A 57671-nucleotide genomic window follows, 5' to 3' on the forward strand; every position below is an offset into this window, starting at 1 on the left:
CTCAGCTGGCAACAGCCGATCGGTGCCGCCCAGCAGCTGCAGCTGGCCTATACCTTCGTCGATGCCACCGTGCGCGACGGCTACCTCACCTGTGCCAGCAGCGGCTGCGCCACGCCCACCGCACTGGTGGCCAGTGGTTCGCGCCTGCCGGGCGTGCCGCGCCAGCAACTGTTTGCGCGCTGGCAATGGCAGCCGGCGCAATGGCAGTTGGCTGCCGAATCGGTGGCCTCCGGCGCCACCGTGGTCAACGACCTGGCCACCGAACGTGCACCCGGCTACGCCTTGGTGAACCTGGAAGCCTCCCGGCGCTGGACCACCGCGCAGGGCGCATTGCGCGCCTTCGCACGCATCGACAATGTGCTGGACCGGCAGTACGTGGGCTCGGTCATCGTCAACGATGGCAACGGCCGCTACTACGAGCCCGGCCCGGACCGCACCTACACGGTGGGATTGCAGTGGGATTTTGGCGGCTGAGAAACATTCCACGCACCGCACGCCACTATGCACCGTGGCCTTGTAGGAGCGCCCCCGGGCGCGACGAGGCTGTCCGATCAGACCAATCCCTACGCCATACCGCACCAGCATGATCGTCATCGACCACGCCCCTGCCGACTGGTTTCTTCTCTCCGAGGGTGATCGCTCTTGGCTGGATATCAACTGCGCGATCTCGGCCGCCGGCTTTTCGATCCTGCTGCTGTTGGACGCCACCGAGCGTGCCGCCGTGCTGGCAGGCCAGCATGCCGCATGCGCAACGTTGGCGGCCCAAGTTCAAGCCAGGCCACACGACTACGCTGCACGCGACAGCAGCGCGACCGACGGCAAGCGCGTGCTTGCGGCAGTGCGGCAATGGCGTGCGAGAGGAAGTACCGCGGCCGGCTAGTGCGCTATTGCGCGGTGCCGATGGGACTAGCCGATGGCGAGACTGAAGGTTGCGCTGCTGCCTGTACGTGCTCGCAGCGCGTTGCGCTCTGGTAGACAGCCTCCTGCGCGAGTCCGAGCAAGTCGGCGCCGAGCCAGGCACCGTCAGATCGGCATGCTAGCCTCTGCCGCGCATTCACGGCATGGAGCGCAACGATGATGGTCTGCAAGCGAACGGTCATGGTGGCGGCGATGGCGGCCGGCCTGCTGGTCTGCCACGCCGCGTGGGCAGACCACGTGGATATGCGCATCGTGCGCGACTATCCGGCCGGCACTCCGGCCATTGCACAAATCCACGCGTGGTTGCAGCAGCAATCCAGGCTGGGGACGCAGCCCAGGCAAACGCCGCCGCCGGCCGATGCCGCAGCGCTGGGCGCGGTGCGCATCAGCACCGCCATCTTCGATCGTCCGTTGAATACGCGCGCCGATGACATCAGCAACGCCGCGCCGCTGCCCGCACGCGGCCAGCCGCGCGACGAAATCACGATCGACGCCTGTACTGCCGGCCAACGCCATCGTTGGGTCTATTCCTGGGAGCAGTCCGGTCGGAGTGCCGCATGGCAGCTGCGCTCTTACCGGCTACAAACGGCAACCGACTGCCAAGTGCCACCGGAGCAATCCATGGCCATCGGCACGGCAGCAGAGCACGGTGTGACGGTAACTGGCAAACCTTAGCGCGGTTGGCAGCGTCAGCTCGGTGAATGCACAAGCCTGGCAGTCGTGTCACCGCCCGCGTTGCGTTGATTGACTCGACGTGCTTGCCGCGTGCGCTACACGCCTTGCTCTCCTCGCCGATGTTCAGTGTGTCAGTGCCTCACTGGCGAACCTGCGTTGCGACAGATGCCGCAAGCCGGCGGCCAGACGAAACGGCGCGGCATACGCCATTCTGCTGCAGTGCCATCGACGTCAGGCCGATGACGCGCTGCAGCGTATTTTTCGCGGGAATGGCAGGGTCAATCCCGGTTCCACGATGACGCAGCGCAACAGCATCGCACATGACATTGCGCTAGCACTTGCGCGGGTATACACGTTCGCATCGGACCACTTGCCAGGAGATCACGATGAACGCGCAACCTGCCACCAAGCCGCTCAACACCGATCCGCAGTCGATCTTCAAACCGCGCTACGACAACTTCATCGGCGGCAAGTGGGTCGCGCCGAAGGATGGTCAGTATTTCGACAACACCACGCCGATCAACGGCAAGGTCTTTACCTCGATCGCGCGCTCCACCGCTCCGGATATCGAAGCGGCGCTGGATGCTGCGCACGCGGCCAAGGAGGCGTGGGGCAAGACCTCCACCACCGAGCGCTCTAACGTACTGCTCAAGATCGCCGACCGCATCGAACAGAATCTCGAACTGCTCGCGTACGCCGAGACCTGGGACAACGGCAAGCCGGTGCGCGAAACGCTCAATGCCGACGTGCCATTGTGCGTGGACCACTTCCGCTATTTCGCCGGTGCCATCCGCGCGCAGGAAGGCGGTATTTCCGAGATCGACAGCGACACCATCGCGTATCACTTCCACGAACCGTTGGGCGTGGTGGGGCAGATCATTCCGTGGAATTTCCCGCTGCTGATGGCGTGCTGGAAACTCGCGCCGGCGCTTGCCGCCGGCAACTGCGTGGTGATGAAGCCGGCAGAGCAGACGCCGGCTTCGATTTTGGTGTTGATGGAACTCATCGGCGACCTGCTGCCGCCTGGCGTGTTGAACGTGGTCAACGGCTTCGGCCTGGAGGCCGGCAAGCCGCTGGCCAGCAACCCGCGCATCGCCAAGATTGCGTTCACCGGCGAAACCACCACCGGCCGGCTGATCATGCAGTACGCCAGCCAGAACCTGATTCCGGTGACGCTGGAGCTGGGTGGCAAATCGCCCAACATCTTCTTCGCCGATGTGATGGCCGAAGACGACGATTTTCTCGACAAGGCGGTGGAAGGCTTCGTGCTGTTCGCCTTCAATCAAGGCGAAGTGTGTACCTGCCCGTCGCGCGCGCTGATCCAGGAATCCATCTACGACAGGTTCATGGAAAAGGCGCTTGCGCGCGTGGCGGCGATCAAGCAGGGCAATCCGCTCGATCCCAACACCATGGTCGGTGCGCAGGCGTCCAGTGAGCAGCTGGAAAAAATTCTCTCCTACATCGATATCGGCAAGCAGGAAGGTGCGCAAGTGCTGATCGGCGGCGAGCGCAACACGCTCGAGGGCGACCTGGCCGGGGGCTTTTACGTCAAGCCCACGGTGTTCAAGGGGCACAACAAGATGCGCGTGTTCCAGGAGGAGATCTTCGGCCCGGTGGTCTCGGTCACCACCTTCAAGGACGAAGCCGACGCGCTGGCGATCGCCAACGACACGCTATACGGCCTGGGTGCCGGCCTCTGGAGTCGCGACGCTTCGCGCCTGTATCGGATGGGCCGCGCGATCCAGGCTGGCCGCGTGTGGACCAACTGCTATCACGCCTACCCGGCGCATGCTGCATTTGGCGGGTACAAGCAGTCGGGCATCGGCCGCGAAAACCACAAGATGATGCTCGACCACTATCAACAGACCAAGAACCTGTTGGTGAGCTATTCGCCGAAGGCGCTGGGGCTTTTCTAACGGCAGCTGCGTGGCTGACCGCCTCGATGTTTGCGCACACGAAAGCCAGCCGGGCTTGTTCTGCTGCACCATCGATGCAAAGGCATGCACACGGTGTCCGCGTGCATGCACGCCCGCACATAGCGGCAGGGTATGGTGCTCGACAAGGCGGCCGGAGCGGCCGCAGGAGTTAGCCGATGCAAGACAGCACCACGCGCACTGAGCTGCCGGCCCAGGTAACGGCCACGCTGGCGGCACTGCAGCTGATCGACAAGCTGCGTGCCCAGCATGGCGATGTGTTGTTCCACCAATCCGGCGGCTGCTGCGATGGGTCTTCGCCGATGTGTTTTGCGGTCGGCGAATTCATCGTCGGCGACCGCGACGTCTTGCTGGGCGAGATCGGCGGCGCGCCGTTCTACATCAGCGCGCCGCAATTCGAATACTGGAAGCACACCCAGCTCATCATCGATGTGGTGCCGGGGCGCGGTGGCATGTTTTCGCTGGAAAATGGGGAAGGTGTGCGCTTCCTGGTGCGGTCGCGGCTGTTTGATGATGATGAATTCACACGGTTGCAGCAGGCCGGCCGGGCGTGAGCCACGCGGTGAGATTTGCCCCGTGATCACGGATCGGCCTGGTGCAGGTTGGTTTGTGTTTCAACCCACGCTTTCAGCCAGAGACCCGCCAGGAACACCTCTTCAGTCATCGGTCCCCGTCGATGGCGCGCTTCCCGGCTTCTTGGCCGGCGTCTGGTCATCGGCAGGAATCAGGCGCCCGGGCGCATCGCCGGCGCCGCGGTCTTCATAGTGTTCGGCGTCGCGCTTGCCGTGTTGTTCGCCCGGCTGGGTGGGTTGGTCGCGTAACGGGTCGCGGGACATGGTGGACTCCTGACAGCAAGATGGGCGAGCAGTTCACCGCGCCTGCGGTGAAGGGCACGCAAATCGCGCAATGCAAGCGAATTTCTCACGCATGGCTCACGGCAGCGGCGTTACTGATGTCAGCCCCCATGCCGCACCGTGGAGCCGCCCATGCGCCCCCAGGATCGCCGTCCCGACCGTCGCCTGTTCAGTGCCCATGTCGAGCCCGCTCCGCCCAGGCGCGCGCCGCGCAAGTCACGCATGCCGGATACGGCTGGCGTGGCGCAGGATTTCCATTGCTACAGCCTGGCCGACTACCAGCGCCGCCGCCGGCGTGGCGGGCCCACCTGGCGCGATTTATCGCCGGCCTATGCGTTTGCGCGGATCACCCACGCTGCCGATTGGCCGCGCGGGGCCGATATCGATTGCGAGCAGGCCCTGGCTGCGCAGTGGGACAGCATGCGTGGAGCCTCGCGACTGGACTGGCCGCATGTGCGCGACATTGTCGAAGATGCCTGGCTGGCCCTGGACCACATTCCCGAAGCCGCAATTCATGGAGCAGCGCACTGATGGCACGACCGATCTGGACCGGCACCCTTTCCTTCGGCTTGCTCAACGTGCCGGTGTCGTTGATGTCGGGCGAGCGCAAGGTGGATCTGCATTTCCGGATGCTGGATTCGCGCGACAAAAAACCGATCCGCTTCGAACGCGTCAATGCCGACACCGGCGATGAGGTGCCGTGGAAGGAGATCGTCAAGGCATTCGAATACGACAAGGGCAGCTACGTCATCGTCGAAGAACAGGATATCCGCTCTGCGGCGCCGGAAAGCCATGAAACGGTCGAGGTGGAAACCTTTGTCGATGCAGCCGACATCGACCCACGCTATTTCGAAAAGCCCTACATCCTGGTGCCGGGCAAGAAGGCCGAAAAGGGGTACGTGCTGTTGCGCGAAACCTTGCGCGACACCGGCAAGGTAGGCATTGCCAAGGTGGTGATCCGCACCCGCGAGTATCTGGCGGCGGTGATGCCGCAGGGCGATGCATTGATCCTGTTGTTGCTGCGTTATCAGCAGGAGGTGGTGGACCCGCAGGACTTCAAGCTGCCGGCCGGTGCGGTGGGCGAGTACCGCATCACGCCCAAGGAACAGGAGATGGCAAAGCAGCTGATCGAGTCGATGTCCGGCACCTGGCAGCCGGAGGATTACCACGACGAATTCCGCGGCAAGCTGGAAAAGATCTTGCGCAAGCGCATCCAGGAAAAGGGCGGCACGACCACCGTGGACGTGGAACCCCCTCAACACGAAGACGCCACCACCAACGTGGTGGACTTCATGTCGTTGCTGCAGAAGAGCCTGCAGGCCAATACGCGCACGCCAGCCAAGAAATCCAGCACGGCCGAAACGGCAAGCGCACCTGCAAAGAAAGCGGCGACCAAGAAAGCGGCGAAGAAAGCCGTCAGGAAGACCGCAGGCAAGGCGGCCAAGAAGACTGCCGCCAAGACGGCCGCGCCCAGGCGCAAGGCGGGATAGGCGGGGGCGCAGCACGGACGGTACGGGCGGCATGCCCGCCTGTCGGCGCGCGCTTGGCCGCGAATGGTGAGGCACTTTCTGTCAGCTGCCTGGCGAACCGCTCACAGCGCTCGATCACGCGCTACGGTCTTGCGGCGTCAAGGCGAGATCGTCTCTGCCCGCTCGCGCGTCACCCGGCTCAGCGCGTCGGCGCTGATCTCGGCGATGGAATGCGTGCCGGTCAGCGTCATCGCCACGCGCATTTCCTTTTCGATCAGGGTCAGCAGGTTTTCCACGCCGGCCTGCCCGGCGGCCGCCAGCGCGTAGACGAACGCGCGGCCCAGCAATACCGCATCGGCACCGAGCGCGAGCATGCGCACCACATCCAGCCCGCTGCGGATGCCCGAATCGGCCAGAATCTTCAGTTCGCCCTTTACCGCATCGGCAATGGCCGGCAGCGCGCGTGCGCTGGACAGCACGCCGTCGAGCTGACGGCCGCCGTGGTTGGAGACCACGATGCCGTCGGCGCCGAAGCGCACCGCATCGCGTGCGTCCTCCGGGTCCAGGATGCCCTTGATCACCATCGGCCCGGTCCAGAATTCGCGGATCCATTCCAGGTCTTTCCAGGCAATGGACGGGTCGAAGTTGGCGCCCAGCCAGCCGATGTAATCCTGCAGGCCGGTGGGGCTGCCGCGGTAGGCGGAGATGTTGCCCAGATCGTGCGGCCTGCCGAGCAAGCCCACGTCCCACGCCCAGCGGGGGTGCGTCACTGCCTGCAGCATGCGCCGCAGCGAGGCATTGGGCCCGCTCATGCCCGAGTGCGCATCGCGGTAGCGCGCGCCCGGCGTGGGCATGTCCACGGTGAACACCAGCGTGGTCACGCCCGCGGCCTTGGCCCGTTCCAGCGCATTGCGCATGAAGCCACGGTCCTTGAGCACATAGAGCTGGAACCACATCGGCCGTTCGATGGCCGGCGCCACTTCTTCGATCGGGCACACCGACACCGTGGACAGGGTGAAGGGAATACCGCGCGCGGCCGCCGCACGCGCAGCCTGCACTTCGCCGCGGCGTGCATACATGCCGGTGAGGCCGACCGGCGCCAATGCCACCGGCATCGCCAGGGTTTCGCCGAACAGCTCGGTGCTCAGGCGCAGATCCGACATATTGCGCAGCACCCGCTGGCGCAGCGCTACATCGGCCAGGTCCGAGACATTGCGCCGCAAGGTGTGCTCGGCATACGCGCCGCCATCGATGTAATGGAACAGGAAGGGCGGCAGGCGTGCTTGCGCAGCGGCGCGGTAGTCGGAAGCGGCGGAAATGATCATCGAAGAGGGGACGGCAGCGGCGGGGAGCGGCCGAGTGTAAGACGATCCATCCAAGACGGCACGGCACCGGGGCAGCGAGTCGGCACTCTAGGTCTGGATGTGGCTCGACGCAGTGCCATGCCCGTTGCTGTGCGCCCGCCTAGGCGGGCGCAAAATGCCCGTGAAACCCTAGCGGTAGCGCGTACGGAAGCCATGCCTGGGCCACCGGCCCGGCATCGATATGTCGTGCGTCCAGCACCATCAGCCCGGTGCGGCCGCGGCGGGTGTCCAGCACGGTGCCGACCAACCAGCCATCGTCTGGGCGGTCGCTGCCGGGCCTGGGGACGAACACATGTTCCTCGGCCAGCACGTCCGGCCCGTAGCGATGCACCTGGCGGCGGTCGCGTTCCAGGTCATAGCCGGCCACGGCATTGAGGAACGGCGAGTTGTCGGGCCCATCGATGCATGGCGCATACAGGCGTGCGCCGGTGGTGGTCGGGGTGCGGAGGTCGTACAACGGCAATTCCAGATTATCCACCGGATGCGGCTGCCAGTGCGCGCGGCCGTTGCTCAGGTCCAGATGCAGGCTGCGCAGTTGCACCTGTGATGGTGCGGCCGCCGGGTCGCCGTGCATGGCCGCACGCATTGGCGAGCGCGCCTGCTCCGGATCGTCGTACACGATGGCGCGCACCACGATGCGGTCGCGATGCGCATAGGCGTCGGCAAAGTGGTATGCCACCGCAAAGTCGGCTTCAAACCAGCGTGGTTGGTCCAACGCATCCTTGGGCACCACCGCAATCCGCGATGGCGCTTCGGGCGTAAAGCGCAGTCTTTCGAAGAACGCGCCCTCGCCGTCCAGCCGGCGGTACGGCGCCATGACCAGAATCAAATGCCGATCTGTCATGGCAAAGCTGTGCATATAGCCGGGGGCGTCGGTGTGCAGCAGCTGCACGTGACGCAACGTGGCATCTGCGCCCAGGTGCCAGAGCACCACGCCGCTGGCGCCTGCCGCATTGATTGAGCCGAAGTTCCATGCGCTGCCGTCGCGGTCGATCAATGGGTGTGCGGAAAACGGCATCGCAGCCAGATCGTCGCGCCAGGTCACCGGGCCGAGCGTGCGCAACGCATCCGGATCCAGCTCGATCGCCGATCCCGCTTCCCATAATGCGAACAACCGGCCATTGAGCATCGCCACCGAGGTATTGGCGGTGTTGACGTCGTCGTTATTGCGGACCGGCTGCATGTCGGGCACGGGGTGCCAGCGGCGCGATACAGAAAACGCCCGGCCTGCTGTTCCTGGGTGAATTTATGCGTCGCCACCATGCGCCCGACGTGCTGCACCTGGGTGCCGCCCAGCTGCCAGCGATGCACCATGCCATCGCCATCGAACCAGTGTTCGTAGCGGAACCCGGCGCGCTCGGTCCAGGCCGGGCCATTGCGATACAGGCTGCCTGCCAGTCCTTCGGGAAGCTTGCCCTGCACTGCCGTGGTGGTCGGCCCGAAGGTGGGGCTGGTCACGCTGCGCCAGCCCAGCAGCCACGGTGTGCGCTGCACCTGTGTATGAAACGCTGCCGCTTCTGCGGCGTGTGCAGGCAGACTGCGTAACATCCAGCTGCCGAGCGCAGCGCTGCCGCCGGCGGCCAACAGGGATTGCAGAAAGCGACGACGGTGCATGGCAGCGCTCCTATCGCGTGCCGGTGTCAGCGCATTTGCACGCTGATGCGCTTCCCGCTGGCCGGCAGGTCGAAGACGATCTCGTCCAAGCCAGGCTTGCGCATGCCGGTGGGGTTGTTGCTGAAGCCGTATCCTTCCACCGGCATGCCGATCAGGTTGGTGTCCAGCTTGCCGTTGGCGTTTTCGTCGTGATTGATCATCACGGCATAACGGCCGGGCGGAAGATTCTTGAACTGGATGTGCGGTGTGCTGCTGGTGATTGGCAGCGTCTGCGCTTGCACCGGCGGCTGTGCACTGTCCAGTTGTGCGGCCGAGGCGATCACCGCGATGCGCAGCTTGCCTTGTTGCGAACGCAAGCCGCTGACGTCCACGTTCAGGTCGGCGGCGTGCACGCCGGCGCTGCCGAGCAGCCATGCGAGCGCAACAACGGGATAGGGACGGGCGAGCATGCAACTCTCCTGGCAACGATAGGGATGCGACGCGGTGAGACCGATCGTACGCAGCGTATCCACCTTGCTGCGCTGGCGGCCGTCGCAGATCGGACCGTGAGGGGTCGCCCATACTTGCAGCAGCACGCCAGGTTGCATGTCGTGTGGGCCGAACCTGGGTGCAAGCAGACGAAGCACTGCCTGGCATCCATGCGCGACGCCGCTGCTGTCTGCGCCGTCACCACACCAGCGGCAGCAGGCGCCGGCTCTGCTTCGCATACGCCGGGTAAGCCACCGGGAAGGCGCGCTGCAACGCGGCCTCTTCGATGCGAATGCGGTACAGGAAGACCCAGGTCACCGGCACCACGATCGCCATCACCGACAACGCATTGCCCATGCCCAGCGCCAGCCCGTAAAACGCCAGCAGCGCGCCGGTGTACGACGGGTGCCGCAGCCAGCGATACGGACCGCGACGCACCAACTGGTGATCGGGCTGGATGGTCACGTCCACCGTGAACCAGCGCGCCAGCACCTGGATGGCCCACACGCGCAACGCCAGCCCGCTGCCGATCAAGGCGCAGCCGGCCCACTGCAGCGGCCCCGCCCAACCCAGCGGCCAGTGCGCCAGGCCGCTGTAGGCCAGCATCACTGCAACGGCCACCGCCGCAGACAACACGCGCCACAGGTATTTCAGGGTGCCTTGATCGTGCGCGCCACCATCGCCGGCGCGGCGACGGCGGCTGAGCAGCAGCTCATAGCCACCCCAGACCAGATTGAGCGCGATGAACAGACTGGAAGCGGACATGGTGTGACTCCTTGGCAACGCGGTGAGTGGATGAGGCCAGTCTGCGCGCGCACTGCACCCATACCAGGGGCCGCAGGTCATCGATCCCACCTGCCAGAAGTCACCTTCTGCCTGCGCACCATTGCCGAGCGCCTGCATGGCGGTCAGCATCGCCGCATGAACTCTTCCTTCCGCCACCTGTTGCACCCCCTGCGCCTGGCCGCTGCGTTCACCATTGCCGCGGTCGCGCTGTCGTTCATGCCCGATGCGTCTGCCTACGGTGCCTGGCGCTGGGGCGCGCTGGCCGGCTTTACCGCATTGTTCGTGGTGCACACCGTGTTGCCGCAAACGCATGCATTGCGCACGGTGGCCACCCTGCTGCAAGCGGCGTTGGCCTTGCTGCTGGTCTGGATGGAGCCGCATGCCGGCACCGCGCCGGTCCTGCTGGTGATGCTGGTGGCGCAGGCGGGCATGACCTGGCCGCCGTTGCGCGTGCTGCTGCTGGCGCTGGTGTTGAACGCGGGCATGTACGCGGTGCTAGTGCACGCCGGCTTCGATCGGGCCTTGTTGATCGTGAGCATCTATGCCGGCTTCCAGGCCTTTGCCGCACTCACCGCGCATTACGCCCGCAGTGCCGAGCGGGCGCGCGACACCTTGGCCTACGTCAACGCCGATCTGCTGGCCACCCGCGCGCTGCTGGCCGACAGTGCGCGCGATGCCGAGCGTTTGCGGCTGGCGCGCGAGTTGCACGATGTGGCCGGGCACAAGCTCACCGCCATGCGCATCAACCTGCGCCTGCTCAGCGCCGACCCGGCCCTGGCGCAGCGCAACGAGGTGGCGGTGGTGGAGCAGTTATCGGCCGAACTGCTGTCGGACATCCGCAACGTGGTGCAATCGCTGCGCGACGACCAGGGCCTGGACCTGCAGACCGCCTTGCGCGCGCTGGCCGCCCCGTTCCCGCGCCCGACGCTGCGCCTGCAGATCGATGCCGACGTGCGTGTCACCGATGCGCGCGTGGCCGAGCTGCTGCTGCGGCTGGTGCAGGAAGCGCTGACCAATGCCGTGCGGCATGCCGACGCCGATGAAGTGGCCGTGCACCTGCATTGCGTAGGCGCACAGTTGCACGTGGACATCTGCGACGATGGCCGCCGCGCCGAGCGCATCCGCGAAGGCAACGGCATTACCGGCATGCGCGAACGCCTGGCCGCATTGCATGGCCAGCTGGACCTTGGCCGCACACCCACAGGCGGCATGCACCTGATTGCGAGACTACCGGTATGAGTTCACGTCGTATTGCCCTGGCCGACGACCAGATCCTGGTGCGCGCCGGCTTGCGCGCGTTGTTGCAGCAGCAGGGCGTGGAGGTGGTGTGCGAGGCCGACGACGGCCAGGGCGTGCTGGATGCGCTGGCCATCCATACGGTGGACGTGGTGCTCAGCGACATCCGCATGCCCGGCCTGGACGGCATCCAGGCACTGGAGCAGCTGCGCGCCCGCGGCGACCGCACCCCCGTGCTGCTGCTCACCACCTTCGACGACAGCGACCTGCTGCTACGCGCCAGCGAGGCCGGCGCACAGGGCTTCCTGCTCAAGGACGCCGCCCCGGAAGACCTGCGCGAGGCGATCGAGCGCGTTGCCGCAGGCGACACCCTGCTGCAGCCGGTCAGCACCGACCCGGTGCGCGCCCGCTACCAGTTCCGCGACCAGCAGGCCCCGCGGGAGACCTTCAACGAACGCGAGGTGGCGATCTTGCGCCTGCTGGCCGGCGGCTATTCGAACAAGGAAATCGCCCGCACCCTGTTCCTGGCAGAAGGCACGGTGAAGAACTACGTCTCTACCATCCTGGAAAAGCTGGGCACCCGCGACCGCACCCGGGCGGTGTTGAAGGCGATCACGTTGCGGGTGATTTGAGGGCGGGGAATCGGGAATCGGGATTTGGGATTCGAGATTGGGGATTCGGAAAAGCGGGCAGGTGGGGACCGGATCGGAAAGCCCTAGAGCAAGGGAATCTAAGCCCCTCTCCCTCCGGGAGAGGGGTTGGGGTGAGGGTACGGCGGAAGACAGCCACCTCGGACAAGCTCAGCCGTGGCCTTAACTTGCAGTCGGCCTCACCGGCCGATCCCGCCTTGCATCCCAGAACAGTGCGCAGCCTTGCACCGTCATCCTGCAACTACGCGCCACCTTGTCCCGCGGTAGAAGGGCCGAAGTTCGCTTGCTACCCGACACGACGCAAGCCCCTCGCCCCCTCGGGAGAGGGGTTGGGGTGAGGGGACGGCCAATACCACTTGCTGCCGTTTCGCCCCCCCAGACACGCTGTCCCGAGTGCCGAGCTCGTTCAGGCCTGCACTTCTATGTGACTGTTCCATAAGTGTTTACGGGCAACCGTCAGCGTCGGCCGGCAACCGTAAGGTTGCCGTCAGGTCTGGCACGGGGCCGCGCATGAAGGTGATCCGGCGGCCAGCGACGCCGCCCGGGGACGCGCCGCGCTCCGGTCTGCTGCGGAGTCCGTCATGCGCCTGGTCCGGTCGTGGTTCGTGTTGATCGTCGTGCTGTTCACCAGCGCCTGGGGGGCGTCGACCCAGGCCGAATTGCCGGTCAGTTGGCCCCGCGCAGCCCTGCCGATCCAAACGGTCGCCGAACGCGACATGCGGGTCGTCGTGGGATGCGCGTCGGCAGTGCAGGGAACTGCTGCCCATGCCTGCGATCGACTGATCAGGCGCTTCGATGGAGAAGGTTGCCGGCAAGGTCTGGCGAGTCGCCCACGCCAGGTCGGCCAAACCGATGACCCTGAATGCGCGGGCATCGGCACGGGCACGGCCGGCACGTGGTCGAGCCGTGGCCAGATCAAGCCGGCTTTCAGCAACGGAACCGAGCGCGACGAGCGGCTGCGCAGGTCGGCCGACATCTAACCACGCTCCTAGGATTACCTGGAATGCACCACGCCCGCAGCGGCGGCAAGGAGCAGGCGCCACGCAGTGCATGCGGCGCCAGATCGATGCCGCGTGCTGGCAGCAGCACGCCGTCATCCTGCAGGATCGGGCGACACGCGCTAGACGCGCAGCAACACGGTCGATACGAAGGAACGTATAAAGACGCAAGGCCGCAAGGAGCGGCCATGCTGGTGTGCAGCGTTGAGGAAGTGACACGATGGGCAGGTATCGGATTGGCTGCGCCGTTTTGGCTATCGCATGTTTGCTCATGGCCGCCACCGGCTGTGCAAAGCAGCCGAGGTTATCGTCGCGACTGATCGTGACCCTCGACGCGCCGATACTGGAACAAGGGGGCGCGGTCATCGTATCGGCGCGTCCGATTGCCGATCACCAGTGGCGCCTGCTTGAGGGCGCCAGGTCAACCAAAGCCGGGTACGAGAAAGAATTTCAAGTCACCGTTGCCTCGCCGGCATCGATCATCGAGCTGCATTACCCTGAAAGCGGAACCTATAGCTTCAAGCTGCAGCCGGCAGCACGTGCCAAAACACGTCCTCTCCAATCGCGTCGGGTGCTGATCGGCCAGGCCGACCTGACGGATCCGCAGACAAAACGCCAAGTGCATTGGCCTTCGATGAGTGTTGTCCATGTCAGCGGCAGCACCTACCCGGAAGGGTGGGCGCGCACTCTAGCGTCCACGTTCGACGTGCCTTTCAAAAGCGATGCGCCAGACAACTATGTGATATCCAGTTTTCCTGCAGGTCGCGTGATTGCCCTGACGCCCAAGGCAATCGATACCTACGTTCGGGACACCAACTGAGCACCTGCATGCAGGCGCTCCGCGGCGGTCGGGTCTCTTATTGTGTGCAGCTGAGCCATCGCTCGATCGCGCGGCGGCTCCCGTCCGGCGGCGAACCGTCGGACGGAGATGGACTCAAGGATCAGTGACGCCCTAATTCGGTCGGCGAAATTTCCGGATCGTTGCCGACCTGGGGGTCGCAGCTGAAATGCGTGCCGGTGTGGGTATCTTTCACCACCACGCTGAAAAAGATCAGTGTCCGGTCTTTATTGGCATTGACCACCTGCACCCAACTGCCGTCGGAGGCAATTTCCGCCGGGCCGATCTGTCCCGTCGAATCGGAATTCAGCAGGCTGATGATCTTGAAGCGGTGGGGCACCGATTTGCAGAACGCGTAGCGCAGGGTCACGCCCTGTTCGCCTTTGCCACAGATGAGCAGGTCCGGCGAGAAGCTGTAGAAGTAGGCGCCCCTGCCGGTATTGCCGCCGAACTCAACGTGCGCCACGGTCAGTGTGATGGGGATGATCTTGGGATCGGTCATGACGTTGGTGATTCCTTGAAGAGCGGGGCATAGAGGGAAACGAATCCCGGGTGGCGGTAGCCCGCTTGATACAGCCATCCGAGCTGTTGCGTCACGGCAGCGCGCCGACCCAGATGAATCTGTGCGCGAATCCAGGGGTCGAGCAAGGTCTTGTCGCGACTATTGCCGATATCGGCGCCGAGCACTGCCACGGCACGTTGCCAGGCGGCGCGTGCACCGACGTGATCGCCGCTGGCGTCCAGCTGTTCGCCATACCAGACCAATGCAGTCGCCAGCGCCGACACGCCGATCAGGTCGGCCGGTTTGGCCTGATGCAAGGCATCCAGCCGCGCCACGATCGCCGCCAGACTGGCCGTCTGACGGTCGCCGTGCAGTCCCTGCACCCGATTCAAGCGCAGTGCGATGATGGCGTCCAGCCATTCCCATTCCGGCAGCGGCTGGTGCGCCAGCACGCCTGCCAGCGTTTGCCGCGCCTGGGTGAGTTGGCGTGTGGCAGCAGCGGCGTGCCCGTCCAGCGCGGCCACCCAGCCGGCCTGCGCATAGGCATGCGCCAGATCGCGGCGCCAGGTGCGGTTGTCCGGCTGTTGCGCGACCAGTGGTTCCAGCATCCCCACGCTGGCTTGCGCGTCGGCTTGCGCCTGCGCCAGGTGACCGCGTGCCAGCGCCAGATTGGAGGTGCGCACCAACGAGGTGGCCATGCGCCGTCGCCAGGCGTTGGCATCGGGATCGTGCTGCACTAGCAGGTGCAGTGTTTCGATCTGTTCGCGATAGCCCTGTTCGGCCGGTGCCAGCAGGCCCTGGGTTTCCTGCGCCAGACTCAGCCAGGAAAGGCTGTCGACAAGCTCATAGCGCACGGACGCGTTGTCTGGGGTACGCGCCAATACTTGGCGTTTGAGCGCGATCGAGCGGGCGAACAAGCCGATCGCCGTGTTGGCCTGCCCTTCGCTACGCGCCAGCGTGCCAAGATTGTTGAGCGCGTACGACAACTCCAGTTGCCAGTGTGGATCATCCGGCGCGGTGCGCACCAACCATTCGCTGGCGGCCAGATACTGCGACCAATGGGTGCGCGCCAACGGAAACTGTTTGCTGCGATAGGCCATGTTGCCCAGCCAATACGCCGTCTGACCTATTTCCGCATGCGCCTCCACTGCGTCCGGCGCCTGGGTACGCGCCTGCTCGGCAGTGGACGCGGCACGCGTGAATGCGGCCTGCGCCTCTTCCAGCTTGCCCTGATTCATCAGCACTTCGCCGGTGGTACGCAGCGCACGTGCGTGGTTGATCAGATCACCGGTTGCCATGCCCGACTCGGGCAGATCCTCCAAATACCGCAGCGCACGGCTGCCGACGCTATCGAGCAGTTTGAGGTTGCCCACGGTGCGCAACTGCTCGGCCAGATCGCCCAGCATGTAGCCCACCAGTTGCTGCGCTTGATCGCGGCGTTGTTCGGCCACTTGCTGGGCCTGGCGCGCCTGCCAGCCGAGCAGCAGCGAGGCGCTGGCCAGCACCACCAGCAGTGCGGCGGCGGCGGCGTATACGCTGCGGCGCTGGCGTTGCGAGCGTTCGCAGGCGCGCAGGAAGGCATGATCCAGGGCGTCCAGATCCTGCGGCATGCGTCGCGCAGCCTCGCGTGCTTCGCTCAGCGGGCGGCCGCTGTTGAGCAAGTGATCGCTGCGCCGGCCTTCGGCGGCCCAGCGTTGTGCCGCCAGTTGCAGCCGCTTGCGCGCCTGCAGCAGGCGGCGGTTTTCATGGATCCACTCGGCCGCACGCGGCCACTGCCGCAACAAGGCTTCGTGCGCGACCGCAAAGCCCGGTTCGCCGGCCACCAGCTCGCTGACGAACAGGCGCGCATGCACGAACGCATCCACCAGCACGCGCGCTGTGCCACTCGCCGGCAATGCCGACCACAGCGCACGCCGTGCGGTGACGACATCGCTGTCGGGGTGGATCACGCTCAGCAGCGTCAGCACTTCGCCCAACGCGGCCTGCGCATTGGAGGGCAATGCGCGAAACGTCTGCTCGGCATGATGCGCCAGCGCGCCTTCCAGGCCGCCCAGGGCGCGATACGCGGCAAATGTCAGCAAGCCGTCGTCGCTGCGCTGCGCATGCAGGGCATGCAGCAGATGTTGCAGCAACGGCAACGCATCGGGCTGGCGCGTGGTGGCATCGCGCAGCACATCGTCCAGGCGGCCGGCGCCGCTGTGGTCTTCTTCGAAGCGCAGCCCGGCCATCGCTGCCGGCACGCGGATGATCTGGCCAATCTCGCCATCGCGTGGCGGCAGCAGATCCACGTGCCCATCGCCGCGTTTGAGCTCGACGATGTCCGGCAGCGCATCGATCAGGCGCGGATAAAAATCGCTGCGGGTGAGCATCAGCACGGCCACGTGCGCGCTGGCGCACAGCGCGTGCAAGGCGGCCGCCAGTACAGCGCGATCGGCGGCCGTGATGCCGGGCGTGGCCACCATCGCTTCGGCATGGTCGATGACCAGCAGCAGATGGCGCCGGGTGTGCACGTTCTCGCGCGCCGGGCCGGTTTGGCGCATCGCCTCGTCGATGGCCGCATGCAGCGGCGCAGGTTGCTGCAGCCATTCGGGCAGGCGTGCCGTCTGCGCCGGCGACAACACCGCGCGCCCGCCCGGTGCCCACTCGCCTAGTGCGCGTGCGAGCGTATCCAGCACATCGCCGCCACGGCATTGCGCCAGGTTGCAGTACGCCACCGCGGTGGCCTCCAGCCCATCCAGGCCGCCGGGCTGGCACAGCAACGGCACCACGCCGGCGCGCAGCAACGAGGTCTTGCCGCAGCCGCTGGCGCCGCTCACCAGCACCAGCCCACGCTGGCTGTGCAATTGCGCGCGCAACGCGCCCAGCACCTGCGCAATCGCATGGCTGCGGCCGAAGAACACGTCTGCATGTGCCGGGTCGAATGCCTGCAGCCCCATGTACGGGTTGCCGTGCCCCCACGCCTGCGGACCGATCACCGCACCGCGGTAATCGTCGGGAAACACCACCTTCGGCAGCAGCCGGTAGCCACGCTTGCGGATGGTTTCGATGAAGCGCGGCTGGCGGCTGTCGTCGCCGAGCTTGCGGCGCAGCTGGGCGATGGTCTTGTGCACCGGGTTATCGCCGTAGAAGCTGCCGTGCCACACCTCGATCAACAACTGCTCGGCGCTGATGACCTCGCCGGCGCGCTCGGCCAGCGCGATCAGCACTTCCATCATGCGCGGTTCCAGCGTGATGGTCCGGCCGTCGTCGATCAGCGTCAGCCGCTCCGGCTCGACCAGCAATGGCCCAAGACGGAACCGCGGAACGGAGCCCAGCTGCGTGACGCGCTCGCTTCGAAGAGACATCGCTCAAATAACCGGTCGCACAACTGGAAGGGGCCTCGACAATCGCCCTCAGGCGCGGCCAGGCACGGCACGGCAGGGCCGAAACGTAGCACAGCCCGCTGCCGGGTAAGTCGATTGCGGTCGCTGTTCGTTGCGGCGCGCGCAGGTGCTGGCGTCAGGCTGCCCCGCGGCGGCCCTCACGTGCTTCCATACAGCGGCGTGTGTTACGCATCAGGCTGTTTCGCGCGCGCCACACGCACTAAGATGCCGCCAGCATCTTGCTGACCAGGAGTCCATGTTGATCATCCATCCCAAAGTGCGCGGCTTCATCTGCACCACCACGCATCCGCTTGGCTGCGAGCGCAATGTGCTCGAGCAGATTGCCGCAACGCGTGCGCGTGGCGTGCGCACTGACGGCCCCAGGAAAGTGCTGGTGATCGGCGCGTCCAGCGGCTACGGCCTGGCCTCGCGCATCACCGCTGCCTTCGGGTTCGGTGCAGACACGCTGGGCGTGTTCTTCGAAAAACCCGGCACCGCCAGCAAGGCCGGCACGGCCGGCTGGTACAACTCGGCCGCATTCGACAAGCATGCCAAGGCGGCCGGGCTGTATAGCAAGTCGATCAATGGCGATGCGTTTTCCGATGCCGCACGCGCGCAGGTGATCGAGCTGATCAAGACCGAGATGGGCGGCCAGGTCGACCTGGTGGTGTATTCGCTGGCCTCGCCGGTGCGCAAGCTGCCGGGCAGCGGCGAAGTGAAGCGCTCGGCGCTCAAGCCGATCGGGCAGACCTACACCGCCACCGCCATCGACACCAACAAGGACACCATCATCCAGGCCTCGATCGAGCCGGCCAGCGCGCAGGAGATCGAAGATACCGTCACCGTGATGGGCGGGCAGGATTGGGAATTGTGGATCGACGCGCTGGAAGGCGCCGGTGTGCTCGCCGATGGCGCGCGCAGCGTGGCCTTCAGCTATATCGGCACCGAAATCACCTGGCCGATCTACTGGCATGGCGCACTCGGCAAGGCCAAGGTCGATCTGGACCACACCGCGCAGCGCTTGAATGCGCGCCTGGCCAAGCGCGGTGGCGGCGCCAATGTGGCGGTGCTCAAGTCGGTGGTCACCCAGGCCAGCGCGGCCATTCCGGTGATGCCGCTATACATCTCCATGGTCTACAAGATCATGAAAGAAAAGGGCTTGCACGAAGGCACCATCGAGCAGCTCGACCGCCTGTTCCGCGAGCGCCTGTACCGCGAAGACGGCCAGCCGGCGCAGGTGGACGACGCAAACCGCCTGCGCCTGGACGACTGGGAATTGCGCGACGACGTGCAGGACGCCTGCAAGGCGTTGTGGCCGCAGGTCACTACCGAGAACCTGTTCGAGCTCACCGACTACGCCGGCTACAAGCACGAGTTCCTCAAGCTGTTCGGCTTCGAGCGCACCGACGTGGATTACGACGCCGATGTGGAGACGGACGTCACCTTCGATTGCATCGAGTTGGGGTGATTGCCGGGATTAGAGATTGGGGTTTAGCGATTGGCAAGAGCGGTGGATGGCTGCATCGCTGATCTTCGGCGGACCCGAACGTTTTGGGGCAAGGACAACCGGCACGCGATGCTGGTTGCCTTTGCTGTGACGAATCCCACTTCCTCATCCCAAATCTCCGCCCCAATGGACAAACTCATCGCCCATCTCGTCCTGGCCTTTCTGGTCAGCGGCGTCTGCGCCGTGCTGTTGCGGTTTATCCGGATGCACGGCGCGCTCAAAGCACTGATCAATCTGCTGATCACCACGACCGTGGTTTGCTCCGTGGTGATGCAGGACGGCTCGGCACCGCCGTGGCAAAACGCGCTGGTGATTGCGTCGTTCTTCAGCATTCCGGCATCGGTCTGCGTGGTGTTGGTGAGTACCGCAATGGCATGGATCATCAACAAACGCCGCGCACGCAGACCGGCTTGAAACCCGTGAGCGCTGCAGACAACACCTAGCGAGCATCTGCCCACTGCCCGCAGACCACGCCTGCTGGCACGCAACGCCTGCTCGTCATTAGAGAACGCGCGCTGTGATTACCACCTTTAGAAAAAGCGCAGAAATCCAGCGCTCTTCCGATTCCCGATTCCCCAATCCCGATTCCCAGCGCGTCAGCGCTTCACATCAAACCGCGCATCGCCCACGCAGGCCTGCACATCGGCTACCGACAGCGGATTGAAATCGCCGGGAATCGAATGCTTCAGGCAACCGGCGGCCAGGCCGAAGCGCGCCGTGTCCTCCAACGACCAGCCTTCGATCAGGCCATGCAGCACGCCGGCCGCAAATGCATCGCCACCGCCGATGCGGTCGATGATGGGGGTGAGTTCCTCGCTGGGCGCACGTGCCACCGCGCCATCGCGCGGCAGCAGCATCGCGCCCAGGCTGTGGTGGTCCACGTTGTGCGCCACGCGCTGCGTGCACGCCATCAACTGCAGCTGCGGGAAGGCCGCGAAGGCTTGCTGCGCGGCCGCTTCCACGCGCGCTTCCAGCGTGTCCTGCGCAAACTCGCCGCCCAGCACCACGCCGATGTCGCGGTAGTCGGCAAACACCACATCCGCGCAGGCAAACAGCTGATGCAGGACGCCGCGCGCATCGCCCTGCCAGCGTTGCCACAACTTGGGCCGGTAGTTGCCGTCGAACGACACCTTCACCCCGGCCGCACGCGCGGCTCGTGCCGCCGCCAACGTGGCCTGCGCCACCTCCGCGCCCAATGCCGGGCTCACCCCGGACAGATGCAGCCACTGCGCGCCTTCCAGCAGACGCGGCCAGTCGTAGGCGTCGGCCGGTGCCAGCGCAAAGGCCGAGTCGGCGCGGTCGTAGATCACTTCGCTGGGGCGATGGATCGCCCCGGTGGTCAAGAAATACAGGCCCATGCGGCCGTCCACGCGCCGCACATGGCGGGTATCCACATCGTGCCGGCGCAGTTCGCCCAGCACCGCGGCGCCCAACGGGTTGTCCGCCACCGTGCTGACCATCGCCACCTCGTGGCCGAAATGCGCCAGCGAAACGCCGACGTTGGCCTCCGCACCGCCGCAGTGCACATCCAGCCGAGGCTGCTGCAGCAGCAACTCATGACCAGGCGCCCCCAGGCGCAGCAACAACTCACCAAAACACAGGATACGGGCACGGCTCATGCGGCAATTACCTCGGCTGGGTGGTGCGTGACGAGTGGGGGCGCCGGCGCACACTGAGATGACCATCGGTGTCATTCTAGCCGGCACGAAATGCCGGCTGCTACGGCCATGATGCGACGTGAAGTGACCGCTTGCACCCGTTTTTCGGAAATTTGGTGGCGTTTTCTGCTGCGCTGCAAGATGTTACGGGACGATTCAGCTGGTAACGTCGTTTTGACCAGCGGTGTCATTGCCGCTCTCAACCCGCTATTTCACATTGTTCATGGACCCTTGGGAGGGGAGGACATGCAATTTCGGACCACCAGCCGGAAGACACCGGTTACCTTGCTTGCGCTGTCGATCGGCTTGGCGCTGAGCGGCCAGGCTGCCGCACAAGATGCTGCCCAATCGCCCGCCGAGCCCGCCGTTGACCTGGACACTGTCACGGTGACCGGTTACCGCGCCAGCGTCGAGAAGGCCCTGGACATCAAGCGCGGCGAAGCCGGCGTGGTCGATGCCATCGTGGCCGAGGACATCGGCAAGTTCCCCGACCTCAACCTGGCCGAGTCGCTGCAGCGCATTCCTGGCGTGGTGATCACCCGCGACGCTGGCGAAGGCCGCGCCATCACGGTGCGTGGCCTGGGTCCGGAATTCACCCGCGTGCGCATCAACGGCATGGAAGCGCTCACCACCGTGGGCGCCGGCGACCAGAGCGGCGGCACCAACCGCGGCCGTGGCTTCGACTTCAACGTCTTCGCCTCGGACCTGTTTTCGCAGCTGATCGCACGCAAGACGGCCTCGGCCGATGTGGAAGAGGGCTCGCTGGGGGCCACCGTCGACCTGCGCACCGCGCGCCCGTTCGACTACAGCGGCTTTACGTTTGCCGCCAGTGGCCAGGCGGCCTACAACGCCATGGCCGAGAAGGCCAACCCGCGTGTGGCGGCGTTGATCGCCAATACCTGGGCCGACAACACCTTCGGCGCGTTGCTGTCGGTGGCCTACACCGAGCGGCAGGTGCTGGAAGAAGGCTCCAACACCGGCCGCTGGGCCAACGGGACGAGCAACGGCAACTTCAGTGCGGCATCGCCATTTGCGGCCGCACGCTCGGCCGACGTGTACCACCCGCGCTTCCCGCGTTATGTGCAGATGGAACACGACCAGCAGCGTCTGGGCGTGACCGGGTCGTTGCAGTGGAAGCCCACCGACCGCACCACCATCTCGCTGGACGCGCTGTACTCCAAGATCGACGCCACGCGCGATGAGCATTACATCGAGGCCATCTCCTTCAGCCGCGGTCGCGACAGCGGCACGCCGCGCCGCGCCGACCGCGACGGCAAGCCGGCCACCATCGTGCGCAATGGCGAGATCCGCAACAACGCGCTGGTGTACGGCGAATTCGACAACGTCGATATCCGCTCGGAAAACCGCCACGACGAGTGGAACACCGAATTCAAGCAGGTCAGCCTGGATCTGGAGCACCGCTTCAGCGATGCCTTCTCCGTGTCCGGCCGTGTCGGTACCTCGCGCTCGGCGCACGAGAACCCGGTGCAGACCACCATCATCATGGACAAGTACGACGTCGACGGGTACAGCTACGACTATCGTGGCAACAACCGCGCGCCGGTGCTGAACTACGGCATCGACCCGACCAATCCTGCCGGGTGGGAACTGGCCGAAATCCGCCTGCGTCCGCAGACGGTGGACAACGATTTCGATACGGCGCAGATCGACTTCAACTGGAACATCAGCCCCGGCTTCCGCCTCAAGGGTGGCGTGCTGGCCAAGGACTACACCTTCAGCACGGTTGAGCTGCGTCGCGCCAGCGAAGTGTCGGTGCCGACCTTTGCCAATGGCACCCGCATCGTGCCGACGGACCTGACCGAGCAGGCAGGCCTGAAGGGCATCAACGGCAGCCCGTCCAACTGGGTCGTTCCCAATCTGGATGCCGTGGCCAACCAGCTCGGCATCTACAGCAACACCGGCACCTACGCCGTGGCGCCGCGTGCCAACAACACCCGCAGCGTCGAAGAAAAGGACCGCGGCGTCTGGTTGATGGGTGAGTTCTCCACCGATCTGGGCTCCATCCCGCTGTCGGGTAATTTCGGCGTGCGCTATGTGCGCACCGAGCAGGAGTCCACCGGCTATGCGTTGATCAACAACGCGCCGGCACTGACCACGGTGGGCCGCAAGTACAACAACACGCTGCCCTCGTTCAACCTGGTGGCCGAGCTTGCGCCCGACCTGCTGCTGCGTCTGGGCGCGGCCAAGGTGATGTCGCGTCCCGGTCTGGGCAGCCTCACGCCCGGTGTGACCGTGGCCGTGGCCGGTGGCGCACGCACCGTGTCCGGCGGCAACCCGGATCTGGATCCGATCGAAGCCACCAATGTCGATCTTGGCCTGGAGTGGTACTTCAACGAAGGCGCGATGCTGGGCGTTGGCGTGTTCTACAAGGACATCGAAAGCTTCATCCAGACCGCACGCGAAGTGCGCCCGTATTCCAGCAGTGGCCTGCCGGCCTCCTTGCTGGATGGCACCGGCGCCAGCATCAACGACGACTTCACTTTCAGCATTCCGTTGAATACACCCGGTGGCGAGTTGAAGGGCGTGGAAGCGAATTATGTCCAGCCATTTACGTTCCTGCCGGGCAAGTGGGCCAACCTGGGCGTGCAACTGAACTACACCTGGGTGGATTCGCAGATCCAGTACCTGTCCAGCACCGGCGCACCGGTGATGAAGAACGACCTGACCGGGCTGTCGCGCTCGTCGTGGAATGCGACCTTGTTCTACGAGGGCGAGTCCTTCGCTGGCCGCATCTCGGCCACCAATCGCGACGATTACCTGACCCAGGCCCCCGGCACGGAAGCGGGATTCAACGTGGATGGCGTGCACGGCATGACTGGCACCACCATGATCGACGCCTCGCTGCGCTACAAGATCAGCAAGCAGCTGGAGTTGAGCCTGGAGGGCATCAACCTCACCAACGAAGCGTCCGACGAATGGGTGTGGTCGCCGCAGACCGGCGAGTTGCCGCTGCAGTACACCGAAACCGGCCGCCAGTACTTGCTGGGCCTGCGCTACAAGTTCTAAGTGCAGCCAAGTCGCGCCAAGAGATCTCCGTCCGCTACGTACATCGCGTAGCGGGCGCGAGATCGACGGTGCAACGCATCTGTACGACGCACCGCTGGCCGCACACCGCTGCACGCAATGCAGTGGTGGATGGCAACCTGCCCGCGCCGCGCACAACGCACTGCCCTGGTCATCGGCGTGCATCCAGTGGCGACCAAGGTGCGATGCACGCGCAGGCTGGCACCGCGTAGTCTATGCAGGCCATCGCGGCGCCGGGCAAGACATGTGGCAGACCCGTGCCGGCGTGGGGCTGTCATCCCCATGCAGTTTCGAATATTCGCCGCGCGGTGACCCCGTGCGGCGATGCTTTTTGAGGAGTCAGGCAGTGAGCGTGCAGAAGTGGTGGACGAGTGTGCTGTTGTTGATTGCGCTGCCGATGCGTGCGGCCGCCGCCGATGCACCGGAATTGTTGTTCCGCGTCTCGGCCGACCAGAGCCTGCAAGCCGATGTCGCCCGTGGCGATGGCGTGCCCAATTTCCGCGACAAGATCGCGCTGGTGCCCACCGGCAAACGCGGCAACGCCATCGAGTGGGCCGACGACGGCGTACTGTCGTGGAATGCGCCCGGCAACCTCTACACCCAGCGCGGCACCCTCAGCTTCTTCTGGCGTTCGCGTTACCCGGTCGGCGAAGCGCCGTTCGTGATCTTCCGCGTCGGCTACGCCGATCACACCAGCTGGGATATGGCCTGGCTGCGCATCGACTGGAACGGCCACGGATTCGATGCCTTCGTCACCGATGGCAATCTCGCGCGCACCCGCGTCTCGTTCAAGCTCGACAGGAATCCGGCCGCCAGCGACTGGACCCACATTGCGTTTGCCTGGGACGAAACCCGCGGCGTGCGCCTGTATGTCGATGGCAAGGAAGCCGCACGCGCAGACTGCGGCGCGCCTTGCGCCAATGGCGGTTCGCTCGATTACGACGCCGCGCTCGACCAGTTCGGCCTCGCCGGCCGCGTGATGTCGCCGCACCAGGTGCAGAGCCGCTACAACTTCCTGCGCGGCAGCGACTTCGACGAGATCCGCATCTACGACCGCATGCTCGACGCCGGCGGCGCGGCCGCACTCGCGCGCCTGCAGGAACCCACCACCGCACCGGCCATCGCTGCGGACGCGCAATACGCCGCCTTCCTGCATCGCTACGGTTGGGACAACGGCCATGCACCGCCCGCATTGACCGCACCGGTCACGCGCATCCGCAAGGTGGAATTCACCGACGCGCGCGACCTCAAACAATGGATGTGGAAGGCCACCGACGGCATCGCCGAAACCACCTGGCCCGGCGTCTACAACCGCTCGCGGCTGCCGGGACGCAACGACTACTTCCAGCTGCCCGACTGGAACACCTATGTCGAAGGCGGAAAAGCGCTCGACCTTACCCTGCCGGACGAGCCGTTCAACCGTATCGAACTACGCGGCGCCGCCTACGGCCAGGCCACCTACGCTGCACCTAATGCACAGCCGCAACCCCTGTTCGCACGCCAGCAAGGCGTGGTGCGCAGCGTGGATCAGTTCGAAGAACGCCGCGGCGGTACGCTGCGCTTTGCCAACACCGCGCAGGAAACGCCCATCCAGGAAATCTGGGCCTACAGCGTGCAGCCGGGCGAGGTGCCCAAAGGCAGCGCGCAACTCAGCTACACCGTGCGCAGCGACATCCAGCCCGACTACGACAACCTCGCCGAACTGCGCGCTGTCATCGCCGGCCGCTACCCACCAGGCGAACGCCAGACCGTGATTGCGCTGCCCACCAAGGCGCCGGCACGCAAGCGCCCCAGCGACAAGACCGCAACAACGAACCAGCACCCCATCGTGCACATCCTGGTGCCCTCCAGCCTGGGCGACCCGCCGCCGGATCAGCCGCTGATGCGCAGCTGGTCCTACGGCTGGGAAAACATGCACGACGGCCTGGACGGCATCGCCATCACCTTGCCGGCGCTGAACCTGCCAGCCACCCACAACGGCAGCATCCCGCTCAACATCCGCATCAAGGACCCCATCTGGCCCGCGCGCGACATGATCGATGTCTCGGTCGCAGTCGTCCCTGGTCAAGCGCGCACGCTATGGCTGGATCTGCGCGACAGAATCCTCAGCAACGACAGCCTCATGCTCAGCATCGCCGCCGCCGCACCCGGCTTCGATGCCCAGGCGCTCGACGGCACCCAATTGCAGCTGGTGTTCAAACCGCGCGCCGAGGCCATCAAAGAACACGTTGCCGACCGCTTCAACCAGGTCAAAGACAACTGGGGCTTTTTGGTCGAAGAACACACCACCTCCAAGCGCCAGCTGCTCTACAAGCGCCTGGACGCCGACATCACCGACCTGCTGCGCGTGGACCCGGACAACGCGCTTGGGCGCGAATACTGGAACGACATCAGCTACGCCAACCAGGGCGAGTTGCCTGTCGATTTGCCGGCCGTGCCCAAGGGCGTGCCCGCCTGGGCGTTCTGGCAGCTGCAAGACCTCAGCGCCACCCGTCGCTACATCCGCTGGTGGATCGAGCAGCGCCAGGTCGCCTATGGCGATTTCGGCGGCGGTATTTCCGACGATTCGGACCTGGTGCAGCAGTGGCCCGGCGTCGCGCTGATGGGCGTGGACCCGGACATGCTCAACGCCTCCATGCTGGCGCTGTCCGATGCCAACTACCGCAACGGCATGTTTACCAATGGCCTGTCCACCATCGAAACCGACGAGCTGCATTCGTATGAGGAAGGCATCAACATCAACAGCGCCTTGCTGTATCTCAACTGGGGCGACCCGCGCACCGTCGAGCGCCTGATGGAAACAGTGAAAGCCTTCGACAACATCATCCAGGTCAACCCGCAAGGTCACCTGCTGTTTGCCAGCAACTGGTTCGGCGGCCGCACCGTCTACCGCGAGCCCAACTGGCAATGGCAAAAACCGTACTCCTTCCCCATCGTGCACCCGGCCATCCTGCTGGGTGGCTATAACGCCGACTCCAACAGCCGCCGCATCGTTACAGGGTTAGCCGACGGCTATCTCGCCCACGCCTACACCAACGCCAAGGGCAACTGGGCCCTGCCCAACGAGATCAATTGGCAAACCGGCAAAACCCGCGGCGGCGAACTGTTCGAAGGCAGCGGCGGCGCCGACACCTTGCACACCTTCTGGGCCGCCTACCGCTTCACTGGCGATGCGCGTTATCTCAAGCCGATTAACTACCGCGTCGCCAACAGCGGCCCGAATGGTTTATCGCTGCTCAACGAAAACTTCCTCGATGTCATGGGAAAGCGCAGCGACTGGAGCGCCAAGCTCATCGACGCCGCAAATAAAGACGATGACAGCGCCCCGGACTTCCCGCACCACGTGGCCTGGGAGCAGACCGGCAATCTCGATTATCTCGCTTCCATTTACCGCAGCGAGACAAGAGAGAAACTGCAGAACTTCTACATGAACACCGAAGGCCACTGGTGGAGCGACCGCGTGGAATCCCCCACGGTCAACCTGCAACGCGCACGCCTAGGCGGCGTGGCGCTCAAGCGCAACCAGACCTACCCCGGCCACACCGTCAGCTGGCGCTTCGCCGATCCAGAGGCCGCCACGCAAGTGGCCATCGCCATCCCCACACCCCGGCAAGACCGCTTCACCGTCATCGCCTACAACACCTCCAACAAGGCGCAGCGCGCCAGCATGACCGGCTGGAACGTCGCCCCGGGCCAATGGCGCATCACCCAAGGCGTGAGCAAAGCCAATGACGGCAAGCTCGACAGCAACGCTAAGACGCAAGAGGTCGCTTTCGAAAAAAGCGCGGCCATCGACATCGACTTCCCCGCACGCCGCACCACCGTCCTGCAGCTCGAACGCATCGCAGCCACCACCCCGGTCGAACTGCGCCCGGACTTGGGTATTGGTCATGGCGACGTACGCGTGACCGCGGACGCCATCGAAGTGACCGTGCACAGTCTCGGCCATGCCGATGCACCGGCCGGGTTTGTGGTGTTGGAGGATGCGCGTGGGAAGGAACTGGCAAGAGCGGCATTTCCGGCACTCGCGGCACCACGCGATCTGCAACCAATCACCACGCAGGTGCGCCTGCCGCTAACTAACGCCGCAAACATAAAAGCCGCGCAACTGCGCGTCATCGCCGATGGCAACGCCCCAGAGATTACCGACCTCAACAATAAACTGCCGCTGCCAACCTCAACCCCCGCGCCAACGACAAAAAACAGCCCATAACCAAACGCACCCATCCCTTCTCCCGCACGCGGGAGAAGGCGCCCGAAGGGCGGATGAGGGCAAAGCCGATAAAGCCAAGAATCAATAGCTCAAGCACATTGACGCAATTCAAAAACTCGGCGAGGATCGGGATGTCCTGTATTTGGATGTTGTCGAAGCCACGAAAATTCTTCGCGGGCAGAGATCGCTTTTGAATAAAACATCGAGTATTGCGGAACTGCCGTAGTAGTGTTGTGGCTATTTTCCCATCTGTGGGAAACGCGCGTAAAAGGCTTCGAATCGTACCTCCAGAATCGTTGTATTAACACGTTTAAAAACTAATGTTAGTTAGTGCGGAGGAAATGCCTTGAAAGAGCTTGATGGATACATGTTGGAGGAAGTGATGGCATCGAATCTCACTACGGGAGATGTGATATGGAGTAGATTTTGCAGATTCAATACAAAATGGGAGAGCGTGACGGTCTCTTTGGCTGCTAATGGAAAGGTAAGACTATCCACTTTCAGTGGAGAAGAAGATGTTGCCGCCTCAAAAATAATTGGCCGTCGTTGTGGATTTGCTGATTTAAAGGTTCTAATTGACCGCTGGGCACGTGGTGATGCTAGTCAAGATCAGGTTGATCATTTAATAGAAAATAAAATGCTGTATTTAGCTGGCGGGCGCGTCTTCAAAACGGCAAAAGGCGAAATGTTGCTCGGGCGCTAAATTATAACAATTAAATAACATTTCTGGATCGCTATCATTAAATAAGTAATCACGGACTGATTGTATGAAAGCCGCGAGTTTTGAAGCGCAAGAGTTAGTCTTGCCGGCTAAGCCGGCAAATGGTAAGGGCGGGAGATATCACACATCGGATGCGATAAAGAGGCTTGTCTGGACGAGATCAGCTGGGCATTGTGAGCTTTGCGGGATTGACTTGACTCGCGACTTTCGGGTGGGGATAGACATGCTTTGGGGCGAGGTCGCCCACATCATGCCGGCAAGTCCCAAGGGGCCAAGAGCGGAATCCGGGCACGACGCGAAGACAGCAAGTGAGCTAACCAACGACACGACCAATCTCATGTTGCTATGTCCTAACTGCCACGACAAAGCTGATAGAGATGCAGATGGCTATCCCAAGTCAGATATGACGGGGCTCCACCAAGCCTACCTCGAAAGAATCAGGCTGGCCGCAACGGTCCCTGACGCAGGCCGAGCTATAGGTCTGATATTTCAAAGCGATCACTTCACTACCGTCAATGACATTTCTGAGCGTGACTTCGCTATGGCGATGTCCGGGGAGGGTTTGGTCGCATTTGGAGACATCATCAAGCACACGCTTAGAGCGCCAGGGGACGCGGGACGGGACTCGCGCTATTGGCAGCTAGTACAGGAAGACGTTCGTGATCGAATTGACCGAGAACTCCGCCGCCGTGGTGGACGTTTCGGCGACATTCCCGCGTTGGCGGTGATCGGTCTCGCAGACATCCCTTCGCTAATCACGCTGGGACGGACCATCGGAGATCGATCCAACCGACTCATCTTCTCATCCAATCGCGAACACGGCTTAAAGTGGCCGGACTTGGATGCGGCCCCTCCTGAGTACCGCTTCACTGCCCCGCCAGATGGCGACGAAGAGATCGCCCTCGTTATATCTATCTCGGCGGCCATCCCAGGGCGCGATGTGCATGCCGCTCTACCTCACGCACGCGTCGCTTCGTTCACGATTGATGAGCCCAGCTATGCAGTGGTTCGCAACCGTAGGGCAATTCATGCCTTCAGGGACTCGTTGCAAATTTGCATGAGCAAGCTAGAAGCGGCCACTCATCAGCCGATACATACTTTCATCGCTGCTCCAGCAGCATTCTGTATCGAAATGGGGGCTCTAATGACGACCGAGCACCAGCACCACTATGTGCTCTATGACCGTGACAAGAACAACGACGGGCGTTTTGTACAGACCTTGACCATCACCCCAGGAGATCGCGCATGACCCTGCTTTCTGACTATGACTCTAAGCGTGGGAGTTGGGAGTACTTCCTCCTGCGCGCGGCGCGTGAAATATCGCTGTCTGAGCGTCAGTACGACAAGATCAATGCTAGATACGAGGTTCTGGAGGGCATTCTAAATGCTGCAACAAGCCCTCTATTGCACAGTGCTCACATTTTTGTCCAGGGTTCGATCGGCCTCCGGACTACCATCAAGCCTGTGAACGGAGCTCCAGCCGATCTGGGCACCGTTGATGCCGATGCTATCGTATGGCTGCCAAATGCTGGTGGTGCGTCTGCGCAATCAGTACTCGATGAAATCCAGAAGCGAATCGAGGACGGAACTCGGGTCGATGCAAAGGTAGAGAAGCTGCGTCGAGGGGTCAGGATCATCTACGCAGACGAAACCCCTGGATTCCATATCGACATCACCCCTGCGCGGGCAATCCATGGTAACCAAGAAACGCATGGCAAGGGTAAGCTCGAAGTGCCCGATCGTGAGCTACAAGCTTGGAAGGCGAGTAGTCCTATCCCTTACCTGGGCTGGCTTGAGCAGGCATCCGAAAAGCAGATATCCCTTGAAAGCACTCAGGTGCTCGCTACACGGGCAATTGCGATGGATGAGGCAACACAAGCTCCTCTGCCGGATTACGAAAAGTACATCGACAACGATCCATTACGGGCTACGATTAAACTTTTGAAGCGCCATCGCGATGAGTGGGCGATTCGAAACAATGATCCGTCTCATCGGCCAATCTCTGCGGTCATCACTACGCTCGCTACCCGAGCCTACGAAGAAGTAGCGGCCGAATCCAGCCGCCATCCACGCCGTCCCCTGGATGCGATTGTCGAGATCGTAACTAAAATGAGCAGTTACGTGCAGCACGTCGGCGGAAAATATCTTGTCTGCAATCCAAAGGACGATGCGGAGAACTTTGCTGAGAAGTGGAACAGACCTAGCGAAGGCAGCCTGTACGTCAACGCGTTCCGTAAGTGGCATGAAGATGCCAAAAACTCCATAACCCTAGGTCTACAGGAATTTCCGTCTCTCGAATCCTTCAATGAAGCGGTCAAGGAGCGCTTTGCGCTAGGCAGCACCTTTGTGGCCTCGGTGAATAATGAGATTCCTGCCAACTGGACACTCCCTGGGCGAAAGCTCGGTCACACTCGCAACGTATCGATGATCGGTTCTGTCTTCGGCTCAGGTGTCGCGGGTAACCAGGCACAAGATGGCGCTGGATCGCCTGAACGCCTTGGTTGAGGAAACGACAGCCTTGGAGCGTGGATTGGCCGCGCTCCGTGCCTACCTAGGACCAGAAGCCGCTGGCTTCTTGCAGACGATTGCGACAAAAACTGGAGAGATCGCTGCTGTTAGGCTACCACTTCCAGTTGACTACTTGGGCACTCAACGCTGGTTGCGACTCGCGTTCCCGACAGCTTTTCCCAGGAGCTCTTTGAGCCTCCGCGTGGAACCTTCGCCCTGGCTCGTCTGGCCACACGCCATGAAGACTGGCCTGTGCCTACATGGTTTCCAGGAGAAGCCGGTGTCGGGTAGCCCCGAGGCCATCGTTAACGACAGCCTGCGCCGCTTCGCAAAGATCGTTCAGATGTCGCTGCCGACTTCAAGCTCGGATGCCAGAAAGGTGGAATTTGAGCGGGAGTCAATGTCGTACTGGAAGATGCAACATCGAGCTTCTGCCCAGAGTGTCAACTTGGTCCAAAGGCCATCAGGGTCAGGAGCGCTCCTTGCTGTAACAGACCCGCGTCTGGATCGACGAATAGGTGGAGAGCCCGTCTGGCTAGCTCAAACCGCGGATGCAATTGCCAGCCATCTTGAAGCCGTACTAGGGCAGCGAGTCAAGATCAGAGATGCCGCGCGCGCAGGATTCTACGTCAAGCTGGAAACCTACCCTGACATCAAAGCTCCGCTACCAGGCGAACTGTTCGACTGGCTGCGACCTCACCTTACCAGTGAGAGCTACTCGCAGTTAATTTCTTGGTTTGGTGAGTCGTGTTCGATTGTCAGCCGCTGGATTGCTCTCGAACTGCCCGGAGATGCCGGCGCCCCGATCTATTGCTTGAACTTGCGAGATCGTTCACTCGCACAGAACAAGGCAGTCAAGCTAGGGGTTCGTGCAGGCCGTAGGGTGAAAGTGAAATTCTCAAATCCCGACATAACTCTGAGTCAGTCCGCGATCAACATTCTTGATCGTGCGGAGATCCTGTCGCGAGACCGAAACTCAAAGCTTGACGTGCTAGCCAGTGCCCGCGTGATAGTGGTGGGTCAAGGATCACTTGGAGCACCCGTAGCTCTCCACTTGGCAAGATCCGGCGTGGGACACTTAACCCTGGTCGATCCCGATGAACTTACGGCGAGCAACCTTGGGCGGCACGTGCTTGGTGCCAGCGACCTCGGTAGGAATAAGGCGGAAGCGATGTGCGCCAGACTTCGCTCGGATGTTCCGATTGTCACTATCAAGGCAATTCCGTCTTACGTAGAACTTGCCTTAATCAAGAATCGCGAGGACTTCCAGAAGGCCGATCTCATTGTAGTGACCAGCGCGGACTGGGAATCAGAAGAGATGCTATGGCGAGCTAAAAGCGTCGGTGCTTCTTGGAAGCTGATACAAGCCTGGAGCGAACCCCATGCTCTTGTAGGACATGCGCTAGTCGCAGCAGACGTCAGCGCCGACGCTAAATCGCTGTTCGAGGACAACGGAAGATTTCGCCATAAGTACACCAACTGGCCCCGAGGCGATAGCGTGCCCTTACCTGCGTGCGGACAGAGTTTCATACCTGGTGGTGGTCTTGGGGTGAGTGCAATTGCCTCGATGGTTGCGGCCGCGGTAATCGAGCAGCTGACCTCCGACTCAAAAGATATACTTTGGATAAGTCGCATCAGCAATCCACAGAGAGTGTCGGCTCTGGAGGGAGAGTACGTTGGCCCAGAACTTCCGGATGGAGCAACTGAAATGACGCTAAGGCGGCCATGGCCTGAAGTATTTCCCAATGCATGACACATTGTGGCAATGGGAATGGCCCGACATCGAAGGGGTAGTACTGGTGCCCGAAAGCGTTCTGTACTCGTTGTCGAAGTACAGACAGAGAGCATGGAACAGCGAGCGCGGGGGACAGCTATTTGTGAATCCGAACGATCCACGTGGACCAGTTCTTGCAGTCGCAACGCCGCCTCACCCTGACGACCGTGCTGGATGGACTTGGTTGGAGCTCGATCCCAAGCGTTGCAGACAAGAGATTCGAGCTCACAATGAAACTGGGTTCCGATTAGTGGGGCACTGGCATACCCATCCCCAGGCAGTTCCCCGGATATCGCCTACGGACGCGAAGAGCATCGCGCATTTTGCAAAGAGAAACGCCGAACTCGTTTCCAGCCCCTTAGCGGTGATTGTGGGGCAATCAGAAGAGCCAGACGGTATCCAAGTATGGCTCTATCGGAATGGAGCTCTGCTTCATGCAAAAAAACAGTTGCTACAATGTGCATCAGCCCCGGCTGGCTCTTAGCTTCTGGAGCTTTCGGAAGAGTTCGGCTTGATATCGCGCATCCTCGAGGGCGTTGTGGGTTCCTGTAAGCTTCGGGCGAAGCAGCTTCTCCATCTGGCTCGACTTGGTCTGGTCCCAACGAGAACCCACAACACCCATGAAGAACGCCTTGATATCTAGGGCAGTGAATCCAAATGGATTTTCACCGCAGTACTTGTGGAAATAATAATTCACAAATGACCAGTCAAATGCTGCGTTCAGGCCTACGAACACTGGCCTCTGACTCGGAGCACTGAACTCTGACAACCACTGCCCAAATTTTCGCATGGCTGCTCCTGGCTCGACTCCGTTGCGAGCCAACTCCTCGATTTCAAAACCTGTGACCGCCAGTGCCTCTGGGTCGTGTCGCGTGTCCTCGGGTTTCAATTCTAGGTAGAAAGATGTTTCAGGTCGATCTACAAGGACCGCACCGATTGAGAGCAGACTGAACTCGCCAGGGATCGGACCGGACGCCTCGATGTCAACGGAAACAAAAATCTCAGATAATTTCATCGAACTGTCCCTGGAATGAAGTTAACAATCATATTAAGTCGAGAAGCCGGATCTTAGTTGAATTGGAGATTCCATGTATTAAATAAAACACAATTTCAAGGATGGTTTTAAATTATCCTGGAGCGCTGGCTATTCTCTTTTAGATGTCGGTATTAGTACATCCCGAAGAGATTCAGATATTTATTTATGTTTCGATATGCGATTGAGGCGGCACAGTTTCGTTTGCTAAGTCTTCCACTAGCTGAGGAACATGCAGCGCTTCCTGCGGGAAACGGGGCCGGGTTCACCCCTTGAAATAAGTGTGCCAGATAGGTGCTCAGAGATGTTTTCCACGTGCCGCATTGCCATGGCGGCGCTCTCCACATCCTTAGCAGCGCTCTGCCACCCAAAGCAGTTGACATCCCAACCAACCCGCAGCAATCTCTACCACAAGGAGCGTAGAAACTCCTCTAAGAGCGGTACCCACCTCCGTCAAACCGGTGGGTTTTTTGTGCCTGCAGCGTCTTGCGGGTGCAACCGACGCGATGACTGCGTCGGGAGGGCGGCTAATACAACACCCCTCGGGGAAATACGCCCGCCGACTCTTAGCGGTTTCTAACCTCCCGACATCCCGTCGCCACTCGGCGGCGGGGCCTGTTCGTCAAGGAGGGCTTTGCCATGCGTCGACCCACGTCCAGTCCCAAGCCAGCGCGCAAGCGCGCCACGGTACCGCCGCCCACCGAGATCGGCTGGCACTCGCTCGATCCCTCGATCCCGCCGCGGCCCTACCTCGAGCGCACCCCCATCCCCGAGCCCCGCCCCGATCCCAACAAGCCGCGCCGCGCAGGCCACCCGCGTGCCCCGCAACACTGCACCGTCGGCTACGGCTACTACCCCGACAGCCACCAACGCATCCCTACGCTACGCCTACGCGGCCGCTGGCTGGAACAACTCGGCTTTACCATCGGCAGCAGGCTTCACATAAGCATGCGCAACGGCGAGCTGGTCGTCAGCGTGGCGGATGATGGCGAGAAGGCGACAGACAAGGCAGCCAACAATTGGCGGTAGCCACCGACTCGACGAGCTTCATGCTGATACCACTGCACACCAGCATGCGTAGCGCTGTGCTCGAGGTGGTGCTTGGACTACCGGGTTACCTGACAACCTATCCAAGCCAAAGTTGCTCCGCGACTCGGCTTAACACAGAGGCTAGATCCTACTTTGGCAGCGATGAAACAAGCGAACTTTTTTATCGCAGTATTGTTGGCATTTGTCGTCGCGGCGTGCTCTCGTCCAGTCGCTCCGTTCTCATCTGCACACGTTGATCAGTCTGTATCACAGCAGAGCCGCTATCCGTTGGCAGCAGAGCCATCGCTTGTCGGAACTTATTCAGGACGGTCGAAGTCCGGGGCTGGCTACTTATATGACCACATCCTTGAGTACAGAGTCTGGCTCCATCCCGAGCAGGGAGCGGCGCCACTGACTGGAGACGATGACTACTTCGCCGCGTTCGCGCAATACGAGCCGGCGTTGGCCTTCTCGCAGGCGCACAAGGGTGCCGAGCCACCCGTGGTCTTGGTGCGGCAGCTGGAATCGATCAATGAACCCAGTCCAGGCATCTATCAGCACCAAAGCGGCGCACGGATCGCTGAGTGGCAGCCTCAATGGCTGCCTGGATCCAAGCGCGAGCCTGATAGCATCACCAAGTTCCTGGCCGCGCATGCGTCAACGCAGAAGTAGGCCTGGTAGTTCGTCCAAGCCGACGCTGCTTCGCGGTGCGGGTTAATTCAGACATTGGGGTCCAATGGGAGCACTAGAGTATTCCGTAGCAACACTCCGATTCTTTGGAGACGATCTGGTGCCTGACGAGATCAGCGCGTTGCTTTCGGGCAGCCCCACAGCCTCCCAGCATAAAGGGCAAGAACGTAAGTCGAAGAGCGGCGTGGTGGGCATTGCCAAGACTGGTAGCTGGAGGCTGACTGCAACGCGACGTGAGCCTGAGGATCTTGAAGCACAGATCTTCGAAATCCTGGACCAGCTCACCCAAGACTTGAGTATGTGGGCACAGTTGAGCAGTCGCTATCAGCCCGACCTGTTCTGCGGCATCTTCATGGCCAAGAGCAATGACGGTCTAGCACTTTCCGCTAAAGCCATGCTGGCGCTCGGACAAAGAGGTATTTCCTTAGGCCTGGATATCTATGATCCAACCAGCTAGAGATCCAATACCGCGTCAGGAAAATCTTTCAAGGCAAACCTGCTTTGGGAGCGGCTGAACTCAAACGCCAGATCTAACTCAAGGTGCCGCCACTCACCCACTTGCCCGCAACACTGCACTGTCGGCTACGGCTACTACCCGACAGCCACCAACGCATCCCCACGCTGCGCCTGCGCGGCCGCTGGCTGGAACAACTCGGCTTCACCATCGGCAGCAAACTCCACATCCGCATGCGCAACGGCGAGCTGGTCGTCACCGTGGCGGATGATGGCGAGAAGGCGCCAGACAAGGCAGCCAACAATTGACCGTAGGCACCGACTCGACGAGCATCATGCTGACGCCGGCTGCGCACCAGCACGCGTAGCGCTGTGCTGGTCGCTCACTGGCGATCCGAGCGTCTTGTGTTTTGCACGGGGGATTTCGCCGGCAAGGTAGATATCAAAGAGCTTTGCAATACGGCACATCCCGTTAGCCGTCGGTGCTAGCAGGACTGCTTTGCCGGTAAGCAGATCAGAGAAGTTAGAAAATTTGAAAGGAATGGAAACCATGAGCTCGGAAATTTACGAAAAGACAAACGCGGCGCGTGACGAGTTGTTTGGATCTCTGGGAAAGGTCGATCCTGATGTCATCGCGCATGCTATAAACCCGGCCTTTATGGGCGGGCCCAGTTGGCCTGCACTGAGGCAGGCATTCAGCGTCATTCGCACAAGCAACAGCATTAGGGTGGCAAGCAACGGTCTTTCAGACCCGTTCGATGATGTTGAAGAGCCGAACAACGGCTATAGGTTGGAAATCATCGCGGAGACAAAAGAGAAGTTGACTGGCGACATTGCAGGGTCATGGCTTTTCAAGTTGGTCTACGCACTCTCTCAACAAGCCGCATGCAGCGGGCAGATCGCCGACTTTATCGAAAGACACGGCGTCATCACGATGGAGCTTTTCGCTCAAGATTGCGGCTTGGAGGACTTCCAGAACGAACACGGCATGGTGGGCGTCATGATTGGGGTTGAGCACCCTGAGCTCCCGAAGAAGATCCAATTTCCCGCGGAGGACGTGTTCCTGGCAGCTGTGCAGATCTTGAAGCCTGACGAACTGGCCTACGTCGCCGAGAAGCGTGCGGAAGGACGCAACCATTTACACAGCCTGATGAAGTCGTCGGGACAGTACCATTTCGTCAGCCCCGGCCGTGGGTCATTGCTGGAACATGGCGCAAAGCCGAGCAAGAAGGCTTGGTGGAACTACTTTGGGAAGGGTTAGCTGTTACCGGGAAAAGCAGCAACGTCGTTCGTTGGCCTGAGCGCAGTTTGGGAAGTGACGGCTATAACGGGGTCAGGCTCGCGGAATAGTGAACCCAACCCCGTTACTAGGCGGACTAACCCACAAACGCCTGCCGATGATCGCGAACAAAGTCATCGAATGTATGCGGGCGCTTCCCGGTGAGTCGCTTGACCTCGAACGTGGGATCGATGTCGTGATGGCCTGCCACCACATCTGCGAATTGCACGGTCAGGCCTTTGGCCATCCACGGCGAGTTGCCGGTCGCACGCATCAATACGCGAAACACCGGCGTTGGCAGGTCGAGATAACGGACCTTGCGCCCGATGATTTTCGATAGACGCGAGGTCGCTGCCTGCATGTCGAGCGTCTCGGGACCAGTGAGGAAATAGGTTGCACCTGCGTGCCCTTCTTCGGTCAGTACCGTGGCCGCCACGCGTGCGATGTCGCGGGTGTCGATCCACGACACGCTGCCCCGGCCTGCCGCCATCGGGAACACGCCCTTGGCGATCGGATCCTTGAACCACAGGAAATTCTGCATATACGCGGTAGGCTTGAGGATGGTCCACGCGATGCCTGAGGCGCGCAGGTGGTGATCGATCAGGGCATGCGATTTCGCCCACGGCACCGGCGAACGCACGTTGCAATCGGATGCCGACACTTTCGCGATCCGACCGATGCCGGCGCGCTTGGCTGCATCGATGGCGGCAGTCTCCTGAGCGACCTGCTCGGGGGTGGGCGGGGTGATGAGAAACAGCGTGTGGCAGCCCTGCATTGCGCCTTGCAGCGTTTCGGGTGTGTCGAAGTCGCCCAGTACGGCATCCATGCCCTTCTGCTGCAGGTTGTCCACCTGCTCCTGCTTGCGGCACATCGCGCGGAATGGCGTGCCCGCTTGCTGTAACTGCCTACACAGTTCGCCGCCGATACCACCCGTGGCACCTGATACCAGAATCATGATTGCGTTACTCCTGCAGTTTGACGATGGAACTGGAAGCGCTGGGCGCTTCACCCAGATACTCCGAGATGACAGCGCTCATCTCTTCAAGCGTGCGGACGGCATCGCGGATGCGATCGATGCCGATCTTGTCCGCGATTGCTTGATCGACGGGGGCAACGGCCTTTTCGGCGCCGTTGACGGCCTTGATGCCTGCGCGGGTAAGGACAACGAGCTTGGCGCGTAGGTGATGTGGATTCGGCTGGAACTCGACCAGCCCCTGCTCGGCAAGCACGTCGACGATGCGCTGCACTGCCTGTCGGGTGAGTCCCATGTTGCGTGCAATGGAAGCAGCGGGCAGCGGCGTCGGCGCGTAACGCAGCGCGGCTAGCACCTGCCACCACGCACTGGTGAGCCCCAGATGGGCAACCAGCTCGTTGCCAGCGCTGACCAAGCGGCCATTGGCCGCGAACACTGCTAGCGCCAACGCGCGGACATGCTCGTTGTCGGTCTGCATACGAAGGCTCTTTCTCAAGTCGACAACATGTTGTCAATTAAAAGGTGAGCGGCGTGTGATTGTGTAGCGTAAGGTCTGGTTACGAGACATGGCTCGCTACGAATGAAAAGCGGGCCGCTCGGGTACTTCGTCTTGCGAGCGCATCTGTGCGATCGACGTAGACCGGCCGAGCATGCTTGGTGTCGAATGCAGAGAGAGTTGCCTGCAAATCAATTGAAAAATAATCAATGGAATGGTTTTAGCGGTCCATTGTCATTGGACGAACACGTAGCGTGAATGCAGCAGAGCATGCCGTTCTCGTGGTAGCGCTCAAGCGTTATGTCACATGGACGTCAGGCCCACTGATGCGCAAGGTCTGATCCTGAAGGTACTTGCTCGATCCGATGCCATTGGCCAGCGAGACGAACAGCGTTGAGAGACGCGCTTGTCTTGGTGGCAGCGACCCAGCTGATGTACTCCTCAGTTGGTCGAGATGTTGGCCTGCAGTGCGTGGGTCAGGCTTCCTTACGTGGCCCCTGTCACCAAGAAGCGCACGCGATCGCCACGGTAATGGTAGGCGCTCCACTGACACACCACAGCCGCGCTTGTTTGATTTTCGTCAATTCCACCGACACATGAAATTCGCAGTGGGGGTGCTTGACTGCATGGGTCAAGAATCGTTGCGGAGTCGCGCATGAGTGCAGTCACGGGTGGCAGGGTCGGTCGGGCAGCGTGCCGGCGTGTGTCAATACGGAAAGGTTCGGTACGTGCAGGTGATGGTGCGGGGTGTGGTGAGCAAAGGCTCGCATCACTGCCAAACGGCAAGCAGGCGCTGGCTTCACTCGTAATGGCGCCCCTGCGCGCCGTTGTTCGCTGAGGGGGCGCCATGCGCATCTGTGTTCTCAATGACGCACTGAAGGACCCGACCGGGCTGGAGCAGCGCTGCGTGGCGGCACGCGAGGCTGGCTGCGATTACGTGGTGATGGCCGCGCCCTTCGAGCGCGATGCCGAAGGCCGTTTGATCGAGCCGGCGGCCGGTGCCCCGACGCAAATGCAGCGCCTGCACGAGTCGGTGCAGGCGGCGCGCCGTGCGGGGGTAAAGCTGTTGATCGATGTGCGCCTGGACGAAGTGGGCGGTGCCAGTGCGGTGGTGCGCGATAACCCACAGTGGTTCCGCGCGCGCAGCACCGCGGTTCCGGACCCGCGTCAGCCGCGTGCGACGCCGGAAGTGGCCGAAGCCCGCTTTGCCTACGCACAGGAAGGTGCGGCGCTGGTGGAATGGTGGAGTGCGCGCCTGCTGGAGTGGGTGGGCCAGGGCGTGGGTGGCTTCCGGCTGCTGCAGCCGCAGCAGGTGCCAGTACAGCGCTGGCGCGAGTTGATCGCGCGCGTGCACGCGCAGGCGCCGGAGGTGGTGTTTGCGGCGTGGACGCCGGGTCTGGGGTTGGAGGCCTTGCAGCAGCTGGCCGGTGCCGGGTTCGATGTGGCGTTTTCGTCGCTTGCCTGGTGGGATGGCCGCGGCAGCTGGTTCTTCGACGAAGACAGCGCACTGCGTGCGTTGGCGGCGCAGGTCGTTGCCGTGCTGGACGCGCCCGATGGCAAGCGCGCCGCGGCGCCCGAGCAGCATTGGCAACTGGCGCTGGCGTTGGGCGGGGCATGGCTGCTGGACGATGCGCACCTGGCGGCATTGCCATCGTCGATCCGCATCACCGACGGTCTGCCAACCAGCAATGCTGGCATGCGGTTGCGCCCGCTGCTGCGTGAGGCGACCGGGCTCACCGCGGTGGCGATCGAGCCGCTGGGCGGCTTGCCCTCCTTGTTACTGATCAACGGCGACACCCGGCATGTGGTGCCGGTGCCGGCCTCAGACCTGTTGCGGCTGCTCGGCGATGCCGAGGCCTTGGTGGCCGAAGATGGCCGCACCTTGTCCGGGGCCACGCTGGAGGCGCTGGAGCCGGGCGAAGTGCGCGTGTATCGCAGCGTGCCGGCGCGCCATGTGCTGGCCGTGCCGCGCATGCGCCCGCGTGCGCAGACCGCCGGTACCTGGCCACGCGTGTGCATCGAGTCGGTGACGCCGTCCGTGGATAACGGCCGTTTTCCGGTCAAGCGCACGGTGGGCGACCGCATTTGCGTGGAGGCCGACGCGTTCTGCGATGGGCATGACCGCATCGCGGTGGCGGTGCTGTGGCGTCCGGCCGACGCCAAGACCTGGGCCAGCGCGCCAATGCGTGCGTTGGGCAATGACCGCTGGCGGGCCGAGTTTCCGTTGGAACGCATCGGCACCTACGAATTTCGCGTGGAAGCCTGGCGCGACGTCTTCGCCACCTTGCATGCGGATCTGGAAAAGAAACGTGCTGCCAGTACGGTGCTGCCGGTTGATGTGCAGGAGGCGATTGCGGCAGTGCAGGCCGCACAGGCGCGCAGCGACGGTGCACTGGCCGAGCGCCTGCAGGCAGTGCTCACCCGCATCGGTGCGCAGAGCGAACCCCTGCAGCAGCTGGCCATCGTGCTGGAGCCGGACACCGCGCAGGCGATGGCGCTGGCCGACGACAAGCCATTCCGCTCGGAATATCCGGTCACCTTCCGGGTGGAATCCGAGCGCCGCGCGGCGCACTTCGCCAGTTGGTACGAACTGTTCCCGCGTTCGCAAAGTGGCGATGCGAGCCGGCATGGCACCTTCGATGACGTCATCAAGCGCTTGCCGCACATCCGTGCAATGAACTTCGACGTGCTGTACATGCCGCCGATCCATCCAATCGGCCTGAACAACCGCAAGGGCCGCAATAACTCGGTGACGGCGGTGGAAGGCGAACCCGGCAGCCCATATGCGATCGGTGCGACCGATGGTGGGCATACCGAAGTTCACGCCGAACTCGGTGGACTGGAAGGCTTTCGCCGTCTGATCCAGGCCGCGCGTGCGCAGGGCTTGGAAGTGGCGCTGGATTTTGCCATCCAGTGCGCGCCGGATCACCCGTGGTTGAAGGAGCACAAGGACTGGTTCACCTGGCGCGCCGATGGCTCGATTCCGTACGCGGAGAACCCGCCCAAGAAATACCAGGACATCGTCAACGTCGATTTCTACGCCAGCGGCGCGGTGCCGGACCTGTGGAATACGCTGCGCGACGCGGTGCTGTTCTGGGTCAACGAAGGCGTCACGCTGTTCCGTGTCGACAACCCGCACACCAAGCCGTTCCCGTTCTGGGAATGGCTGATTGCCGATGTGCGTGGCCGGCGCCCGGATGTGGTGTTTCTCTCCGAAGCCTTCACGCGGCCAAAGATGATGTACCGCCTGGCCAAATGCGGTTTCTCGCAGTCCTACACCTACTTCACCTGGCGCAACCACAAGCACGAGCTGCAGGCCTATGTGGAAGAGTTGAACGAGGGCGTGCCGCGCGAATGCTTCCGCCCGCATTTCTTCGTCAATACGCCGGATATCAATCCGCTGTTCCTGCAGACCAGTGGGCGCAACGGCCATCTGATCCGCGCTGCGCTGGCCACCACGCTCTCAGGCTTATGGGGCATGTACCAAGGCTTCGAACTCTGCGAGGCCACACCGCTGGCGCCGGGCAAGGAAGAGTATCTGGACTCGGAAAAATTCCAGCTGCGCGCCTGGCCCGAACGTGCGCCCGGCGACATCGTCGAGGAGATCACCCGCTTCAACCAGCTGCGCCGCATGCATCCGGAACTGCAGTCGCACCTGGGCACGCGCTTCTACCAGGCGCATAACGACCAGGTGCTGTACTACGGCAAATTCCTGGATGCCGGCTACCTGTCGCGCAGCCGCAGCATGGTGCTGGTGGCGATCAATCTGGATCCGCACGCCGGGCAGGACGCCGATATCGAGATTCCGTTGTGGGAACTGGGCCTGCCCGATCACGCCAGCGTCGCCGTGGACGATCTGTGGGATGGCCATCGTTTCGCGTGGCACGGCAAGTACCAACACATCCGTCTAGAGGCAACGCGACCGTTCGCGTTATGGCGCATCCGCGCAGGAGAGGTCGCATGAATGCAGTGGCATCGTTACAAGCCGACGCAGAGCAGTCGGCCGTGGTTGCCGACCAGCGTTGGTACAAGGACGCGATCATCTACCAGGTGCATGTCAAGTCGTTCTTCGACTCCAACGACGACGGCATCGGCGATTTTCCGGGGCTGATTTCCAAGCTGGACTACATCGCCGAACTCGGCGTAGACACCATCTGGCTGCTGCCGTTCTATCCCAGCCCGCGCCGCGACGATGGTTACGATATCGCCGAATACATGGCGGTGCATCCGGACTACGGCAGCATCGAAGATTTCGAGCAGCTGGTGGCGCAGGCGCATGCGCGCGGCATCCGTATCGTCACCGAGCTGGTGATCAACCACACCTCCGACCAGCACCCCTGGTTCCAGCGCGCACGTCATGCGCCCGCTGGCTCGCCAGAGCGCGACTTCTACGTATGGTCGGACACCGACCAGGAATACGAAGGCACGCGGATCATCTTCTGCGATACCGAGAAATCCAACTGGACCTGGGATCCGGTGGCCGGGCAATACTTCTGGCATCGCTTCTACTCGCACCAGCCGGATCTGAACTTCGACAATCCGGCGGTGCTGGAAGCGGTGCTGGAGGTGATGCGTTTCTGGCTGGATCGCGGCGTGGATGGCCTGCGTCTGGATGCGGTGCCGTACCTGATCGAGCGCCCGGGCACCTCCAACGAAAACCTGCCCGAAACCCACGCGATCCTGCGCAAGATCCGCGCCACCCTGGACGCGGAATACCCGGACCGCATGCTGCTGGCAGAAGCCAACATGTGGCCGGAAGATACCCAGCAGTATTTCGGCCAGAATGCCGACGAATGCCATATGGCGTTCCACTTCCCGCTGATGCCGCGCATGTACATGGCCATCGCGCGCGAAGACCGCTTCCCCATCACCGACATCATGCGCCAGACCCCGGAGATTCCGGAAAGCTGCCAGTGGGCGATCTTCCTGCGCAACCACGATGAGTTGACGCTGGAAATGGTGACCGATTCGGAGCGCGATTATCTGTGGCAGACCTATGCCGCCGACCGCCGCGCCCGCATCAACCTGGGGATTCGCCGCCGCCTGGCGCCACTGCTGGAGCGCGACCGCCGCCGCATCGAATTGATGACCTCGTTGCTGCTGACCATGCCCGGCACGCCGGTGCTGTATTACGGCGACGAGATCGGCATGGGCGACAACATCCACCTGGGCGATCGCGACGGCGTGCGCACGCCGATGCAGTGGTCGATCGACCGCAACGGCGGCTTCTCGCGCGCCGACCCGGCGCAGCTGGTGCTGCCGCCGGTGATGGACCCGCTGTATGGCTTCCAGGCGGTGAATGTGGAAGCGCAGATGCGCGACCAGCATTCGCTGCTGACCTGGACCCGCCGCGTGCTCAGCGTGCGCAAGCGCTACCAGGCCTTCGGCCGCGGCAGCTTGCGCTTCCTGTACCCGGGCAACCGCCGCATGCTGGCGTACCTGCGCTGCTATCAGGATGAAACCGTGTTGTGCGTGGCCAACCTCTCGCATACGTTGCAGGCGGTGGAGCTGGATCTGTCCGAGTTCGAAGGCCGGGTGCCGGTGGACATCATCGGTGGCGGCAGCTTCCCGCCGATCGGCCGGTTGACCTATCTGCTGACGGTGCCGCCGTTCGGCTTCTACGCCTTCCAGCTGGTCAGCGAAGGCACATTGCCCGATTGGCATGTCCCCAGCCCGGTGCCGCTGCCGGATTACCGCACGCTGGTGCTGCGCAGCGATGCCGACGAAAGCGCCGCACTGCTGCCGCATCTGCCCACCCTGGAAGGCGAAATCCTGCCGGCGTGGCTATCGGCGCGACGCTGGTTCTCGGCCAAGGACCAGGCGCTGCGCAGCGTGCGCATCGCGCGCCGCACGCCGTTGCCGGGCGATGAGCCGATGACGCTGCTGGAACTGGAGGTAGAGCTGGAAGACGGCCGCCACGAGCGCTACATGCTGCCGGTGGGCATCGTGTGGGAGCGCGAGCAGCCGAGCACATTGGCCGAGCAGCTGGCGCTGGCGCGCGTGCGCCAGGGCCGCGAGGTGGGCTATCTCACCGATGCGTTTGCGCTCAAGCCCATGGTGCGCGGTGTGATCGATGCGCTGCGCAGCAATGCAGCGCTGGACTTCTGCGACGGCGACGATGCCTCGCAACAGGGGCAGGTCTGTTTCGAAGCCACCCCGGCACTGGCAACGCTGGATATCCCGCAAGATCCGGAGATTCGTTGGTTGTCGGCCGAACAGAGCAACAGCTCGCTGGTGGTCGCCGACAAGGCCGTGTTCAAGCTGCTGCGGCATGTGGCCGTAGGCGCGAACCCGGAGATCGAGATCGGCCGCCGCTTGACCGAGATGGGCTATGCCAATGCCGCGCCACTGCTGGGCAGCGTCAGCCGCATCGACGCGCAGGGCACCGTCACCACCATCGCGTTGTTGCAGGGCTTCATCCGCAACCAGGGCGATGCCTGGCGCTGGACGCTGGACCATCTGGCGCGCAGCTTCGACGAATACGCCACCGCGCAGACCGACGAGGCGCGCGCCGAAGCGGTCGCCGGCTACGATGCCTTCGCCGCCGTGGTGGGCAAGCGCCTGGCCGAGTTGCACGAAGCGCTGTCGCGCGCCACCGACGATGCCGACTTCGCGCCGCAACGCATCGACCTGCCCACCGCCAACGATGTGGTGGCCGGCGTGGGACGCCAGGTCGAAGAGATGTGGGACACCGTCAACGCACGCCTGGCCGGCAGCGAAGACAGCGCCGAACGCGAGGCGCTGGAGGCGGTGCTCGCCGAGCGCCCGCAGCTGGATGCCTTGCTCGCCAGGGCGCCGAGCGTGCTGGCCGATTCCTTGCTCACGCGCGTTCATGGCGATTTCCACCTGGGCCAGATCCTGGTGGCCTTCGACGATGTGGTGCTGATCGACTTCGAAGGCGAGCCGGCCAAGCCGCTGGCCGAACGCCGCGCCAAGGCCAGCCCGCTGCGCGACGTGGCTGGCTTCCTGCGCTCGCTCGATTACGCCAGCGAAGTGTCGGCACGTGGCGAGGAAGGCACCGCCGCCCGCGCGGGTGTTGGCGTGGACACGCACCTGGACGAATTTCTGGTGCAATTCCGCCGCCGCTCCACACAAGCCTTCCTGGACGCTTACCATGCCGTGCTCGACGCCAGCGCCCATCCGTGGATTGCGCCGGCGGCGTTCAATGCAGCCACCTTGTTGTTCCTGGTGGAGAAGGCTTGCTACGAAGTGCGTTATGAAGCGGCCAATCGCCCTGGCTGGTTGATGGTGCCGATCGAAGGCTTGCGACGCATCCTGCAACGCGCACGCGCCGGTGCAGGAGACACATGATGAGTGGAGTAATGACAGCAGTGAGCAATCGATGGGATCCCGGCGCGGTACGCGCCCTGGCAGAGGCGCGCCATGGCGACGCGTTCGCGGTATTGGGCGCACACCCGTCCGACAACGGGCGCTTGTTGCGCACCTATCTACCCGGCGCCGACCGGGTCAGCGCGGTGCTCGACGATGGGCAGGTGGTGGCGCTGGACGCCGGCCCGGAGCCGGGCCTGTTCGCCGGCGAGTTGCCGGCGCACGGTGGGTATCGCCTGCGCATCGGCTGGCCCGGTGGCGAGCAGGAGACCGCCGACCCGTACGCGTTCGGCCCGCAGCTCAGTGACTTCGACCTGCACCTGATCAGCGAAGGCCACCACTTGCAATTGGCCGACGCGCTGGGCGCCAACGTGGTCGAAGTGGACGGCGTGCGCGGCACGCGCTTTGCCGTCTGGGCACCGAATGCCTCGCGCGTGGCGGTGGTGGGCGACTTCAACAGCTGGGACGCGCGCCGGCATCCGATGCGGCTGCGTCACCAGGCCGGCGTGTGGGAGTTGTTCGTGCCCGACGTCGGCCCCGGCGCGCATTACAAGTACCAGCTGCGCGGTCCGCACGGGCACGAACTGCCGGCCAAGGCCGACCCGGTGGCACGCCGCGCGGAGCTTGCGCCGGGCACTGCGTCCATCGTGGCCGATCCCACGCCGCATCAGTGGAGCGACGACGGCTGGATGGCCACGCGTGCGCGCCGCCAGGCCCATGACGCGCCGATGAGCATCTACGAGATCCATGCCGGCTCGTGGTTGCGCGAAGCAGGGCTGGATCTGGATTGGGACGGGCTGGCCGATCGCCTGATTCCGTACGTGGCCGATATGGGCTTTACCCATGTCGAGTTGATGCCGGTGAGCGAGCATCCGTTCGGCGGCTCCTGGGGCTACCAGCCATTGGGTCTGTTCGCGCCGACCGCGCGCTTCGGAACACCCGATGGATTTGCGCGCTTTGTCGACCGCTGCCACCGCGAAGGCATCGGCGTAATCGTCGATTGGGTGCCGGCGCACTTTCCCACCGATGCGCACGGGCTGGCGCATTTCGACGGCACCGCGCTGTACGAGCATGCCGACCCACGCGAAGGCTTCCACCGCGACTGGAATACGCTGATCTACAACCACGGCCGCCGCGAGGTGTCCGGGTTCCTGATTGCCAGTGCGATGGAATTCCTGCAGCGCTATCACGTCGATGGCCTGCGCGTGGATGCGGTGGCCTCGATGCTGTATCGCGATTACAGCCGCAACGCCGGCGAGTGGATACCCAACATCCACGGCGGGCGCGAGAACTACGAGACCATCGCGTTCCTGCGCCGGCTCAACGAGGTGGTGCGCGAGCACACGCCGGGCGCGGTGATGATTGCCGAGGAATCCACTGCGTTTCCCGGTGTCACCGCCGACGTGGCGCACGGCGGCCTGGGCTTTCACTACAAATGGAACATGGGCTGGATGCACGACACCCTGCATTACGCCGGGCTGGATCCGATCTATCGCCGCTACCACCACGGTGAGCTGACTTTCAGCATGGTCTATGCGTATTCGGAGCGCTTCGTGCTGCCGATCTCGCACGACGAAGTGGTGCACGGCAAGGGTTCGTTGCTGGGCCGCATGCCGGGCGACGATTGGCAGCGCTTCGCGAATCTGCGTGCTTACCTGGGTTTCATGTTCACCCACCCGGGGCGCAAGTTGCTGTTCATGGGCTGCGAATTCGGTCAACCGACCGAGTGGAACCACGACGCCGGCCTTCCGTGGCATTTGCTCGACGACCCTCGCCATCGTGGTGTGCAGACGTTGGTGCGCGATTTGAACCGGCTGTATGTGCAATACCCGGCGCTGCATGCGCACGACGACGATCCGTCCGGATTCGCCTGGGTGGTGGGCGACGATGCCGGCAATAGCGTGGTGGCGTTCCTGCGCAAGGGCAAACGTGGCGACGCACCGGTGCTGGTGGTGATCAACTTCACTCCGGTCGTGCAGCACGGCTATCGCATCGGCGTGCCACAAGGCGGCCAGTGGCGCGAGGTGTTCAACAGCGACGCCGGCATCTACGGCGGCAGCAACCTGGGCAATGGCGGCAGCGTGACGGCCGAGCAGCAATCCATGCATGGGCACGCGCAATCGCTGCCGCTGCTGTTGCCACCGCTGGGCGCCATCGTGCTGACGCCGTATGGCTGATGCTTCCTGCGCCTACCACCGGGCACCTGGCCTGGTGGTAGGCGGCAGCTGCGTCATGCATCCAGCTTTCATCGACAGGGTGGGCCATGTGCTGGCATCGCTTGCATTGCTGCGCTCCCACTCGACTGTGATGGCATGGGTCTGTGCAGGCGGACGCTTGCGCAGCAAGTCATCCAGCAGCAGGTCATCCCGATGATCACGCGCAAACACGATGATGGCGAGACGGGCACCGGTACGCGCATCGGCGTGATCTCCGATACGCATGGCCTGCTTCGGCCCGAAGCGCTTGCCGCGCTTAAGGGCTGCTCGCAGATCATCCACGCCGGCGATGTGGGCAAGCCGCAGGTGCTTGAGGCGTTGCGGGCACTGGCACCGCTGCATGCCATCGCAGGCAATATCGACGACAAGCCGTGGGCGAACGGCTTACCGCAGACGCTGGATCTGCACATCGCTGGTGTGCGTATCCACGTGCTGCACGATCTGAAGACGCTGGCACCGCAGGTGCAGGCGGATGTGGTCATCAGCGGCCATTCGCACAAGCCGTCGGTGCACATGCACGATGGGGTGCTGTACCTCAATCCGGGCAGCGCCGGGCCGCGTCGATTCAGTCTGCCGATCAGCGTGGCCATGCTCTGGCTGGGCGTTGGCGCGCCGCGCGCGCACGTGCAGCCATTGGCCCTGGGCTGAGTCCGCTGACTTGGCATGCACACCGGCGGGGCCATGCTCGTGGGCCACGTTGTTGCAAGAGATTCCCCATGAATACACGTCGCCAATTCCTTTCTGCTGCCGCGGCCGGTACTGCGGCATTGGCCGCTGCACCGTTGATGGCGCAATCGTCGGCGCCCGGCAGCGTGATGCCCACGCGCGGGAAAGCCGATGCGGGCGCGTTACCGACCAATCCGCGCGTCGAGGGCGCACGCTACCGGCCTCGCAGTCGTCTCGGCTTCGGTGGCGTGGCCATCGGCAATGGCTTTGCGCCTGCCACCGACGCACAGAGCGAGCAAACGCTGGCAGCGGTATGGGAATCGGGCGTGCGGTATTTCGATACCTCGCCTTGGTACGGGCTGGGCTTGTCGGAGCGACGTACCGGCCATCATCTGCACAACCATCCGGCCGACGACTATGTGGTGTCGACCAAGGTCGGCCGCCTGCTCACCGCGACCGACACGCCGCCCAAGACGATGTGGCAGCAACCTTCGCCGTTCGACTATCGCTACGACTACAGCGCGTCCGGTGTACGGCGCTCGATCGAAGACAGCCTGCAGCGTCTGGGAGTGTCGCAGATCGACATCGCGTATATCCACGATCTCTCGCCGGAGAACGAAAAAGACCTGGGCATGCCATGGGAGCAGCGGTTCGCCGAGGCGGTGAAGGGCGCGATGCCGGAGCTGACCAAGATGCGCAAGGAGGGCTTGATCAAGGCCTGGGGCTTTGGCGTCAATCGTCCTGAGCCGGCCTTGCGCGCAATTAAAGAAGCCGACCCCGACATCTTCCTGCTCGCCTGCCAGTATTCGCTGCTCGACCATGCGCAGGCCTTGCATGACACCTTCCCGAAGATCGCAAAGCATGGCGCCTCGGTGGTGGTCGGTGCGCCATTGTTGGCTGGCTATCTGGCCGGGCGCGAGCGGTATCTCTACGACGGCACCATTCCGCCATGGGCGCCTGCCAAGCGGCAGAAAGCGCTGGCCATCTGCGACCGGCATGGCGTGGATCTACGCACCGTTGCGCTGCAATTTGCTGCAGCTCCGCAGGTGGTGTCGGCGGTGATTCCCGGTGCGCGCACGGCCGAGCAGGCCCGCGCCAATGCAACCTCGATGCAGGTGGCGATTCCGCCGGCACTGTGGGAAGCGCTCAAGCGCGAAGGCGTGATGGAGGCAGACGCGCCGGTGCCCGCGGCGCGTTGAGGGCCGGGCCCGCGCGCAGCGCATGGTGTTTGCGCTGCATGGCAATCAAAACGTCCCGCGTTGAATGAACGGCGCTTGTTGATACAACACGCGCTCGCCACCACGTGGATCCAGTTCCAACCGGCTCGGCGTATCGAACACCAGCGTTTCGCGCCGTTTCAAGGAGTAGGGCCGCCAGTGCGGCGCACCGCGGCGGTTGGGTTCGCCATGCCGGGCAAACGCAATCAGCGCTTCGCTCATTTGCTCGGCCATGCGCTGCGCATCGGCACCATTGCCGGTGCGCGAGCCCGGCTGGCGCACGTTGTCGAACACCAGCGGAATATCCAGGGTATGGAAGGCGCCGAACTTGCCGCCATCCAGCGGCGAACCCCAATCCAGTTGATAGACCCAGGTGGGCGCGCCCTGACGGGCACGCGCCTCGGCTTCTTCGACAGCGCCGCGCCACGAGCGGCCGGCGGTGGTGGCTGCGAAGAACACCTGCGACGGCGTGTACTGCGGATAGAGCCGCCGATATTCGGCAATGACCACCTGCGGCAACAGGTCCACGTATTGCTGCGCCTCCAGCCTGGCCGGCAGCTCGTCCCAGCTCAGCGCGAAATTCTTCGCATCGTTACCGAGAAAGCCGCGTGTTTCATCGCGCGTATTGCCGATCACCATCGGGATGCGGGCCGACTGCACCGGCGCAGTTGGCCAGAACGGATGCACCGGCACGTTGCGCGCGTCCAGCACCGGGCCGAAATACAGCGCGGTGTTTTCCACCCGCGAAGGGTCGCGCACACGTGCGGCGGCCAGCAGCTGGGCCACAGGTAGCGTGCGCATGCGCGCGATCTCGCCTGGCGCAATCTTTAACGCATCGAGCAACAGTTGCGCGCGCTGGGTGGCCGCACGCGGCCCGGCCACGGTGACCTGTTGCCCGCTCATGGTCCAGGCGCGATGAAAGAGCCCGCGCGCGGCCGGCATCGCCATCAGCGTGGCGATCTTGGCGCCACCGCCCGATTGCCCAAACACCGTGACATTGTTGGCGTCGCCGCCGAATTCGGCCGCATGCTGGCGCACCCATTGCAGGGCCTGGATCAGGTCCAGCTGCCCGGCATTGCCGGAGTCGGCAAAACCGGCATCGCCCAGCTGCGCCAGCGACAGGTAGCCAAACAGATTGAGCCGGTGATTGACGGTGACCACCACCACATCGCCGCGCTTGCACAGGCGCACGCCGTCGTAGAGCGGGTCGCTGCCGGAGCCGGTGGTGTAGCCGCCGCCGTGGATATAGAACAACACCGGCCGCTTGCCGCCATCGCGCAGGCCAGGTGTCCACACATTGAGGAACAGGCAGTCCTCACTGGTGGGCTCGTTGGCCTTGAGCTGCGGCGCCGCTGCACCGAATCCGCTGGCATCGCGCACGTGGTGCCACGGCGTCTCCGGCAACGGCGCCTGGAAGCGACGCGGGGCAGTGTCGCCGCCATACGGGATGCCCTTGAACACGCAGACGCCCTGGTCGCGGTAGCCGCGCAGCGCGCCGCCACGCACGCGTGCCAGCGGCGCGCCATCGTCGCGTGGCGGCGCAAGTACGGCCGCGGCAGCGAAGCCGGGAAGCGTTGCTGCCGCAGTCGCGAGCAGGCCACCACGCAGCAGCGTGCGGCGTCGCGTGTCGGGGGTGGCTTGGGTTGTCATCGCGCCATCTCCTTCGCCGGTGAAGGTGGTGCAGGCTTGGCTACAGGTGGCTGCGGCTTGGTGACATGCGCGATCCAGGCTTGCGCCAGCTGCGGCCATGCGGACACGGTAAGACCGCTGCCGCTGGCGGCACCGAAACCATGGCCGCCCTGCGGAAACACGTGCAGCTCGCTGGGCACCCCGGCGCGTAGCAGCGCAGCGTGCATCAGCAGGCTGTTGCGCACCGGCACCACGCTGTCGTCCTGCGCATGCAGCAAAAAAGTGGGTGGCGTGTGCGCGTCCACGTGCAGCTGCGGCGAATAGGCCTGCACCTGCGCCTGGCTCGGGGCGCTGCCGATCAGGCGTTCGCGTGAGCCTTTGTGCGCGTTGGCGCTATCCATGTCGATCACCGGGTAGATCAGCAACTGGAAGTCCGGTCGTGCGCTCAGTGCATCGGCCGCGTCGATGGGCGGGTACACCTGCGCGGCGTAACGCGTGCCCAGGCTGGCGGCGACATGGCCGCCGGCCGAAAAGCCCATCACGCCCACGCGCTGCGCATCGATGCCATAGCGTGCCGCATTGGCGCGGATCAGCCGCAAGGCACGTTGCGCATCGGCCAGCGGCACGTCGGCGCCGTTCGGGTGGCCTTCGCCCGGCAGCCGGTAGCGCAGCACGAACAGGGTGATGCCGGCGGTGTCGACGAAACCGGGCACCAGCGCGCTGCCTTCGTTGTCCAGCACGATGCGTTGATAGCCGCCGCCGGGCGTCACCAGCAGGGCGGTGCCATTGGGCTGTTTGGGCCGGTAGACCACCAGGTACGGCGTACTGACCTGCTGGATGTAGCGATCCGGCTGCGCCGGGTCGCTGCTGCGCTCGACGATGCGCTGCGGTTGCGGCAGCACGGTATCCCCCGGTGCCAGCGGCGTTGGCCACAGCGCGATCCGGCTGGCCTGTTCGGCGGCAGTGTCGGCGCTCGGTCGCTCGGCCGCCGGCGCGGGGCGCGCCAGCAGCACGCCCAGCACAACGAGCGCCAGGCCATGCCGCGTGGCGCGCGAAAGCGCGGTCAAAGCCCGCGTTTGGCGTGTCTGTTCCATTCACCCCTCCCAGGGCCACTTCGTCACCGCGACCACAATGCCGCAGTGCACATTGCCAATGACACCGGTTTACCATATACAGCACACCGTGCCGCTGTCGATTGGCAGTGCAACAAGACACCTATCGGGGAGACACCCTTGAGCAACGACGCCGCCACTCCGCCACCGTCCACATCCACGCTGTCCGCCATCGCCCAGCGCTTTGTGGAAGCACGCCGTGCAGGGGCATCGCTGCCTGACTTTCCCGGGCAAATCCCCGACGATCTGGTCACCGCCTACCAGGTGCAGGACATCGCCATCAGCCAATGGCACGACCATGTCGTGGGCTGGAAGGTGGGGTATATCGCCGCCGAGCGCCGCGATGCATCCGGCGACGAGCGCCTGCTTGGCCCGATCTTCTCGCAGAAGGTCTGGAATGCTACCGGTGGAACAACCGAGTTCCCGATCTTTGTCGGCGGCTTCGGCGCGGTGGAAGCCGAATATGTGCTCGTGCTCGGCGCCGATGCCCCGGCCGAGCAGACCCACTTCACCCCGGAGCAGGCCGCGCAGGTGCCGGCCACCTTGTTCATCGGGGTGGAAATCGCCAGCAGCCCGCTGGCCACCATCAACCAGTTGGGCCCGCGGGTGGTGATTTCGGACTTCGGCAACAACAACGGCCTGATTCTGGGCCCGGAAGTGACCGATTGGCTGGCGCGCGACGAGGCTGCGCTCACTGCGCAGACGCTGATCGACGACCAGGTGGTCGGCACCGGCGGCGCCACCACCTTGCCCGGCGGCCTGCGCGCGGCCTACGCATTCGCGCTCAGCCGTTCGGCACAGCGCGGGCGTCCGCTCAAGCGCGGTGATCTGATTGCCACCGGCAATGCCACCGGTATCCACGACATCGAAGTGGGGCAGCGTGCCCTGATTCGCTTCGCCGGCATCGGCGATATTTCCTGTACGGCTGTGTCCGCCAGTTGACGGCGGCCCCCGTGACCAGACGCTTGGGAGGGCGCCAATGATCACACGCAGACATTTTCTTGGTGCCGGGCTCGGCGCCGCGGCTGCCGCCCCCTGGTTGGGTGCCGGCGCCACCACGCCGATTCCCGGCGGGCAGTTGCTCACCGCCACCGATGTGCACGTCGGCGATTACCCCACCGTGGAAGCGGTGCGCTGGTTCGGCAAGCAGCTGGAAGAACGCACCCATGGCCGGCTCAAGCTGCGCCAGTACCACTCCGGCCAACTGGGCCGCGAGTCGGAGGCGATCGACATGGCGCGCTTTGGCGCCATCGACATCACCCGTGTGTATTCGGGCGCGTTGAACAACACCTTCCCGCTCACGCAGGCGCTGTGCCTGCCGTATGTGTTCGATTCGGTACCGCATCTGCGCCGGGCCATCGACGGGCATGTCGGCGACAGCGTGCTGCGCAGCTTCGAGCAGCGCGATCTGGTCGGTCTTGCCATCTACGATTCGGGCGCGCGCTGCTTCTACAACACCAAGCATCCGCTGCATCGCCCGGAAGATCTCAAGGGCCTGAAATTGCGGGTGGCCTCGTCGGACATCTTTCTCAAGCTGATGCGCATGCTGGGCGCCAACCCCACGCCGATGTCGCTGGGCGAGACGTTCTCGGCGATGGAAACGCACATGATCGACGGTGCGGAAAACAACATGCGCAGCTTCCAGTCCAGCCGGCATTTCGAAGCCGCGCATTACTGGTCGCAGAGCGAACACTCCTACGCGCCGGACATCCTGGTGATGTCGCGCCAGAGTTTCCAATCGCTGAGCGCGGCCGACCGCGGCCTGGTGGTGGAACTGGCGCGTGCCTCGGTGCCGGTGATGCGCAACTTGTGGGATGCCTCCGAGACGGTGGCGCGCAAGCAGGTGATCGACTACGGCGTGAAGCTCAACCAGGTCGACATGCCGGCGTTCCGCGCCGCCGCTGCCCCGCTGCTGGCCGAATACCGCAAGCAGCCGGAGATCGAAGCCCTGTACCGCCGCATCCGCGATTTCGCATAGAGGTGTCCCGATGACCGAACCCGAGACTGTTGCCGTCCCGGTCGCGCCGTTGCAGCGCGCGCTGGACCGCGTTTCCGATATCGCCGTGGGCGTGGCTTCCTTGGCGCTGCTGGGCCTGGTGGTCGTGCAGGGCTGGCAGGTGTTCACCCGCTACGTACTCAACGACTCGCCCAGCTGGACCGAGCCGGTAACCCTGCTGCTGCTGAGCACCGCCCTGAGCCTGGGCGCGGCGGCCGGCGTGCATACCAACCGCCACTTCGGCTTCTACCTGCTGGGCGAACACGTGCCGCCGCTGGTGCGCAAGATGTTCGAAGTGATCCGCCCGCTGATGATCATGTCCATTGGCGCGGTGTTGGCGTGGTGGAGCGCGGCGCTGCTGTTGGACGGGCTGGACATCAAGATGGCCGGTGCGCAGATGCCGCAGAGCATCAACTACCTGCCGCTGTCGATCGGCGGTGCGCTGATGGTGCTGTTTGCCGTGTTCAAGTTGTGGCGTGTGCTGCGCCCGGTCCATGCTGGAGGAGTGCGCTGATGGGCATCGCCATGTTGTTGGGCACCTTCGTGGTGCTGCTGTTGATCGGCGTGCCGGTGGCCTACGCCCTGGGCGCGGCGGCATTGGCCACGCTGCTGTATCTGGACCTGCCCACGGTAGTGCTGGTGCAGCAGATTTCTGCCGGTAGCGGCTCGGCGTCGTTGATTGCGATCCCGCTGTTTATCTTCGCCGGCGAGTTGATGTTGCGCGGTGGCATTTCCGAACGCCTGATCGCCTTGGCCTCGTCGTTGGTCGGGCGTGTGCGCGGCGGTCTGGGCCAGGTCAGCGTGCTGTCGTCGCTGTTCTTCGGCGGCGTCTCCGGCTCGGCGATTGCCGATGTCTCGGCGGTGGGCGGCACCATGATTCCGCAGATGATCAAACGCGGTTACGACCGCGATTACGCGGTGAACGTGAGCATGACCGCTGCGCTGGTGGCCTTGCTGGTGCCGCCTTCGCACAACCTGATCCTGTTCTCGGCCGCAGCCGGCGGCGGCTTGTCGATTGCCGATCTGTTCGCGGCCGGCATCTTTCCGGCGTTGTTGATGACCGCCGCGATGATGGTGACCGGCTATGCAGTGGCGCGTCATCGCGGCTACGGCACCGAAGCCTTTCCCGGTTGGCGTGCGGTGGCCCTGCGCCTGATCGGTGCGCTGCCTGGCCTGGGGTTGGTCGGATTGATCTTCATCGGGATTCGCGCCGGCATCTTCACCGCGGTGGAAAGCGCCGCCATTGCCGTGGTGTACGCATTGATCGTCACCGCATTGCTGTATCGCCAATTGCGTTGGGCCGAGTTCTTCGCGGCGGTGACGCATGCGGCGCGCACCACCGGCGTGATCCTGTTCGTGATCGCCACCGCTGCGGTGTTCGGCTGGTTGCTGGCCTATCTGCAGGTGCCTGCGGCAGCGGTGAAGTTCCTGCAGGCCATTGCCGACAGCAAGAACATGGTGCTGTTGATGATCGTGGTGATGCTGCTGTTGCTGGGCATGTTCATGGACTTGGCGCCGAAGATCCTGATCTGCACGCCGATCTTCCTGCCGGTGGTGAAGGCCTACGGCATCGACCCGATTCACTTCGGCCTGGTGATGGTGCTGGCCGGCGGTATCGGCCTGATCACGCCGCCGATCGGCTCGGTGTTGTTCATCGGTACTTCCATCGGGCAGATCACCATCGCGCAAAGCATGCGCACCATCTGGCCGTTCTGGCTGGCGGCGTTGTGCGTGCTGTTGATCGTGGCGTTTTTCCCTGAGTTGTCGCTGTGGCTGCCGCGCGCCCTGCGCGCCTGAGCCGGGGCGATTGCGTGATTGCGTAACGGCAGACGGGCGGTCGGTACGGCTTGTTCGCGTGGTAACGAGCGCCTGCCATCCACATGCAGGCGCGTCAGGCGTCGCTGCCGGCGGGAGGCTGTGCCGCATCTGGTTAACCGGTGGCATTGCGCGCCATCGTGGTAAAGCCCGGCATCCGGGACTAGGAGAGAGCATGCGTGTGCGTCCCATTTCATCCCGATGGCGTTGGCTGATGGCCGGCGGCTTGCTGCTGTGCGCCGGCCTGAGCACTGCGGCGGACTGGAAGCGCGGTATCGAGCACCAGCGCATCGCCGACCAGGGCGATGGCAGCTTTCTCAATCCGGTGCTGGCCGGCGACCATCCCGACCCGTCGGTGCTCAAGGATGGCGATGATTACTACCTCACGCTGTCTTCGTTCGATGCCTACCCGGGCCTGCCGATCTGGCACTCGCGCGATCTGGTCAACTGGCAGCCGCTGGGCCACGCCATCACCCAGAACGTGGGCGCGATCTGGGCGCCGGATCTGATCAAGCACGGCAAGCGCTACTACATCTACTTCCCGGCGCGGCGCGGCGACCAGGGCGAGCGCAGCAATTTTGTGGTCTGGGCCGACGACATCAAAGGCCCGTGGAGCGCGCCGATCGACATCGGCCTGGGCAAAT

46 protein-coding genes and 2 pseudogenes (2 of these 48 cut by a window edge) are annotated in these 57671 nt (G+C 63.5%); 35 read left to right on the forward strand and 13 right to left on the reverse strand.

The window, feature by feature from the left end; all coding sequences use genetic code 11:
- From HLH45_RS05265 to HLH45_RS05285, 5 genes are all read left to right on the forward strand, one after another.
- A protein-coding gene (locus HLH45_RS05265) for a TonB-dependent receptor family protein (RefSeq protein ID WP_008573967.1) crosses the window boundary here: on the forward strand, nt 1–474 show its final stretch. The gene continues 1665 nt to the left of window position 1, outside the view; 474 of the gene's 2139 nt are visible here — the last part of the coding sequence; its start codon lies off the left edge, out of view; the stop codon is at nt 472–474.
- 109 nt (nt 475–583) lie between these two features.
- Nucleotides 584–880, forward strand: coding sequence for a hypothetical protein (locus HLH45_RS05270; RefSeq protein ID WP_008573961.1), 297 nt, complete (start codon nt 584–586; stop codon nt 878–880).
- A 194-nt stretch (nt 881–1074) separates the two neighbouring features.
- The gene (locus HLH45_RS05275; RefSeq protein ID WP_014088935.1) at nt 1075–1593 is read left to right on the forward strand and encodes a hypothetical protein; all 519 of its coding nucleotides are present in this window, start codon (nt 1075–1077) and stop codon (nt 1591–1593) included.
- A 386-nt stretch (nt 1594–1979) separates the two neighbouring features.
- The gene (adh, locus tag HLH45_RS05280; protein WP_008573955.1) at nt 1980–3509 is read left to right on the forward strand and encodes an aldehyde dehydrogenase; all 1530 of its coding nucleotides are present in this window, start codon (nt 1980–1982) and stop codon (nt 3507–3509) included.
- Between the two features lie 176 nt (nt 3510–3685).
- Nucleotides 3686–4081 (forward strand): DUF779 domain-containing protein, encoded by a 396-nt coding sequence (locus HLH45_RS05285; RefSeq protein WP_008573953.1) that lies wholly within the window; start codon nt 3686–3688, stop codon nt 4079–4081.
- A 102-nt stretch (nt 4082–4183) separates the two neighbouring features.
- On the opposite strand, the gene HLH45_RS05290 is transcribed toward HLH45_RS05285, so the two are convergent.
- Nucleotides 4184–4363 (reverse strand): hypothetical protein, encoded by a 180-nt coding sequence (locus HLH45_RS05290; protein ID WP_008573948.1) that lies wholly within the window; start codon nt 4361–4363, stop codon nt 4184–4186.
- 150 nt (nt 4364–4513) lie between these two features.
- Here HLH45_RS05290 and HLH45_RS05295 point away from each other — a divergent pair, with 150 nt between their 5' ends.
- Both HLH45_RS05295 and ku read left to right on the forward strand, forming a co-directional pair.
- The gene (locus tag HLH45_RS05295) at nt 4514–4912 is read left to right on the forward strand and encodes a hypothetical protein (protein ID WP_033478792.1); all 399 of its coding nucleotides are present in this window, start codon (nt 4514–4516) and stop codon (nt 4910–4912) included.
- Nucleotides 4912–5871, forward strand: coding sequence for a non-homologous end joining protein Ku (ku, locus tag HLH45_RS05300; RefSeq protein WP_008573931.1), 960 nt, complete (start codon nt 4912–4914; stop codon nt 5869–5871). The genes HLH45_RS05295 and ku overlap by 1 nt, the downstream gene beginning before the upstream one ends.
- 137 nt (nt 5872–6008) lie before the next feature.
- Here the strand turns inward: ku and lldD are convergent, their stop codons facing one another.
- The 4 genes and pseudogenes from lldD to HLH45_RS05320 form a co-directional block, all read right to left on the reverse strand.
- Nucleotides 6009–7175 carry an FMN-dependent L-lactate dehydrogenase LldD gene (lldD, locus tag HLH45_RS05305; protein WP_008573929.1) on the reverse strand — a complete coding sequence of 389 codons (1167 nt, stop codon included), beginning with the start codon at nt 7173–7175 and terminating at the stop codon, nt 6009–6011.
- A 139-nt stretch (nt 7176–7314) separates the two neighbouring features.
- Nucleotides 7315–8828 (reverse strand): annotated as a pseudogene (locus HLH45_RS05310) (carotenoid oxygenase family protein).
- Nucleotides 8829–8854: 26 nt separating this feature from the next.
- On the reverse strand, nt 8855–9277 hold the full coding sequence (locus tag HLH45_RS05315) for a DUF2141 domain-containing protein (RefSeq protein ID WP_031420540.1): 423 nt from the start codon (nt 9275–9277) through the stop codon (nt 8855–8857).
- A gap of 217 nt (nt 9278–9494) precedes the next feature.
- Nucleotides 9495–10061, reverse strand: coding sequence for a methyltransferase family protein (locus HLH45_RS05320; protein WP_008573922.1), 567 nt, complete (start codon nt 10059–10061; stop codon nt 9495–9497).
- Nucleotides 10062–10121: 60 nt separating this feature from the next.
- Here HLH45_RS05320 and HLH45_RS05325 point away from each other — a divergent pair, with 60 nt between their 5' ends.
- From HLH45_RS05325 to HLH45_RS05340, 4 genes are all read left to right on the forward strand, one after another.
- On the forward strand, nt 10122–11321 hold the full coding sequence (locus HLH45_RS05325) for a sensor histidine kinase (RefSeq protein WP_033478795.1): 1200 nt from the start codon (nt 10122–10124) through the stop codon (nt 11319–11321).
- The gene (locus HLH45_RS05330; RefSeq protein ID WP_008573919.1) at nt 11318–11950 is read left to right on the forward strand and encodes a response regulator transcription factor; all 633 of its coding nucleotides are present in this window, start codon (nt 11318–11320) and stop codon (nt 11948–11950) included. Before HLH45_RS05325 ends, HLH45_RS05330 begins: the two co-directional genes overlap by 4 nt.
- 599 nt (nt 11951–12549) lie before the next feature.
- Nucleotides 12550–12948, forward strand: coding sequence for a hypothetical protein (locus tag HLH45_RS05335; RefSeq protein ID WP_008573918.1), 399 nt, complete (start codon nt 12550–12552; stop codon nt 12946–12948).
- Nucleotides 12949–13237: 289 nt separating this feature from the next.
- Nucleotides 13238–13786, forward strand: coding sequence for a hypothetical protein (locus HLH45_RS05340; protein ID WP_031420548.1), 549 nt, complete (start codon nt 13238–13240; stop codon nt 13784–13786).
- Between the two features lie 121 nt (nt 13787–13907).
- Here the strand turns inward: HLH45_RS05340 and HLH45_RS05345 are convergent, their stop codons facing one another.
- Together HLH45_RS05345 and HLH45_RS05350 are read right to left on the reverse strand one after the other, a co-directional pair.
- Complete coding sequence (locus HLH45_RS05345) at nt 13908–14306, reverse strand: hypothetical protein (RefSeq protein WP_008573916.1); 399 nt, start codon at nt 14304–14306, stop codon at nt 13908–13910.
- Nucleotides 14303–17650, reverse strand: coding sequence for an nSTAND1 domain-containing NTPase (locus HLH45_RS05350; RefSeq protein ID WP_033478791.1), 3348 nt, complete (start codon nt 17648–17650; stop codon nt 14303–14305). The genes HLH45_RS05345 and HLH45_RS05350 overlap by 4 nt, the downstream gene beginning before the upstream one ends.
- Before the next feature lie 277 nt (nt 17651–17927).
- Between HLH45_RS05350 and fabV the strand changes: the two genes are divergently transcribed.
- Both fabV and HLH45_RS05360 read left to right on the forward strand, forming a co-directional pair.
- A complete protein-coding gene (gene fabV / locus HLH45_RS05355) occupies nt 17928–19136 on the forward strand; it encodes an enoyl-ACP reductase FabV (RefSeq protein ID WP_033478794.1) in 1209 nt (402 codons plus the stop codon).
- A gap of 165 nt (nt 19137–19301) precedes the next feature.
- Nucleotides 19302–19589, forward strand: a complete 288-nt coding sequence (locus HLH45_RS05360; RefSeq protein WP_008573901.1) for a hypothetical protein — start codon at nt 19302–19304, stop codon at nt 19587–19589.
- A 182-nt stretch (nt 19590–19771) separates the two neighbouring features.
- Here HLH45_RS05360 and HLH45_RS05365 read toward each other — a convergent pair whose 3' ends face one another.
- Complete coding sequence (locus tag HLH45_RS05365) at nt 19772–20794, reverse strand: sugar kinase (protein ID WP_011345867.1); 1023 nt, start codon at nt 20792–20794, stop codon at nt 19772–19774.
- 285 nt (nt 20795–21079) lie between these two features.
- Between HLH45_RS05365 and HLH45_RS05370 the strand changes: the two genes are divergently transcribed.
- From HLH45_RS05370 to HLH45_RS22070, 7 genes are all read left to right on the forward strand, one after another.
- Nucleotides 21080–23860 carry a TonB-dependent receptor gene (locus HLH45_RS05370; RefSeq protein ID WP_014088948.1) on the forward strand — a complete coding sequence of 927 codons (2781 nt, stop codon included), beginning with the start codon at nt 21080–21082 and terminating at the stop codon, nt 23858–23860.
- A gap of 364 nt (nt 23861–24224) precedes the next feature.
- Nucleotides 24225–28091 (forward strand): LamG-like jellyroll fold domain-containing protein, encoded by a 3867-nt coding sequence (locus tag HLH45_RS05375; protein ID WP_033478790.1) that lies wholly within the window; start codon nt 24225–24227, stop codon nt 28089–28091.
- Between the two features lie 346 nt (nt 28092–28437).
- The gene (locus HLH45_RS05380) at nt 28438–28794 is read left to right on the forward strand and encodes a hypothetical protein (RefSeq protein ID WP_126952711.1); all 357 of its coding nucleotides are present in this window, start codon (nt 28438–28440) and stop codon (nt 28792–28794) included.
- Nucleotides 28795–28858: 64 nt separating this feature from the next.
- Nucleotides 28859–30061, forward strand: a complete 1203-nt coding sequence (locus HLH45_RS05385) for an HNH endonuclease (RefSeq protein WP_008573896.1) — start codon at nt 28859–28861, stop codon at nt 30059–30061.
- Complete coding sequence (locus HLH45_RS05390) at nt 30058–31317, forward strand: nucleotidyltransferase domain-containing protein (protein WP_008573894.1); 1260 nt, start codon at nt 30058–30060, stop codon at nt 31315–31317. The genes HLH45_RS05385 and HLH45_RS05390 overlap by 4 nt, the downstream gene beginning before the upstream one ends.
- Nucleotides 31318–31558: 241 nt before the next feature.
- Nucleotides 31559–33073: a ThiF family adenylyltransferase gene (locus HLH45_RS05395; protein WP_223866286.1), complete on the forward strand. Its 1515-nt coding sequence runs from the start codon at nt 31559–31561 to the stop codon at nt 33071–33073.
- Nucleotides 33066–33578 carry a Mov34/MPN/PAD-1 family protein gene (locus HLH45_RS22070; protein ID WP_074053282.1) on the forward strand — a complete coding sequence of 171 codons (513 nt, stop codon included), beginning with the start codon at nt 33066–33068 and terminating at the stop codon, nt 33576–33578. The genes HLH45_RS05395 and HLH45_RS22070 overlap by 8 nt, the downstream gene beginning before the upstream one ends.
- On the opposite strand, the gene HLH45_RS05405 is transcribed toward HLH45_RS22070, so the two are convergent.
- On the reverse strand, nt 33558–34109 hold the full coding sequence (locus HLH45_RS05405) for a 3'-5' exonuclease (RefSeq protein WP_008573891.1): 552 nt from the start codon (nt 34107–34109) through the stop codon (nt 33558–33560). The genes HLH45_RS22070 and HLH45_RS05405 overlap by 21 nt on opposite strands.
- Before the next feature lie 657 nt (nt 34110–34766).
- Between HLH45_RS05405 and HLH45_RS05410 the strand changes: the two genes are divergently transcribed.
- The 5 genes and pseudogenes from HLH45_RS05410 (at nt 34767) to HLH45_RS05430 (ending at nt 37560) form a co-directional block, all read left to right on the forward strand.
- Nucleotides 34767–35156 carry a SymE family type I addiction module toxin gene (locus HLH45_RS05410; RefSeq protein WP_046932020.1) on the forward strand — a complete coding sequence of 130 codons (390 nt, stop codon included), beginning with the start codon at nt 34767–34769 and terminating at the stop codon, nt 35154–35156.
- Nucleotides 35157–35318: 162 nt separating this feature from the next.
- Complete coding sequence (locus HLH45_RS05415; RefSeq protein WP_197046128.1) at nt 35319–35828, forward strand: hypothetical protein; 510 nt, start codon at nt 35319–35321, stop codon at nt 35826–35828.
- Between the two features lie 64 nt (nt 35829–35892).
- Entirely contained in the window at nt 35893–36303 is a 411-nt protein-coding gene (locus tag HLH45_RS05420) for a DUF4279 domain-containing protein (RefSeq protein ID WP_008574456.1), read from the forward strand.
- 96 nt (nt 36304–36399) lie between these two features.
- Nucleotides 36400–36608 (forward strand): annotated as a pseudogene (locus HLH45_RS05425) (SymE family type I addiction module toxin); the annotation flags it as partial.
- A gap of 241 nt (nt 36609–36849) precedes the next feature.
- A complete protein-coding gene (locus tag HLH45_RS05430) occupies nt 36850–37560 on the forward strand; it encodes a hypothetical protein (protein WP_223866298.1) in 711 nt (236 codons plus the stop codon).
- A gap of 115 nt (nt 37561–37675) precedes the next feature.
- On the opposite strand, the gene HLH45_RS05435 is transcribed toward HLH45_RS05430, so the two are convergent.
- Both HLH45_RS05435 and HLH45_RS05440 read right to left on the reverse strand, forming a co-directional pair.
- Nucleotides 37676–38533, reverse strand: coding sequence for an SDR family oxidoreductase (locus HLH45_RS05435; protein ID WP_008574461.1), 858 nt, complete (start codon nt 38531–38533; stop codon nt 37676–37678).
- Between the two features lie 7 nt (nt 38534–38540).
- Nucleotides 38541–39029: a MarR family winged helix-turn-helix transcriptional regulator gene (locus HLH45_RS05440; RefSeq protein WP_008574463.1), complete on the reverse strand. Its 489-nt coding sequence runs from the start codon at nt 39027–39029 to the stop codon at nt 38541–38543.
- Between the two features lie 865 nt (nt 39030–39894).
- Between HLH45_RS05440 and HLH45_RS05445 the strand changes: the two genes are divergently transcribed.
- The 5 genes from HLH45_RS05445 to HLH45_RS05465 all read left to right on the forward strand — a co-directional run bounded on the left by HLH45_RS05445 (nt 39895) and on the right by HLH45_RS05465 (nt 50457).
- Nucleotides 39895–43011 (forward strand): maltotransferase domain-containing protein, encoded by a 3117-nt coding sequence (locus HLH45_RS05445; protein ID WP_008574465.1) that lies wholly within the window; start codon nt 39895–39897, stop codon nt 43009–43011.
- Entirely contained in the window at nt 43008–46358 is a 3351-nt protein-coding gene (gene treS / locus HLH45_RS05450; protein ID WP_008574468.1) for a maltose alpha-D-glucosyltransferase, read from the forward strand. The genes HLH45_RS05445 and treS overlap by 4 nt, the downstream gene beginning before the upstream one ends.
- 11 nt (nt 46359–46369) lie before the next feature.
- The gene (gene glgB, locus HLH45_RS05455; RefSeq protein WP_046932016.1) at nt 46370–48553 is read left to right on the forward strand and encodes a 1,4-alpha-glucan branching protein GlgB; all 2184 of its coding nucleotides are present in this window, start codon (nt 46370–46372) and stop codon (nt 48551–48553) included.
- Nucleotides 48554–48745: 192 nt separating this feature from the next.
- Entirely contained in the window at nt 48746–49240 is a 495-nt protein-coding gene (locus HLH45_RS05460) for a metallophosphoesterase family protein (RefSeq protein WP_033478856.1), read from the forward strand.
- A gap of 68 nt (nt 49241–49308) precedes the next feature.
- Nucleotides 49309–50457, forward strand: a complete 1149-nt coding sequence (locus HLH45_RS05465; protein ID WP_033478855.1) for an aldo/keto reductase — start codon at nt 49309–49311, stop codon at nt 50455–50457.
- 45 nt (nt 50458–50502) lie between these two features.
- Here the strand turns inward: HLH45_RS05465 and HLH45_RS05470 are convergent, their stop codons facing one another.
- The gene (locus tag HLH45_RS05470) at nt 50503–52125 is read right to left on the reverse strand and encodes a carboxylesterase/lipase family protein (protein WP_008574476.1); all 1623 of its coding nucleotides are present in this window, start codon (nt 52123–52125) and stop codon (nt 50503–50505) included.
- Nucleotides 52122–53198 (reverse strand): alpha/beta hydrolase, encoded by a 1077-nt coding sequence (locus HLH45_RS05475; protein ID WP_008574477.1) that lies wholly within the window; start codon nt 53196–53198, stop codon nt 52122–52124. The genes HLH45_RS05470 and HLH45_RS05475 overlap by 4 nt, the downstream gene beginning before the upstream one ends.
- Before the next feature lie 138 nt (nt 53199–53336).
- Between HLH45_RS05475 and HLH45_RS05480 the strand changes: the two genes are divergently transcribed.
- The 5 genes from HLH45_RS05480 to HLH45_RS05500 form a co-directional block, all read left to right on the forward strand.
- The gene (locus tag HLH45_RS05480; protein ID WP_008574478.1) at nt 53337–54158 is read left to right on the forward strand and encodes a 2-keto-4-pentenoate hydratase; all 822 of its coding nucleotides are present in this window, start codon (nt 53337–53339) and stop codon (nt 54156–54158) included.
- Nucleotides 54159–54195: 37 nt separating this feature from the next.
- Entirely contained in the window at nt 54196–55194 is a 999-nt protein-coding gene (locus tag HLH45_RS05485; RefSeq protein ID WP_008574481.1) for a TRAP transporter substrate-binding protein, read from the forward strand.
- 10 nt (nt 55195–55204) lie between these two features.
- Nucleotides 55205–55726 (forward strand): TRAP transporter small permease, encoded by a 522-nt coding sequence (locus HLH45_RS05490; protein ID WP_008574483.1) that lies wholly within the window; start codon nt 55205–55207, stop codon nt 55724–55726.
- Nucleotides 55726–57009 (forward strand): TRAP transporter large permease, encoded by a 1284-nt coding sequence (locus HLH45_RS05495; protein WP_008574485.1) that lies wholly within the window; start codon nt 55726–55728, stop codon nt 57007–57009. The genes HLH45_RS05490 and HLH45_RS05495 overlap by 1 nt, the downstream gene beginning before the upstream one ends.
- A 193-nt stretch (nt 57010–57202) precedes the next feature.
- A protein-coding gene (locus HLH45_RS05500; RefSeq protein ID WP_029818203.1) for a family 43 glycosylhydrolase crosses the window boundary here: on the forward strand, nt 57203–57671 show its start. Its footprint extends 1115 nt past the window's final position; 469 of the gene's 1584 nt are visible here — the first part of the coding sequence; the start codon lies at nt 57203–57205; its stop codon lies beyond the right edge, outside the window.

Source organism: Xanthomonas euvesicatoria, from assembly GCF_013112235.1.
Taxonomy (GTDB): domain Bacteria; phylum Pseudomonadota; class Gammaproteobacteria; order Xanthomonadales; family Xanthomonadaceae; genus Xanthomonas; species Xanthomonas euvesicatoria.

What these genes read in the sequence shown, in the direction of transcription:
- HLH45_RS05270 (WP_008573961.1), top strand. Translation starts at nt 584, where the DNA reads ATGATCGTCATCGACCACGCCCCTGCCGACTGGTTTCTTCTCTCCGAG.
- HLH45_RS05275 (WP_014088935.1), top strand. Translation starts at nt 1,075, where the DNA reads ATGATGGTCTGCAAGCGAACGGTCATGGTGGCGGCGATGGCGGCCGGC.
- adh (WP_008573955.1), top strand. Translation starts at nt 1,980, where the DNA reads ATGAACGCGCAACCTGCCACCAAGCCGCTCAACACCGATCCGCAGTCG.
- HLH45_RS05285 (WP_008573953.1), top strand. Translation starts at nt 3,686, where the DNA reads ATGCAAGACAGCACCACGCGCACTGAGCTGCCGGCCCAGGTAACGGCC.
- HLH45_RS05290 (WP_008573948.1), bottom strand. Translation starts at nt 4,363, where the DNA reads ATGTCCCGCGACCCGTTACGCGACCAACCCACCCAGCCGGGCGAACAA.
- HLH45_RS05295 (WP_033478792.1), top strand. Translation starts at nt 4,514, where the DNA reads ATGCGCCCCCAGGATCGCCGTCCCGACCGTCGCCTGTTCAGTGCCCAT.
- ku (WP_008573931.1), top strand. Translation starts at nt 4,912, where the DNA reads ATGGCACGACCGATCTGGACCGGCACCCTTTCCTTCGGCTTGCTCAAC.
- lldD (WP_008573929.1), bottom strand. Translation starts at nt 7,175, where the DNA reads ATGATCATTTCCGCCGCTTCCGACTACCGCGCCGCTGCGCAAGCACGC.
- HLH45_RS05315 (WP_031420540.1), bottom strand. Translation starts at nt 9,277, where the DNA reads ATGCTCGCCCGTCCCTATCCCGTTGTTGCGCTCGCATGGCTGCTCGGC.
- HLH45_RS05320 (WP_008573922.1), bottom strand. Translation starts at nt 10,061, where the DNA reads ATGTCCGCTTCCAGTCTGTTCATCGCGCTCAATCTGGTCTGGGGTGGC.
- HLH45_RS05330 (WP_008573919.1), top strand. Translation starts at nt 11,318, where the DNA reads ATGAGTTCACGTCGTATTGCCCTGGCCGACGACCAGATCCTGGTGCGC.
- HLH45_RS05335 (WP_008573918.1), top strand. Translation starts at nt 12,550, where the DNA reads ATGCGCCTGGTCCGGTCGTGGTTCGTGTTGATCGTCGTGCTGTTCACC.
- HLH45_RS05340 (WP_031420548.1), top strand. Translation starts at nt 13,238, where the DNA reads ATGGCCGCCACCGGCTGTGCAAAGCAGCCGAGGTTATCGTCGCGACTG.
- HLH45_RS05345 (WP_008573916.1), bottom strand. Translation starts at nt 14,306, where the DNA reads ATGACCGATCCCAAGATCATCCCCATCACACTGACCGTGGCGCACGTT.
- HLH45_RS05350 (WP_033478791.1), bottom strand. Translation starts at nt 17,650, where the DNA reads ATGTCTCTTCGAAGCGAGCGCGTCACGCAGCTGGGCTCCGTTCCGCGG.
- HLH45_RS05360 (WP_008573901.1), top strand. Translation starts at nt 19,302, where the DNA reads ATGGACAAACTCATCGCCCATCTCGTCCTGGCCTTTCTGGTCAGCGGC.
- HLH45_RS05365 (WP_011345867.1), bottom strand. Translation starts at nt 20,794, where the DNA reads ATGAGCCGTGCCCGTATCCTGTGTTTTGGTGAGTTGTTGCTGCGCCTG.
- HLH45_RS05370 (WP_014088948.1), top strand. Translation starts at nt 21,080, where the DNA reads ATGCAATTTCGGACCACCAGCCGGAAGACACCGGTTACCTTGCTTGCG.
- HLH45_RS05385 (WP_008573896.1), top strand. Translation starts at nt 28,859, where the DNA reads ATGAAAGCCGCGAGTTTTGAAGCGCAAGAGTTAGTCTTGCCGGCTAAG.
- HLH45_RS05390 (WP_008573894.1), top strand. Translation starts at nt 30,058, where the DNA reads ATGACCCTGCTTTCTGACTATGACTCTAAGCGTGGGAGTTGGGAGTAC.
- HLH45_RS05395 (WP_223866286.1), top strand. Translation starts at nt 31,559, where the DNA reads ATGAAGACTGGCCTGTGCCTACATGGTTTCCAGGAGAAGCCGGTGTCG.
- HLH45_RS22070 (WP_074053282.1), top strand. Translation starts at nt 33,066, where the DNA reads ATGCATGACACATTGTGGCAATGGGAATGGCCCGACATCGAAGGGGTA.
- HLH45_RS05405 (WP_008573891.1), bottom strand. Translation starts at nt 34,109, where the DNA reads ATGAAATTATCTGAGATTTTTGTTTCCGTTGACATCGAGGCGTCCGGT.
- HLH45_RS05410 (WP_046932020.1), top strand. Translation starts at nt 34,767, where the DNA reads ATGCGTCGACCCACGTCCAGTCCCAAGCCAGCGCGCAAGCGCGCCACG.
- HLH45_RS05415 (WP_197046128.1), top strand. Translation starts at nt 35,319, where the DNA reads ATGAAACAAGCGAACTTTTTTATCGCAGTATTGTTGGCATTTGTCGTC.
- HLH45_RS05420 (WP_008574456.1), top strand. Translation starts at nt 35,893, where the DNA reads ATGGGAGCACTAGAGTATTCCGTAGCAACACTCCGATTCTTTGGAGAC.
- HLH45_RS05430 (WP_223866298.1), top strand. Translation starts at nt 36,850, where the DNA reads ATGAGCTCGGAAATTTACGAAAAGACAAACGCGGCGCGTGACGAGTTG.
- HLH45_RS05435 (WP_008574461.1), bottom strand. Translation starts at nt 38,533, where the DNA reads ATGATTCTGGTATCAGGTGCCACGGGTGGTATCGGCGGCGAACTGTGT.
- HLH45_RS05440 (WP_008574463.1), bottom strand. Translation starts at nt 39,029, where the DNA reads ATGCAGACCGACAACGAGCATGTCCGCGCGTTGGCGCTAGCAGTGTTC.
- HLH45_RS05445 (WP_008574465.1), top strand. Translation starts at nt 39,895, where the DNA reads ATGCGCATCTGTGTTCTCAATGACGCACTGAAGGACCCGACCGGGCTG.
- treS (WP_008574468.1), top strand. Translation starts at nt 43,008, where the DNA reads ATGAATGCAGTGGCATCGTTACAAGCCGACGCAGAGCAGTCGGCCGTG.
- glgB (WP_046932016.1), top strand. Translation starts at nt 46,370, where the DNA reads ATGACAGCAGTGAGCAATCGATGGGATCCCGGCGCGGTACGCGCCCTG.
- HLH45_RS05460 (WP_033478856.1), top strand. Translation starts at nt 48,746, where the DNA reads ATGATCACGCGCAAACACGATGATGGCGAGACGGGCACCGGTACGCGC.
- HLH45_RS05465 (WP_033478855.1), top strand. Translation starts at nt 49,309, where the DNA reads ATGAATACACGTCGCCAATTCCTTTCTGCTGCCGCGGCCGGTACTGCG.
- HLH45_RS05470 (WP_008574476.1), bottom strand. Translation starts at nt 52,125, where the DNA reads ATGACAACCCAAGCCACCCCCGACACGCGACGCCGCACGCTGCTGCGT.
- HLH45_RS05475 (WP_008574477.1), bottom strand. Translation starts at nt 53,198, where the DNA reads ATGGAACAGACACGCCAAACGCGGGCTTTGACCGCGCTTTCGCGCGCC.
- HLH45_RS05485 (WP_008574481.1), top strand. Translation starts at nt 54,196, where the DNA reads ATGATCACACGCAGACATTTTCTTGGTGCCGGGCTCGGCGCCGCGGCT.
- HLH45_RS05490 (WP_008574483.1), top strand. Translation starts at nt 55,205, where the DNA reads ATGACCGAACCCGAGACTGTTGCCGTCCCGGTCGCGCCGTTGCAGCGC.
- HLH45_RS05495 (WP_008574485.1), top strand. Translation starts at nt 55,726, where the DNA reads ATGGGCATCGCCATGTTGTTGGGCACCTTCGTGGTGCTGCTGTTGATC.